This window comes from Nocardia sp. BMG111209 (assembly GCF_000381925.1).
GTDB lineage: Bacteria > Actinomycetota > Actinomycetes > Mycobacteriales > Mycobacteriaceae > Nocardia.
The window spans coordinates 2,639,994-2,697,537 of the sequence record NZ_KB907307.1 but is presented as its reverse complement, the minus strand read 5'-3'; the positions used below and the strand labels follow the sequence as shown (position 1 = coordinate 2,697,537).

Below are 57,544 nucleotides of genomic sequence, written 5' to 3'. Positions count from 1 at the left end.
CGAAGATCCACGAGTCGGCGAAGCGAATCTGCCGGGAGGCCGGATACTACGGCGCCGGTACGGTCGAATACCTGGTCCAGGGCGAGACGGTGTCGTTCCTGGAGGTGAACACCCGCCTCCAGGTGGAACACCCGGTGACGGAGGAGACCGCCGGCCTGGACCTGGTGCGGCAGCAGTTCCGCATCGCGAACGGCGAGAAGCTGGAGATCACCGAGGATCCGGCCCCGCGCGGGCACGCCTTCGAATTCCGCATCAACGGCGAGGACGCCGGCCGGAACTTCCTGCCCGCACCCGGCCCGGTGCGCGTGTACCGGGAGCCGTCGGGCCCCGGCGTCCGCGTGGATTCCGGTGTGGCCGAGGGCGATGTGATCAGCGGCCGGTTCGACTCGATGCTGGCGAAGCTGATCGTGTGGGGCGAGACCCGCGAACAGGCGTTGCAGCGGTCCCGCCGCGCGCTGGCGGAATACGAGATCGAGGGATTGGCAACGGTATTGCCGTTCCATCGGCACATCGTCACGAATCCGGCCTTCCTCGGGGACGGTACGTCGTTCGAGGTGTACACCCGGTGGATCGAAACGGATTGGGTGAACCCGATCCCGCCGCACACCGAGATCGAGCCGATCGACGACGTGGAGCAGACCCGGCAGACCGTGGTGGTCGAGGTCGCCGGTCGGCGAGTGGAAGTGTCACTGCCGGAACGGTTCTCGCTGGGGACCAAGTCGTCGGGCGAGGCCGCCGCGCCGGCACGGAAGAAGCCGCGCAAGCGTCCGGGCGCCGGTGCCGGCGCCGCCTCCGGTGACGCGGTGACCGCGCCGATGCAGGGCACGGTGGTGAAAGTAGCCGTGGCGGAGGGCGATTCGGTGGCCGCCAGTGATCTGATCGCGGTCCTCGAGGCCATGAAGATGGAGAATCCGATCAACGCGCACAAGGCGGGTGTGGTGACCGGCTTGTCCGTGGAGGTCGGCGCCGCCGTCACCCCGGGAAGCGTGCTCACCGAAATCAAGTGAGCGGCAACGAATTTCCGGAGGTTCGGCGGGCGACGACCCGCCGAGCCCGGTGCCGTCCCCTGATCGGCTACACGGCCGCCACGGGGCCTAGACCGCCTCGGCGGCGGTGCGGATGAGGCCTGCGACCACCTCGGGCCGCGAGACGTAGATGGCGTGGCTGCCCGGCGTCTCGGTGACCTTCGCGCCGATCCTGTCGGCCATCGAGGCCTGGGCCGAGGGCGGGATCATCCTGTCCTCGGTGACCCGCAGGTACCAACTCGGCCTCGTCCGCCAGGCGGCCTCGCCGATCGTGCCGCCGAGTGCGTCCAGTCCCCACGGGACCTGGGAGTCGGCCAGGAACGCGGCGTCCGCCGCGGACAGATCGCCGGCGAAGGAGTTGTGGAACTGCGACCGATCCAGGAACAGGTAGCCGTCGTCGGGCGGCAGGATCGGGGGCTGCGGACCGTCCTGCGGGAAGGATCCGATCAACTGGTTCACCGATTCGCCGGTATCCGGTGCGAAGGCGGTGACGTACACGAGGGCCTTCACCGTGGGGTGGGTGCCGGCCTCGGTGATGACCGCACCGCCGTAGGAGTGCCCCACCAGCACCGCGTCACCGTCGATGTCGTCGAGGATCTGCCGGGTCGCGGCGGCGTCCTCGGTGAGCGACCGGGTCGAGTTCTGCACCACGCGCACGCTGAAACCGTCCCGGGTGAGCTCGTCGTATACGGCGCGCCATCCAGCTCCGTCGACGAATCCACCGTGCACCAGCACTACCGTCGGTTTGCTCATGACGACCTCCCTCATCGGCAGGGTGGCGGGATTGCGCACCGATACTGCCGGTCACATCGTCGGCGAACACGAGCCGTCCGGACGCGGACGACGACGCACAGGTCGCGGACGACAGCGCATCGCGACATCTCCGGCACCGGTCACACGGCCCGGTGGAAGCTCCCGTCCGGATGACCGCGTCGCATCTCACCGGGGCTGACCCCGTAGGTGGCGCGGAATGCCCGGTTGAAGCCACTGATGTCACCGAATCCCCAGCGGTGTGCCAGGGTCGCGATACTCAGATGAGCGAGCCGATGATCGAGCAACTCCTCGCGCACACCCGCCAGGCGACGGCGGCGAATATACCGTGCGACCGACTCGTTCTCCGCTCGGAACAGCTTGTGCAGGTATCGAGTCGAAATATTCACTGCCGCAGCAATTTCGGCAGGACCGAGCCCCGGATCCCGTAGGCGCGAGTCGATCTGGGCTTCGATGCGCGCCATCAGGCTGCGCTGCGTCGCATCCGCGTGCCGAGTCCCGCCGGGTTCGGCCAGCAGGCACAGCGCCAGATCGGTGGTGCGGGCGAGCACCTCCTCGGACTGGGACTCCGCCAGCTCCGCGCCGTGCCGGATCAGGTCGAGCACGAATCTGCCGACCACACCGGACAATCCACGCCGGCCCGACAACACGCGGCCGCTCACCGCGCTGCGCTCGGTATCGCTGAGCCGCACCGCCTCCGACGGAACCGAGAGCACCGACACCGACCACGGCTCGGTGAACGTCCACGTGAACGGCCGCGAATTGTCGTAGACGACGAAATCGCCGGGTGTCAGTTCGGCGACCCGACCGGCCTGCGCCAACGACGCAGCACCGGCTGTGAGAACGGCGATCTGGAAGAACGCCGCATCCGACTGCCGGATACAACGCACGGTCCGCCGATGCACGTGCGGGGTCGCGGTCAACTCGGCGAACAGCAACCGCCCCCGGACCGTTCCCGCCAACCGTGCCGCCGGCTCCGGAGAACTGTTCCACCCCTCCAGATTCACCGATGCGAACGTATCGCCCAGTGTGTGATGCCAATAGTCCTCCCGCTCGGGAGGTTCGACGTCATCGGTGGATGCGGAGATATCGGGCACGACTCCCATCTTCCTCGCCGGTCACCGCGAGGGTTCCGGGATCGCGGCACCGGGCCGGGCAGTCCGGAGCGAATCCGGTTCATGGTCATGCGGAGCGTGGTCCTCCGATTACTGAACTTCCGGTTTCCGATATCGACGGCCCATGAGGCGAGTCGGTGATTCCGATCACATCCAGGTGAATATCACATACCTCGATCCGTATCGCGGTCCATACGGATTCTTAACGAAACTGAGAGTACAGTTTTGTTAGCGAGGGTACCGAGGAATCGAGAGGTGCCATGATCACGACAGAACTGACCACCACATCCCTGGGATCCACCGGAATGCGGATCACCCGCGTCGGCTTCGGCGGGTGGGCCATCGGTGGCGGCCGGGGATCCGGCGGGGGACCACAGGACGATGCCCGATCCATCGCCACGATCGAGTACGCGCTGGAGTGCGGCATCAACTGGATCGACACCGCGGCCGCGTACGGCGGCGGGCGATCCGAATCGCTGATCGGGAAGACGTTGCGCGGCAGAGGCTGTCGCCCGTACCTGTTCACCAAATGCTCGCTGCCGGACAACGGCACCGGCCGGGTGCGGCACCGCCTCACCCGGGACCGGGTGCTACGCGACGCGGAGGCCAGCCTGGACCGACTCGGGGCCGGTGCGCTGGATCTCTACCAGATCCATTGGCCGAAACCGGATTCCGAGATCGAGGCGGGGTGGGCCGCGCTCGCCGAGCTGAAGGACCAGGGCTTGGTCCGGCATATCGGTGTGTCGAATTTCGATGGCGCGCAACTGGATCGGATCTCCGCGATCGCACCGGTCGAAACGCTGCGGCCGGCCTACTCGCTGGTCGACCGCGCCGCCGCGACCACGGTCCTGCCCCACGCCGAGCGGGCCGGTATCGGCGTCATCGCCTGCACACCCCTGGCTTCCGGCCTGCTGACCGGGGCCATGACCAGGCAGCGGATCGCGCGGCTACCCGCCGCCGACCGGCGGTCCTGGTTCCGCGAGCCCGCCCTGTCCGGGCATCTGGACACGGCGGCGCGGACCCGCCGCGTGGCCGACCGGCACCGCGTCGCACCGGGGGCCGTCGCGGTCGCCTGGGTACTGGCCGATCCGGCGATCGATGCCGCGACCATCGGATTCCGCCATCCCGCCCAGATCGCCGCGATCCTCCCGGCCGCGGATCTGGAACTGACCACCGACGACCTCGCCGAACTCGCGGCCACGGCCCGCACCGCCGCCGGTGGCCGCCGATGACACCGAAACCGGTGCCCGCGCGCCGTGGCCGTCCGCGCGACGAGCGAGCGCACGTCGCCATCCTGGACGCCGCCGCGCGACTGCTGGTCGACCGCGGTCCGGCGATGATGAGTATGGACGCGGTCGCCGCGGCGGCCGGGGTCAGCAAGGCCACCATCTACCGCTGGTGGCCGAGCAAGGAAGCGCTCGCCATGGACGCGCTGTACCGGGAATGGGACACCGGCGCACCCGCCGAGCCCGTCGGCCCGCTGCGCGAGGATCTGCGAAACATGTTGCTACCGTGGGTGATCCTCATATCCGGTCGCCCCTACGGACCGGTGGTCGCCGGGCTGCTCGCCGAAGTGCTCAGCACCCCGGCCTTCGCGCTCGAATACCGCTCCCGATTCGTCGAACACCGCCGCGAACACGGCCGGCTGATCCTGCAACAGGCCATCGCCCGCGGCGAGATCTCGCCCCGCACCCGGACCGAGGTGGTCCTCGACCTCCTGTACGGCCCGATCTACCACCGAATGCTGCACGGCCACGGAACCCTGGACACCACCTTCGTCGACGATGTCATCGACACCGTTCTCGACGGCATCCACCCCCGGGCCTGAGTGCCCGAGTTTATCTGCTGGGGCCGAGTCGGCCGTCACTATAATGTGGGTGCGAAGGTCGGTACGGGTGGTTGTCGAACGTCGTATCCAACGAAGGTTGGTGACTGATTTGACCAAACCTGCATTCACGCAATCCTGCGCCCGGTATCGCGTTCGCCGGGGGCGGTGTCCCGCAGGCTGTTTCGGCCGCGGACCTCCGCACCCGGTCGAGTAGATCGGTTGATTCGACGGCGGGCTTTCGACGGCCGACCCGGGAAAGAAATCTCGCGTACCGGCGCGTCGAGGTCTATCACTCCTTCACCTCGAGTGGGCTCGGCCCACGTTGTTGCAGTTTTGCACTACCTGAGGACTACCGATGACGACACAGGAAAAGATCGATGGGCAAACGATGGTGCCGACTGTTCGTGGCGACATCGGCGCGACTACATTGGGGCCCGATAATGTGCCGATCGGGCGGCAGAACCCGGGGGCTCCGCCAACCGATTCCGGAACTGTCCCGAACCTGAAGTTTCCCTATTCCGCGGCGCACAATCGCTTGCTGAACGGCGGGTGGGCACGGGAGATAACGGTCCGTGAACTGCCGATCTCGACGACATTGGCGGGTGTCAATATGCGGCTGAAGGCGGGCGCCTACCGCGAACTGCATTCGCACAACGAGGCCGAGTGGGCAATCATGCTGGCCGGCAGCGCGCGCATCGCCGTCATCGATCCGGAGGGCCGCAACTTCATCGATGACATCGGCCGTGGCGACCTGTGGAACTTCAGGTCCGGTTTTCCGCATTCGATCCAGGCGTTGGAGGACTGCGAATTCCTGCTGGTATTCGACGACGGAAATTTCTCGGAGAACGAGACCTTCCTGGTCACCGACTGGTTCGCCCACACACCCCGGCATGTGCTGGCGAAGAATTTCGGCGTGCCGGAGTCGGCCTTCGCCGACATTCCGGACGCGGGCGAGATCGAGCACACGCGCTACATCTTCCCCGGTGACGTGCCGCTTCGACGATCGCCGCCGCGTTCGTCGAGCTCCGGCCCGGCGCACTGCGTGAAATGCATTGGCATCCCAACAACGACGAGTGGCAATACTGGCTGAAGGGCCACGCGCGGATGACAGTGTTCGCGTCGGGCGGCAGAGCGCGAACTTTCGACTATTTCGCGGGCGATGTCGGCTACGTTCCGTGCAACATGGGCCATTTCTTCGAGAACGTGGGCGACGGGCCGGTGCAGATGCTCGAGGTGTTCCGCAGCGATCATTTCGCCGACGTGTCGGCCAACCAGTGGTTGGGCCTGACTCCGCAACAAGTCGTGGCGGCCACCCTCAACCTCGATCGAGCCACTGTCGCCGCGATGCGCAGGGACAAGCCGCTGATCATGCCGTGACCCGAACGGCTGCCCGGAACGGGCTCCTGGTGGCGCTGTTCTTCTCGGCAGGCGTCTTCGAGGTGCTGTGTTTCCTCTCCTTCAAGGTGTTCACCGGATTCCAGACGGGAAACTTCGTATTCCTCGGAGTGAGCCTGACGGGAACCGGCCCGCCGGAGGGACCGAATCCGGTGAGCGTGGTCGTCTCGCTGGCCGCATTCGCGACGGGTGCAGCGGCAACGCTGCCGATTCTGCCGGACTCCGGCACCGAACCGGAGGTCGCGGAACAACGCGTGCTGTGGCCGCCCGGCGCGACGATTGCGCTCGCGGTCGGAATGATCCTGGATATCGGATTTCTCGTCGTGTGGACGACGACATCACGGTCCGACGCGGCGACCTTCGCCATGGTCGGGCTCAACGCGACGGCAATGGGTATGCAGGCGAACGTCATCCGATCGCTGCACACGCCGGGCAATGCGACAACTGCCGCCACGGCAACGTACATCACCCTGGTGAGCGGCGTGATGACCGAGACGCTCACCGCAGCGGCCGTCCAGCGCCTGGTCGGAAGCATCGTGGGCATGATCGTCGGCGCATTCTTCGGAGCCTGGATGCTCGACCACGCGCACCCCTACGCGCCGCTCGCGCCGACACTCGTGACAGCGGTCGTGATCCTCGTCGCCCACCTCGGTTTCGACTCCGAGCCGCCGGCCCACCTGCAGCGTCCCGCGCGAAAATGCCGATTCACGCTACCTCGATCGCGGCCGGGTCGGTCCAGGTAGACCACCGATCGGCCGGTACGCGGGCCCGGCCGGTCGGCCGCTCCGACGATCCCGGTTCGCTCGGTGCGGCGCGTCGTTTCGGGATCCCCGCCGACGGGGTGGATTCACACATCCGATCGGCCGAGTTCGGGTGTGCATGAACATCCCGGCAACGGCACTCCACCACTTTAATTGTGTCGTGTGACGTGCAGGCACGAGCAGGATGGGCCCACCGTCGGTGCGGCGATCTCGATATCGCCGCCGACGGTACGGCCCGGACGGCTGCGCGGTACGGAATTATTCGTGTATTCGATGGCGCACAGGGGGCGTCCGCATTGTGGATGACCGATACATCTGAAGGGGCCGGACCGGCGAGCGATCAACCGGACCACCCGTATTCCACGGCCGAGGCATTGCCCTTGCCGGAACCCGCGCATCTATTCCGGGCAATCGCGGGCCGCGGCTCGAGCGCGTCTCCTCTGGACGGGTGGGCCCGAGAGCTCGGCGATATGCATGCCGAACTCATTCCGTTGCGACTGAACAAAAATATGGCGCAGACATATCCCGCCGGAGAGCAAATTCGTGTGGCCATCGATCGCGCTGTCGGTGAAATCGATGTCTGGGCGGCGTGCAATTTACCCCGTATGAAAAGCGCTCGCAAGCACACCCATACGCTCGGTGAGGTGATCAGCCGATTGGCGAAACTGTACGCCGAAGCATGGTGGACGGTGCTGCATGCCGCCGACAGCGAGACGCGGCACCAGGCCTGGTTCCACCTTGGCGAGGCCCGTGAGGGCTACGAGGAGATGGTGAACGAAATTCGCCGGCGACATCTCCAGCTACCGCTGGGCTGTACCGGACTTCGCGGCGGCGCCGATTGAGAAGGGCTCCGCGGGTGTGCCCGTCACCAGGGCACTGGTCCGGCGTCGTTGAAGAATCCGCCGGTCGGTCCGTCGCCGGGCAGGGTCGCGAGGTGGATCGCGATCGCCGCTCCCTGTTGCGGAGTGCGGACGCCGCGGAAGCCGTTGAGGTCGGTGGCGGTGAAACCGGGGCAGCCGCAGTTGATCAGGATGCCGGTGTCGCGCAATTCCTCGGCGTAGTGGATGGTGACGGCGTTGAGGAAGGTCTTCGACGCCGAGTACGCGGTGGGAATCGGGCCCATGTCGACGCCGGGGGTGGTTTGCAGGGCGAGCGAGGCCACGCTGCTGGACATGTTGACGATTCGCGGTGCGGCCGAGCCGCGCAGCATGGGGAGCATCGCGTCGGTGACCCGGATGACGCCGATCACGTTGGTTTCCACGACAGTTCGCACGGTCGCGGGATCGATCGTGGTGGGTGTCTGCGGCATATCGCCGGTGATCGCGGCATTGTTGACCAGCACGTCGAGCCCGCCGGCGTGGTCGGCGATCAGTTCGGCCGCGGCGGCGACACTCGCGTCGTCGTCCACGTCGAGCGGCACGCCGAACGCGTCGGTCCCGGCCGCGCGCAGCTTCTCCACCGCGATCTCGCGGCGTCGCCGATCCCGCGCACCCACCCCGACTTGCCAGCCGAGGGCGCCCAGGCCCGCTGCGATCTCGTATCCGATTCCCTTGTTCGCGCCGGTCACCAGCGCGATCGTCCGATCACTCATGCCGTCGATCATGGTGCCGGCTCGGGTACGGCTGCCAGGACCGATCGGGTGCACGGCGATACCGCACGGGTATCGGTCGTGGTGAGCGCCGGATACGATGACCCGGTGGAGACTCGGGAGTTGCGATACTTCGTCGCCGTCGCCGAGGAGCTGCACTTCGGGCGGGCGGCACAACGGCTCGCGATGGCGCAACCACCGCTGTCGCGGGCGATCCAGCAGCTGGAACGGCGGCTGGGAGTCGTTCTGCTGCACCGCACTACGCGCGCGATCACGCTGACCGAGGCCGGGTCGGTGCTGCTGCGGGAGGCCCGGATCGCGCTCGACGCGGTCGAAGCCGCCGAGCGCCGCACCCGCCGCGCCGCCGCCGATCGGCCCGGTCTGGTGCTGGCCACCAAAGCGGGAGCGTCGAGCGACCTGTTGTCGAAGCTGCTGGACGCCTACGCCGCCGACCCCTGCGCCGTCGCGGTCGAGGTGGTGCTGTGCGGGCCCGGCGAACCGGAAACCCTGCTGCGCAACGGAAGTGCCGACGTTGCCCTGCTCCATCGGCCCTACGACACGACCGCCGGATTCGACACCGAAGACCTGCACACCGAACAGCAGATCGTGGTCCTGCCCGCGGGACACCCCCTCGCCGACCGGCCCCACGTGTCGATGGCCGAGGTCAACGCCCTGCCGGACCTGCCCCTGCCGCGCTGGCCCCGACGGGACGGAAGTTATCCGCCCGGTCCCGGCCCGCAGGTGCGCGACCACACCCAGTTGACCCAGCTGATCACGCTCGGCCGGGCCTGCGCGATCATGCCCGAGTCGCTCCGAGCCCGGCTACGCGACGATCACGCCATCGTGCCGGTACCGGACGCACCGCCCGTCACCACCGTCATCGCCTGGCCGGCGGACAGCAGATCCAAGGCCATCGCCGATCTGGTCCGTACGGCGATCCACCTCCAGTCGGAGCGCGGGTCGCGCCGGCTGGACCGGTCCGTCGACCGCGATGCTGCTGTCCGGACATGAGGACCACCGCGCTGCTCACCGATCCGAGGACGCGAGCGTCGCATGAGCGGTTCAGGTTTCGCACCCCGCCGGTCGGGCACGCGCCACGAGTCGATATCCTGGCGGAGTCCCGGTGAATTCGGGCTCTCGCACAACGGTCCAAAACTGGACGTCGGTCCGAAATAACGGCTCTCCGGAATATCGATCAATCCGGAAATGTGGCATATGAACACGAAAATCGGCTTCTCCGAAACCTGATGTCGCACTGCTCATCTCGTCGAGAACGAGGCTCTCTGCTCGATTTCCGGCGGAGATGCGCCGGGTCGCGTAGCCTGATGGCATTCACGGTGGTCGACCGTACTTTCCGAGGTGAGTGGGTCCCATTCGCGCTGTCGGTGGGATGTCCTGGAGGAGGGGCGCTGTGGCAGTTCGTGTGCGATCGTTACGAAAAATTCTCGACGATTCGGGTGGTGCGTCTGCCGAAATTCCGGTCGGCGTTTTCGGATTCGGTGACGGACTGTGTGCGCTGTTTCCCGATGGTGTACTGCAATTCGCCGCCGGTTGCGACGGGAACGGTGGTACCGCCCGGGTGCCGTTCGCGGATGTCCCGGCCACGGCGCGGTGGGACGGGGAGCGCGATGTCGCGGTCGTCGAGCTCGAGGTGGGCTTGCCCGCCCCGGGTGCGTGCGCGCAACTGCTGGCGCGGTGTGCCGGATTCGAGTTGCCGCCGCTGCCCTGCGAGTCGGTGCACGATCTGACGCTGCGCCTCGGTGATCACGAGGGTTCGACGGTGCTGGGGGAGGGGCCGGGGCTGTCGATACGGCTGCGCGAGAACGGCATTCGGATACTCACCGTCCGCGCGGACGGCTGGCAGGTGCTCTGCGCCGATACCGCCCTGCCGGTCGATCGGCTCGCGGAGGAGCTGGGGATGCCGGTGGCCGGCGCTCGCGCACTGTTGCCGGATCCGTTCGCGCGGGAGCTGCCGCCGGGTTCCTGGTTGCTGCCGGCGCCGGTGCGGTCCGCGCGCCGGGTTCTGCTGTCGCTGGCGGGCTCGCGCTGCCCGGCACCGCCCGATCCGTCCCGCACCGACGGGATCGGCCGACGGAAACCGTTGCCCGCGAAGAGCGTTCGCCGATCCGGTGCCGCATTCCGGCCCATCCGCGCGGTGGCCACCGCGGATGGCTTCGCGATGCCGGCCGGTACGCGGTCGGTGTCCGAGCGGGGTAACGGGCGGTTCGGACTGACCCTCGGCGAGGACGGGGCGGTCGCCAGCCTCGCGTTCGACTACAGCCCGCTGCAGATCGGCGGCGAACTGGGGCTGCTGCCCGCATCCGCGCCGTACGCGAAGGTCATCGGCGGGGTGCTGATGTTCTCGTTCCAGGGGGCGAGGTCCGGTATTTACGGCACCGGCATGGGCGCGTACGTGGTGCCGCAGTCCGGTGCGGCGCAGCCGTCGTTCTTCGGATACGCGGGGATCGGCGGTGACCCGGGCATCGGAATCCCGGCACTGCGGCTGACCGGCGTATCGGCGGGGTTCGGGTGGAACAGCCGGCTCCGGATTCCCGAGGTCGAGGAGGTGGCGGGCTTCCCGTTCCTGCAGGCCCTCGACGATCCGGGGGCCATCGGTGCGGGCGACGGGGATCCGATCGCCGTGCTGCGCAACCTCACCTCGGGCCCGAACCCCTGGGTCGGCCCCCGCGCCGACGAGTTGTGGGTGGCGGGCGGGTTCGGTTTCCGGCTGGCGGAGCTGATCTCGGGGCGGGCCATGGCCGTGGTGCAGACCGGTGACGAGTTCACGGTCGCGGTGCTGGGCAGCGCCGCCGCGGAGTTCCCGTCGGGCGGTGGCCGCAAATACGCACGGGTGGCCGCGGATCTGCAGGCCGTGTTCAAACCGGCGCAGGGCGAGCTGGGTTTCGTGATGGTGCTCGGCCCGGATTCGTTCGTGCTCGACCCGAACTGCCGGTTGCAGGGCGGCGTGGCGTTCCGCGCCTGGTTCGGCAACAGCCCGCACGCCGGTGACTTCGTCTACACTGTCGGCGGATACCATCCGAATTATGCTGCGCCGGAACGTTATCCGGTGGTTCCGCGGGTCGGGTTCGATTGGGATCTGACCGGCTCGGTCACCGTATCCGGGAAGGCGTACCTGGCGATCACGCCCGGCGCGGCGATGGCCGGCGGCGCACTGGATGTGCGGTTCCACTCCGGGGTGGTGCGGGCGTGGTGCACCGCCCGGGTGGACGCGCTGGTGCAGTGGAAACCGTTCCACTTCGAGGTGGGGGTGCGGACGTCGATCGGGGTGTCCGCATCGGTGAAGATCATCTTCGTCCGTATCACGATCACCGTGGAAGTCGGTGTGGGACTGACGGTCTGGGGGCCGCCGACCGGTGGCGAGGCGAAGGTGAAGCTGTGGTTCGTCTCGTTCACCATCGGCTTCGGCAGCGGACCTTCGAGGGTGAGCAACGAGCTGGACTGGGACGGGTTCTCCGCCATGCTGCCGCCCGCGGGCACCAACGTACGCGTGCTTCCGCAGGCCGGACTGCTCGTGGACAAACCTCCGGCAACCCCTGGGGGAGAAGGCTTCTGGGAGGTGTCGGCCGGCGGGTTCACCTTCGACACCGACACCACCGTCCCGATCACCGAGGTCTACCTCGGCACCGCCACGAGCCCGGCCGAGGCCGGTGACACCCTCGATCTGCGGCCGACGAGATGGCGTGGCGTGACCAGCACACACCGGGTCTCGCTCACCCTCGACGGAGCGAACCGGGACCTCGGCGAATGGTCGCGGTCGCGGCGAACGGCGGCGGTGTCGGCGGAATTGTGGGGCGCCGGCTCCCCGGGGCGGCTACCCTCCGGTGACGGCCACCTGGTCGCGGATCAACTGCTCGGTGTGCAATTCACCTCGCCCGCACCGCGATACGGCACCTCGACCGGTTTCATCGACGAACAGGCCATCGACTTCGACACGGTCGCGCCGGACGGAGAGCAGCCGCTGGATCCGGCCGCCGATCCGGTCGGTGCGGTCCCGCGCCGCCCCGGACGCGTCATCGCCACCATCGCGGCCACCGTCGCCGCCGAGCCCCAGGCCGGTGCCCGGCGCCGGCTGGCCGCCCAGTTGTCGGCGGCCGGCTTCGACCTCGGCGAGCTCGACAGTGACCTGTCCGGATACGCGCGCGCCTGCCGGACGGCCTTCACGGCCGAACCGATGCTCGTCGGCTGAGGAGAGGGGACCGGGACATGCCCACCACCAGACATCGCACGCGCTTCCTCGACCATCGCATCCCCGCGCTGTACGCCGGGGACTACCGGCTCACCGTCGAACAGGACATCGCCACGGTGGCCGCGTTGCAGACCCGCCACCAGCGATTCGGGGTACGAGGCCCCCGATTCACCCTGGGCGACTCCGAGGTCCAGGCGTGCTACCCGGTGCCGGGGGCGGCCGGGAAATACAGTCAGATCCTGCCGCACGTCACCCTCGGCACCGCCGGTCTGCCGTGGGCGCGCCTGCCCGTCGGCGAGGACGACGGGACGCCGTGGATATTCCTGCTGGTGATGCGGGCCGGTGAACTGCCCGACGATCCGGACGCCGTCGGCGAGGTGACCGTCTCGACGGTCGTCCAGCTGCTCGACGGACGGGCCGGCCCCGGGCAGCCACCGCAGATCGATCCGGCGACCCTGATGGACGGCGAAGCCGAGATGGCTTGCCGCACAGTCGGTATCCCGAAGGCTCTCTTCGACGCGATCCGCCCGAGTTTCGCGGACGCGGCGCTGCTGGCGCACATCCGGGAGGGCGGCCGGCCCGACGCCGACCATGTCCTGCGCCGCGGCGAGCCCGAACCCGAGCCCGACCTCGACGAGTGCAATGCCGTGATCGTCGGTAACCGGTTCCCCGCCGCCACCGCCACTCGCCATGTGGCGCACCTGGTTTCGGCGGAGGGCTTCGGAGACTATCTGCGTGGCGCCGCCGTCCCCGCGCAGGGACTGCGGATGGTGTCGCTGCATGCGTGGTCGTTCGAAACGCTCGACGACGACGGCATCGGATTCGGTGATCTGGTCGCGAATCTCGCGGCGCCACCGGACCTCGCGCTGCGTTCCCCGATCGTACCCGGTGAGCTGGAAGAGGATGTGCGCCAACGGCTTCGGGGCGGCGCCACGGTGGTGCCGCAGCGTCTGGAGTCGGGGGAACGCAGCCTCGCGTTCTACCGTGGGCCGTTCACCGCCGAGCCCGCCCGGCCGTTGCCGCCGACCGACCGGCCGCGGCTCGAGTCCAGCGGTGAGGCGCTGGTGTATCTCGAACAGTGGGGTGTGTACGACAGCGGGTATGCCAGTGCGTTCAGCCTCGGCCGCGCGCTCGCGCTCGGGGACGCACCGTTCCGGAATCGATTGCTGGAGTTCCGCAAAGAGGGTCGGCGTGCCGTCCGCCGGGTGGCGGCACATCCCGAACTGGTCGCCGGTCGCACCGTGGCCGGGGCCGGACAGGTATTGCGCGCCAACCGGGTCCGGACCGCCTTCGACCACCTGCTGGAATCGCGGCTTCCCCGGGCACTGGCCCGCACCGGGACCGACCTGGCGACCGCGCCGCGGCGGCCCGCCGCACGCGCGGCCCGGGTCGGCGGGACACTGTCGATGCTGTCGTCGGAAGGGTTGCGCGCCACGGTGTCCGGCCCGCACACGCAGGCGGTGCTGCGCGCGGTGCTGCGGGAAAAGCTCGACCCGGTGCAGCAGTGGCTGAACCGGCTCGCGGTTCTCGAGATGGTGCCGTTCGACCATCTGGTGCCCGATCCGCGGATGCTGCCCCCGGAGAGCATCCGATTCTTCTACATCGATCCCGGCTGGGTGCGGGCAGCGGTCGACGGCGCACTCAGCGTCGGGGTCGGCCACGCGCTCGACAGCGACCTCAACGAACTGGCTGCGGCACTGCCGGACCTGCCGGCCTGCGGGGTACTGATCCGGTCGATCCTGGTACCGCAGTGGCCGCGCACCCTCTACTCCGCGTTCCACGGCGAGGAACAGATGCAACCGCTGCGTACTGCGACGTTCGGCAGCAATGTGCTGATGCTGCTGTACCCGGGCACGCTGGACACCTTCACGATCGCCGAACCACCGCAGGGCCTGCACTTCGGCGTCGGCGACCTCGGCACGATCGACCTGCGCGCACTCGACGGCGTCGTCGGCGAATACCTGCGGGAATTCCCGGATCCGCCGGGGTTCGGCCGGTTCCTGCGATCCTCGCACGACGTGCTGGACGTGGCGGGCACGCTGCTCCCGGCACTCGCGGCCGAACACCGGATTTCGGCCCTGTCCCCGGCGCAGTTCGCGCTCCAGATGCTCAAAGCCCCGCAGCTGCAAACCTTCGACCGCTCCTGACCGCCACCGGAGGGACTTGTCATGCCCAACGACACGTTGATCGTGCCGGTCGAGGTCGCGGCGTTCGCGGTGAACGCCCGCACCCGCGACACCGACGGCACCTACGTCATGCAGCGCTGGACCGCCAACTTCGTCCCGTTCGCCGACGACAACGCCGCACCGGAACCCGCACCGTTCTCCGGGACCGAGAGGTGGACCGGCGACACCTCGCGCACCGGCGTCTACGTCCACTGGCAGTTACCGGAAGCGCTCACCCAGGGCCGCCACGACGAAAACACCGGGGAGATCGGCGAATTCCCACTCGTGCCCAACCGCTGGCTGGTGGTACGCCGATCCACCGGCGGTGTCCGCGCCTGGATCGTGCACAGCGACTACCTGCATCCGCGGGAGGCGTCGGTGTCCTGTCTGGACCCGGCCGCCGATACCGCGACGGCCACCAAGCTCGGCCGTCTGGTCGAGCTCACGACGGGTTCCCCGTGGCAGGAGCCCGGCGGCGAGCCGTTCCTCACCGCGCTCGGGCCGGGACTGCTGACCTTCTCGGTCTACCAGCCGTACAACCGCAACGTCTTCTCGGTGCACGACACCCTCGACGATCTCGACCCCGATACCGACGATCGGCTCGGTTACTTTGTCGCGGGCTGGTATTCGGATCCCGGCAGCGACATTCTCGTCGCCGGATCGCACGATGCCGAACGCTACCGCGATCTGCTGGCGCGCCTGGAATGGAGCCTGGCCGCCACCTTCGGTGAACCCCGCCGATCGGTGTACACCGGCAGCGCGCTGGGTATCGACTGGCTTCCGCACGGCGGCGTGTACGCCTCGGCGAGCCCCGATGCCCGTGACATCGCCGTCTCGATCGGCAACAGCGCCGCCGAGGCGGCCGCGGTCCTGCAGGAGCAATCCGGCGGCGCGGATGCGCTCGGCGCGGAGGACGCCGCGCTCTACCGTGCGTTCACCCTCGGAGTGCTCGGGGACTACGACCGTCCCGACGGTAACCTGTTCCCCGACCGCGCCGCACACCAGTCCGGATTCGGCCCGGCGCCGGGCGGATTCGTGTGGCGCGTCGTCGATCGCAGCGGTGACGAGACCCGTGCCGCGCTGAGTTCCGCCGATCGTCACCACGACCGCACCCGTTCGGCGGATGTCACCGCCGACCTGAACCGGCAGCAACAGCGTCTCGACCGCCTCGAGCGCGATCTCGCCGACGCCCGGCAACGCCTGTATGTGCTGTGGGCACTGTCGTGTGAGCCGAAACAACCGGAATCCGTCGCCGGCGGTATCGCGCGTCAGCTCGATCCCGGCCGGGAGAATTCGGCGGCGGGGCGGGTGGTCCAGCTCGACCGGGAGGTCGCGGCGCTGCGTGCGGAGATTCCCTGGGCCACCACCGCGGACGCGCTGGCCGGCCGGGCCCGCGCCTATGCGACCGAGCACGGTCTGCGGGCCGGACTGGAATTGCAGCGAATTCCCTTGGCGCCGTTCGAACAACACGCCGACCCCGTGCTGATGTTGCAGGGCGCGAATCTCAGCGCACCGCTGACCCGCGGCTCGGATCTGCCCTGCCGGGTCGCCGAACGGCTGATCACCAGGATCGGCGCCGTCACCGGCGCGACGGTGGCCGCCGACGTCGCACAGGTGAACGTGACCGGTCTGCCCGCGGCCGTGCCGGGACTGGTCACCGAGTTCTTCATCATCGACCAGGCCCGCAAAACCGGTGCCGGACTGGACGATCGGGACGGAACACTGCCCGAATACGGCACGGGCACATGGCGACAACCCTGGCAGCCGCTGTATCTGATGTGGGAGGCCGAATACACCGCCATCCCGTTCGTCGAAAACGACCGGCAACTCTGGCGATTCGACGGCACCTGCTACCGATGGCAGGGCGAGGCGGATCAGAAACCCGCCGGCACCGTCAGCGGCCGTCAAATCCTCATGCCCACAAGCGGATACGACCAGGACGGCAAACTGTCGGGCTACGCGCACGGCCGCGACGATCTCCCCGGGGAACTGCTGGCCGCCCTGCACACCCAGCTGACCGGCCTCGATCAGCTGTCACAGCGACTGGACGGTCTCAGCGCGGCCGTCGGCCAACGCCGCAGCGGAGCCAACCGTACACCGACCGGGCAGCCGGCCGAACTGATCGGCTCCGGCGTCGGACTCACCCCCGACCCGGGCCCGCAGCCGGTCTTCGAACACGACCCCTGGGAACCGTCGGATTTCCGGGAACTGCGCTCCGGGCACCTGATGTTCACCCGCCTCTCGGTCGTGGACCGATTCGGGCGTGCGGTGAACCTCATCGACAACCCGCTGCATTTCGACCGGTTGCGGAAGCCGGAATCCATGACCCCCGAACACAGCGTCGGCGAGATCCAGACCGACCGCTACGTGGAACTGGGGCCGCGGCTGCTACAACCGGCTCGCCTGCGCTTCGACTTCCTCTCCGCCCGCACCGACGACGACGTCGAACTCAGCGCGGGGGCAAATCCGGTCTGCGCGTGGCTGATCCACAACCGGCTCGACCGCTCCCTGGCCGTGTACGCCCCCGACGGCACCGCACTCGGCGACCTGCGACGGGTCCTGTCACCGGACGGGGACGAGATCGTGGCATGGACCGCGCTCCCACACTCCACGACCCCCGAATTCGACGACCTGGCAACCGATTACCCGCACGCGCACAAATTTCTCACCGTGATCGAGGACAAGGGCCCGGACGTCTTCGACAGCGTCCGCGAACTGATCGACCGCAGCCTCGCCTCCATCGATCCCGACGGGCCGGAGGACAGCAGCCTCGGGTTCCTCCTCGGCCGCCCCCTCGCACTGGTCCGCGCACGCCTGGACCTCGAACTGTGCGGGCCGGTCCGCACCGACGTCACCTGGCAGAACGTCCTCACCCCACCCGAACCGCAGCTGCCCCGATACCGGTGGAACGTCCGCCTCGGCGAAACCGCCCAATACGACGACGGGCTCATCGGCGCCGTCGTCGACGACGACTACGACCACTTCCACACCGTCGTGGAACCCACCGGCACCCACGACGGGTACCTCCAGCCGATCGGTGCCGGTGACCACCTCGCACTGGCCTTCGACGGCGACAGCACCGCCACACTCACCCTGCTGCTGGATCCCCGTGCCGCGGTCCACGCCACCACCGACATCCTGCCCGTCTCCTCGATCACGGTGCCCACCCGCTTCACCGACACCGCCATCGCGGCGATGGCGATCAACTTCCGCGCCGGCCCGCTGCTGATCGCCGGCACCGACACCGGCGCGGTCACGCTTCCCGAACCCGCCACCGCCACCGGCGCGTGGTCCTGGACCGAGCCCGTCGGCCGCACATGGACCGACCACCCGATCGTCACCCCCGATCCGGCCTCGCTGCCGACCGGCGCCGACCCCGAAATCCGTTCCGGCTACCTCGTACTCACCGATGCCGCTCAGCACAGCCGAACCAGCAACCAGCGAGGAGCACGATAATGACCGTCATCACCCGGTACTCCACCGCTGCCGCCGACACCCGGGCCGGCGGCGACATGCCCCTGTATTTCGAGCTGACCACCGACCCGAATCCGGTTCGCGTCTCGCCGTCCGCCGGCGACCCGCAACGCGCCGACCTCGTGCTGGTGGGCAGCCGGCGCAGCATGCTGGCCATCGAATGCCGCAAGATCACCGTCACCGTGCCGACCGGGGACGGCTCCGCCGACCTGACGCCCGACATCACCAGCATCGCCGCACTGATCAGCCTGAAGGACTGGACCCCGCGCACCGATCCCGCGACGAAGACGATCACGTTCACACCGTCCTCGGGATACACGGTGATCGGCCGCGACGAGGGCGTCACCGTCCAGCTGATGGGCGCCCGCATCAGCACCCTCATCGGCAGCGCACCACTGCCCCTCGCCGTGGAATGGCGAGAAGCCGACTCCGACGATCCCTGGGCGACGGGAAACGTCACCTTCGACATCGGCAAGTTCCCGGCGGCGTTCCACCTCGACAATTTCATGGCCGAGCGACTGATCATCGACAACGGCGACCCGGTGAAACTGAACTGGGAAGCCACCGGAGCGTCGTCCGTGAAACTCCTCTACGGCAGCGCGGAGATCGACGTCACGAACAAGAGCACGTGGACGGTCGACAACGTCGGCCAGACCACGGTGTTCTATTTGCGCGGCACCGTCCAGGACGGCAACAACACCGCGGAGCGGACGCTTTCCACCACGGTCACGGTCCGGGTGCCGGACCTGGAGGTCAACCACCTGACGGTTGTGGGCAACCTGACCGTGGGGAAAAGCACCGACACTGTGATCGAACGCATGAGTAGTTTCGGCGACGTCGACCCCGACCATCCTCTGGAGAATATTCTCGACCGATCCCCCGGAAGCTACTGCCTCATGGCACGAGCACAATCCCCCAGCCACACGTTCATAACCCTCGACAGAGGTGAGGACCCGGAGCCGCTGACATCGATCGAATTCATCACCGGAGACGGCTCCGGAAATCTCGGTGCGACAGCGTTGATATTGTTGGTGTCCGAGACCGGAACGCGTTTCGAGAGGCTCCTCTCCGAACGAGTAAGCGAATTTCGTTTCACGGCACCGGAGGGTCTGAAGGTGCGCTACGTCCGGGCTGCCGTGGACGAATCGCCACGATCGTTCGCGGTCCGGGCATTCTGGGTGAATCCATCCATCCGGCTACATATCACCGATACTTCCGCCGACTTCGCAGTGCCCATCGAGGCGAAAGGCGGCATCGACAGCTGAACAATAGGCCGGTTCCGCCGCCCTTGTGCAGCAGAGGGCCTTCGGCTCGGCGGGATCGGGAGGGCCGTCGTCCCGGCCGCGCGGGCAATCCCGGTGGATATGCTGCGATTGTGGCTGAGCCGGTGTCGGTGGAGGATTCGTCGGGGGATGCGGTCGCGCGCGCGTTGCGTGCGGAGATTCTGGCGGGCCGGTTGGTGGCGGGTGATCGGCTGGTGGAGGAGTCGATCGCGAAGCGGTTCGGGGTGTCCCGGATTCCGGTGCGGGAGGCGCTGGCACGGTTGCAGTCGGAGGGGTTCGTCACGATCGTCCGGCATCGCGGTGCGACGGTATCGGAGTCGCCGGCACAGGACGGACGCGAATTGTTGCAGGTGCGGCGGGGGTTGGAGGTGCTGGCCGTGCAGCTGGCGGCGGAGAACCGTGGCGGTACGGTCGCGGCCCGGCTCGCCGGGATCGCCGGTGGTGTTCCCGGCGACGCACCCGGGACCGAGGACGGGTTGCCGTTCCACGAGCTGATCGCGATCGCCGCGGGCAACGGGCATCTGAAGGACCCCGGTGTCGTCGCCCGGTTTGTCCGGGGCGATGGGGTCGCTGCTGAAGGATTCGTTCGGCATCGGCAACGGCCACCTCACGCTGATCAACACGGTGACGGTGATCGGCGGGCTGGTCGGCCGGTTGATCGGCGGATATATCGCCGACCGGTGGGGGCGCCGGACCGCGCTGAGCCTGAACCTGCTCGTCTACACCCTCGGTGGCCTGGTCAGCGCCGTCGCGGTGAACTACGAGACGCTGCTGGTCAGCCGGGCCGTGGTCGGGGTCGGGCTCGGTGGTGAGTTCACGGTGGGGCTGGCGATCCTCGCCGAACTGGTAGCCACCCGCCATCGCGGATCGTTGCTGGCAACGCTCAACATCTCCTCCGGCGGGATCGGCAACATCGCCTCCTTCGGCTTCTTCCTGCTCGTGCTCGGCCCGCTCGGTGGCGTGCTGGGCGGCGACCACAGCTCGTGGCGGTGGACCTACGTGATCCTCGCCGTGCCCGCTGTCCTGGTCGTCTTCTTCCGCCGGTATCTGCCGGAGTCGCCCCGATTCCTGCTGTCCAAGGGCCGGGTCGACGAGGCGAACCGCAGCCTGACCCGGCTCGCGAGCGGCAGCGTCGCCGGGCTGCGAAACCCCGGGCCCACAAGGCCATTCGTCACCGCCGCCGATGCGCTGCCCGGCCCCGCCCGGACGTCGTATCTCGCGGTGTTCCGGGGCGTGAACCTGCGTCGCACCGCGGCGATCGGAGCGGCGTCGTGGATGTCGTTCGGTGCGCAGGTGACGCTGCTGCTGTTCCTGATGCCGATCCTGTTGCAGTCGCGCGGCTATTCGCTGTCGGATTCGCTGGCGTTCACCATGATCATGAACATCGGCAGCCTGTTCGGCGCGTGCGCCGCCTCGTATCTGGCCGGCCGGGTCCGGCGGCGGTCGACGGTGAGCTGTGCCGCGGTGCTGGGCTGTGTCTCGGCAATCGCGTTCGCGGTGTTCGCGCAGTCGACGGCGCTGATCCTGGTGCTGGGCATGATTTTTCAGTTCTTCACCATGATGCTGAACACGATGCTGTCGGTGTGGTCACCGGAGCTGTTCCCGACCTCGATCCGCGCCATGGGCGCCTCGGTGGTCAACGGGATCGGCAACGTCGCCGGCGCGGTGATGCCGTTCGCGGCCCTGTTCACCGCGGGCCTGGTCCGCGAAGCCGGGGTCGATCCCGCCGGCATCACCTTCCTGCGTGACCTGTCCACCCCGATGTTCGTCGAACTGTTCGAGGCCGGCCTCGGCGACGCGATCGTCCTGGATCTCACCACCGCACATATCATGCAGGACAAGGGAACCGGGACGATCGCCATCGACTACACCCGGGCGGGCGGGATCGGCCCCAACAGCGTCTACTACTGCCGCACCGACCGCTTCGACGAACTGTCCGACCGGCTCACCCGCTTCACCAGCGCACTCGCCGAAGCCATGCGCCGGCTACCGGCCACCACGCTCACCGCGCTCGAACCGCTGCTGGCCGCGCACTGGCCCGGTATTCCCCTCGACACCCTCACCCGCGCCTGCGCTCACATCGAACATTCCCACACCTGGGACACCGTGCGCATCGACCCCGCCGGCGCCGACCGCTGGATGCGAATCCTGGAGCAGGAGAAGATGGTTCGCACCGCACCACCGTTCGAAGAACTCGTCGACACCCGAATCGTCGACGCCGTCACCCTCGCCATCTCGACCGGGTAGCCTCCGGCACGCGGTCCTGCCGTATCTCGGGGCCGCCGGGCGATGGATCCGGGTGGCGAAGGGGATCGCCGAGGCAGCGGGGAATTTATGTCCCGAGGTTATGAACCCAGAGGTTATTGGCATTTGAGATATCCGAGGCCATGACAGAGCCTGGGACGAGCGAGTAAGCGTGTCGCCCGTCACATCGGCTTTTCTCGGTGGGTCGTCCCTCACCGGGTGGGCGCACGACTCCGCACAGATTATTGCTGTCTCGGGCATTGCTCGTCCACCGATGGGCGATGCCGTCTGCGCTACGTGTCTGGAGTGTCATGTCCACAGTTCCCACGACAGTGTTGTCGGAGGCCGACGGCGCCGATACCGATACCGGAAGGCTGGTCGACGCTTCGAGAGGGCGTCTGCTGGCCGTGGTGGTGGCGATCGTGCTGTACACGGAAGTCCTTCCGCTGCAGGTCGCCATGGTCGGGGCCGGTGTGCAGAAGATCACCAAGTCGTTCCCCACGGTCGGCGCCAACATCAGCTGGACGATCATCATCGTGGCGCTGGTGGGTGCGTCGCTCACGCCGTTGCTGGGCAAGATGGCCGACATCTGGGGCAAGCGCCGCATATTCGTCCTGTGCGGCGTGGTATTCGTCGTGGGGGCGGTGATCTGCGCGCTGACCTCCAGTTGGACACTGTTCCTGGTCGGACGGGGCCTGTCGGCGGCGGCGATCGCGACCCAGGTCATCGCCTACGGGCTGTTGCGGGATCTGCTGCCGCGTAAATATGTGGCACTCGGGTTGGGCGCCAGCGCAACAGGTTTGGGGTTCTCGGCCATCATGGGACCGATCATCGGTGGCTACCTGGTCGACAACTACGATTGGCGGGCGCTGTTCTGGTTCCTGGCGATCTTCACCATCGTCATGATCCCGGTCGTGCTGCTCGTGGTGCCGGAATCGAAACTGCGAGTGAAGGACCGGCTCGATCTGGTCGGCGCCGCGCTGCTGGCCGCCGGAATCGCGCTGGTGCTGATCTATCTGGACAAGGGCCAGGAGTGGGGCTGGGGGCGGCCCACGACCCTGGCCTGGGTGATCGGCGGTGTGGTGCTGCTGGGGTTGTTCTTCGTCGTCGAATTCCGTACGCGCAGGCCGATCATGAACATGCGGTTGCTGTTGTCGCCGACGATGGGTGCGGTGCTGCTGTTCGGATTCCTGGGGCCGGCATCCTGCAATTGCAGGCATATTCGGTCGGTTACATGGTCCAGGTCCCGCCCGCCGGGCAATTGACGACGAGCGTCGCGCAGGGAGTGGTCGATCAGGCGCATCGGACGGCCTCGGTCAACCTGCCGATATCGGCGGTGCACGTGGTGCTCGACCCGGGTTACACCTACGGCAGCGGTTTCAGTTTGCTGCAGTTCGCCGTCCGCATGGGCATCGTGCTCGGCGGGTTCGCGATGATATTCGGACCCATCGGTGCCGTGCTGGCCCGCCGCGTCGGCGCCCGCATTCCGGCGATCGCGGCGCTGCTGATCATGGGCGTGGACGGGGCCGCCTATGCGCTGGTCTCCTACAGCTGGGTCACCTTCGCGGTGCTCAACGCCATCTTCGGTATCGGCGTCGGGTTGTTCTATTCCGCGTCGACGATCCTGCTCGTCGACGCGGTGCCCCAGGAACAACAGGGTATCGGCGCGGGCATGTTCGGTGTCGTGCAGAGCATCGGGGCGGCACTGATCCTGGCCATCTCCACCGCGGTGCTCAACGGTAGCCCGGTCAAGGCGCACATCGATGTCATGGGACGCACGATCACGCAGACCGTCCCGCAGATATTCGCCGACCGCGGCTACGCGATCAGCTTCTGGATCGCCGCCGGCGCCTCGGTACTGGGCATGGCGATCGCGATCCTCATGCGGCACGGCCGGCAACCCACCACCAGTGGAGCCGCGGCCCTGCTGGGCGGAGATGTTCCTGCCGCGACCGCGGGATCGGCGAGTCGGCCGGACGCCACCGGCGATTCCCCGTCGTGACCGCGAATACCGACCACCGGAGGAGCTTCATGCAGACCGATCCGCTCGTCGTCGACACCGTCTCCGGGCGGGTCCGCGGACGATCGCTCGACGGCGGGGGCCGGTTGTTCGCCGGTATCCCTTTCGCGGCGCCGCCCATCGGGCCCTTGCGGCTGCATCCGCCGCAACCGGTCGAGGCGTGGACAGGCGTACGCGACGCGGTCGAGTTTCCGTTGCCGCCGCCTCAGCGGGGCACGATGCTGATGCCTCAGACCATGGGCCACAGCCTGCTCGGTGAATCCAGCGAGGACTGCCTGTATCTCAATGTCTGGACGCCGGACACACCCGGTCCGCATCCGGTGCTGGTGTGGATCTACGGCGGCGGTTTCGAGATCGGGTCGGCGTCGCCGCCGATGACCGACGCGGCCGAACTCGCCCGCCGGTTGGACGCGGTCGTCGTGGCTGCGAACTACCGGGTCGGCGCGCTGGGCTTCCTGCACCTGGCCGATCTCGACCCCGCCTGGGTCGGGCGCAGCAACCTCGGACTACAGGACCAGATCGCCGCATTGGGCTGGGTCCGCGACAACATCGCCGCCTTCGACGGTGACCCCGCCCACGTCACCGTCGCCGGTGTGTCGGCCGGAGCGTTCTCCATCGGCGCCCTGCTGACGATGCCCGCCGCGGCCGGGACCTTCCGGCGCGCGATCCTGAACAGCGGCAGCACCGGCCGCGTCTACGACGCCGCCCAGGCCACCGCCATGGCCTCCGACCTGCTGGCCGCACTCGGACTGAGCAGCCCCGATGATCTGCTCACCGTCACCGCGGACGATATCCTCGACCATCAGCACACCGTGGTCGGCGGCGATCTCGCCCGACGCAACCTTCCCGGTGGCCGCGCGTGGGGCACCGTCCTGGACGGCACCGTCGTGACCCGGCAGCCCCAGGACGCGATCGTCGCCGGACAGGCCACCTCGATCGAGGTGCTCGTCTGCGCCAATCACGACGAGGCCACACTGTTCCAGGTCGCGCAGGGCGAGGCGTACCGTCCCAGCGGGGAAGCGCAATTGCTCGCCGAGATCGCCACCGCGGGCATCACGCAACCCGAACGGATGCTCGACGGCTACCGCACCCGCGATCCCCGGGCCGACCTCACCGGCCTGCGCACCCTGATCCTGACCGATGCCGTCTACCGGATTCCCGCGATCCGGTTGGCGGCCGCCCAGGTCGCGGCCGGCGGACGGGCCTACACCAGTCTGCTGGTCGCGCATCCCAGGGGCCCGCTGCTGGGGGCCTGCCACAGTGCCGATCTGGACTATCTGTTCGACCATCTCGCCAACGCCCCCGGCGACCCCGCCGACCACACCGCCGTGCGCGACGACATGCTCCGGGCCTGGCGCAGCTTCATCGCCACCGGCGATCCCGGCTGGCCGATCTACGACCGCACCGCCACCGGCAACACCCACCAGTACGGTGGCGCAACACCTTTCATCACCGAACCACCCCACGACACCGTCGGCGAACTGTGGGCCACCCTCGACACAGCGGCTACCGCAACCGGTCCGGCATGAACCGCCTGCACCGGAACCCGAACCCACAACGGCGGGTTCGGGTTCGGTGTGGGCCGAGGTCCGGCGGGTGATCGCCCGCCGGACCTCAGCCGTGGTGCACCGGGCGCGAGGACCGAGCGTCCGGTGCGGTCCGGTCGACGCGGTCGAGGAACCGGCGCAACAGTTCCGTGATCGCGTCGGGTTGTTCCAGGGAGCTGGTGTGGCCGCAGGCCTGGATGGTGTGCAGTTCCGCGCCGGGGATCAGTTCCGCGAGTTGCCGGGAATCCGCGGGCGGGGTGGCGTGGTCGTCCGCGCCGACGACGATCAGGGTGGGGGCCGTGATGGCCGGGACCTCCGTGATCATCGATGTGCGGTCGGCGACGCCGAGCAGGGCCTTGCGGATCGCGGTGTGGTCCAGTGCGGCCAGGCGGGATGCCCATTCGTCGACGGTCGACCGGCCCTCCGAGGTGGCCAGGAAGTACGGGCCGAACAGGTGGCGGGCGACGCGACTCTTGATGGGCCACAGGCCGAATCGGCGCAGGATCCCGGCCATCAGCTTGTATTCGGTGCCCTTGTCGGCCTTTTCGGCGTCGGCGCTGGTGTCCAGCAGGGTCAGGGAGCGCAGGAGCTCGGGGTGCCGGGCGGCGAGGCGCTGGCCGACGAAGCCGCCCATGGACAGGCCCACCCAGTGCACCGGGCCGAGGTCCAGTGCGTCGATCAGGCCGCGTGCGTCGCCGGTGAGGGTGTCCATGTCGTAACCGGTTGCGGTGGGCGGTGTTTCGCCCTGGCCGCGCCAGTCGATGGTGAGGCAGCGGTAGTCGGTCTGCAGGGCGGCGATCTGGGCTCGGAACATCCAGCCGCCGAACAGCAGGCCGTGGCCGAAGACGACGGTGGGGGCGTCCGGGTGGGCGGCGGGGGTTCCGGTGTCGGTGTAGGCGATCGGGACGTCGTCGATGGTCACGATGGGCACGGGAATCCTCGTTCCGGGTGGAAATTGCGGTGCGGGAAGGGGTTTCAGACCGAGATGGTCAGGCGGGCCGGGCCGCGGACGTTGATCCGACCGTTGTGGTCCAGCGCGAGCAGTTCGGCGCGGGGGAAGCGGCGGACGAAGGCGGTGAAGGTGATCTCCGCTTCCAGCCGGGCCAGGGACGCGCCGAGGCAGTGGTGGATGCCGGCGCCGAAGGACAGGTGGCGGCCCGCGTCCGGGCGGTCCAGGCGGAGGTGGTCGGCGTCGTCGCCCCAGAACTCCGGATCCCGGTTCGCCGCGCCGAGGCAGGCGACAACCCAACTGCCGGCGGGGATTTCGACGCCGGCGGCGGTGAACGGGGTCACGGTGACCCGGCGCATCAGGTGGACGGGGGTGTCGTAGCGCAGCAGTTCGTCGACGGCGTCGGGGGCGGTGCCGGTGCGCAGCTGCCGTGCCTGGTCGGGATGCCGGAGCAGGGCGAGGATTCCGTTCGCGAGCAGATTCACCGTGGTCTCGTGGCCGGCGATGTAGAGCAGGACCACCTGGGCGGCCAGTTCGTCCGCGTCGAGCACATCGCCGTCGTGTTCGGCGGCGATCAGGCGGGTCAGCACGTCGTCGCCGAGATGTGCTCGCTTCCAGGCGATCATCTCGGCGACGAGCTCGAGTACCTCGGCGTCCGCGGCGCGGATCCGGGCCTGCAGGGCCGGATCCGGCAGCGGTTCCAGTGCCAGCACCAGCACGCTCACCAGCTCCCGCAGCCGGGTGCTGTCGAGTACGGGAATGCCCAGCAGTTCGGAGATCACGGCGAAGGGGAGCGGAAAGGCCAACTCCGCCAGCACATCCGCGCCACCGGCCGCGGCGGTCCGGTCCAGGGCCGCCGCGACGTGATGTTCGATCCGTGGCCGCAGCGCCTGCACGGCCCGTGGGCCGAACGCCCGCGCCACGAGCCGGCGCAGCCGGGTGTGGGCGGGCGGATCCTGGTCCAGCAGCGACAGTCCGCCCATGATGCGGTTCCGCTTGCCGAGCGTGTCGCTGTCGCTCTTCCAGGTGGGCAACCGGGTCAGGTACCGCTCGTCGACCGATTGCGACGAACGTTGCAGCGCAGCCACATCCGCGTATCGGGAGACGATCCAGAATCCCAGCGGATGTTCGTGCACCGGCGCCCGGTCACGCAGCCGGGCGTAGTGCGGATAGGGATCCGCGGCGTATCCGGGAGCGAACGGGTCGAAGACTGGTTCCGCGGCCACGGCGCCTGCTCAGGACTTGGGCAGCGCGACGTTGCGCAGGGTCACCAGCGCTGTCGCGCACAGGGTTTCGCCGTCCTCGTCGACCGAGTACAGGTCCGCCGCCGCGATCGTGATCAGCGATCCGGGCTTGACCACCCGGCCGCGGGCGATCACCTTCTTGCCCTTGGCCGGGGCCAGGATCTTCACCGTGTAGTCGATGGTCATGTTCGCCCAGCCGGGCGGCAGCAGGGTGCCTGCGGCGGAACCGGCCGCGAAATCGGCCAGCGAGCCGAGCACCCCGCCCTGGAAGAAGCCGTCGTGCTGGGTGAGTTCGGCGCGGTGCGGCTGGACGATCTCCACCTCACCCGGTGTGACACTGGTGAATTCGAAGCCCAGGTGCCGGGCGGCGGGCATGCTGAGCACCACCGCGGGCACCAGCTCCGCGAAATCGGGATTCTGGGACGGCCAGTTCTGCGTTGCCACGGTTCCTCCGTTGTCGTCGGTCGGTTCGGGCGTGGCCGCCGGGCGGGGGGACCAGATCGCGAAGCCCCCGTCGAGATATTGCTGCCGCGCCGCGGTTCGCATGATCTTGCCGCTGCTGGTTTTCCGCAACTGCTCGGCGCGGGCCAGGACGAGATCGCCGATCGTGAGCTCGTGCTCGGCCAGGACCGCCGCCCGGATCGCGCCCGCGACCTCGGCGGGATCGGCTTGCAACTGCGGATCGCGCCGCATCTCCTGCACCACCACGAGTTTCGCGGGTGCGGCCGGATCGGCCGCGTCGGCGGGCACCGCGAAGGCCGCGCACCGCCCGGCGCGCAGCGCGGAATGCGCGCCCTGCACGGTGTTCTCGATGTCCTGCGGGTAGTGGTTGCGGCCGCGGATGATGATCAGATCCTTGAGCCGGCCGATCACGTACAGTTCGCCGTCCGCGAGGACGCCGAGGTCGCCGGTGCGCAGATAGGTCCGCTCGGGCCGGTCGGCGCAGCGGGCCCGGAAGGTCTGCTCGGTCTGTTCCGGGCGCTCCCAATAGCCCTGCGCCACTTGATCTCCCGACACCCAGATCTCGCCGGCCCGATCCGGCGGGCAGGGGGTTCCGGTATCCGGGTCCATGATGCGGACGTCCTCGCCCGGCAGCACCTGCCCCGAGCCGACCAGGGTGCGGGCCCGGTCGCCGCTGCCCGGCGCCCAGCGGCGTCCGGCGAGCGCCGCCACGTCCGCGTCGAAAGTCCTTGGGCCGCGGCCCTTTCCGCTGCCGGAGACCAGCAGCGTCGCCTCGGCCTGCCCGTAGCACGGGTACAGCGCCCGCGCGTCGAATCCGTAGCGGGCGAAGACCGCGGCGAACCGGAAGAGGGTGTCGGCGCGGATCGGTTCCGCACCGTCGAAGGCGACCCGCCAGCTGCTCAGGTCCAGCTCCGGCACCTTCCCGCCGACCGCGCGCGCGACGCAGGCGTCGAAGGCGAAGTTCGGCCCGCCGCTGGTGTGCGCGCGGTACCGGGAGATGGTCGACAGCCACAGCAGCGGCCGGCGGATGAACGCGGCCGGCGACATGAGGACCGCGTGCGCGCCGACGTGGATCGGTTGCAGCACATTGCCGATCAGACCCTGGTCGTGGAAGAACGGCGCCCAGCCGACCACCGTCGAATCCTGGTCGTGGCCGAAGGCCCGCCGGATCATCTCCTGGTTGGCGGCGATGTTGCGATGGGTCACCCGCACGCCCTTGGGGGCCGCGGTCGAGCCCGAGGTGTACTGCAGGAAGGCGACGGCATCCGGATCGATCGGCGCCGCAAGGACATCCGGCGGCACCTCGGCGGCGATCGTGTCCACCTCCAGCCAGCGCGCGGCCGGGCACAACGGTTCCAGGCCCTGACGCAGCACGCCGGACAGGTGCGCCACGGTGAGCACGGCGGCCGCCCGGCAGTCGGTCACGATCGCGCGGGTCGCCTCCTGAACCTGGTTGCGGCGCGGCGGATTCACCGGCACGGCGAGCACGTGCGCGTAGAGGCAGCCGAAGTACGCGACGATGAAATCGAGGCACTGCGGGAACACCAGCAGCGCGCGATCGCCCGGCGCACAACAGGTTCGCAGCTGTTCGGCCACCGCCAGCGACCGGGTGTACAGCTCCAGGTAGGTGACGCTGACGGTTTCGGCGCCGTCGTCGTCGAGGAACGTGTAGGCGATCCGGTCCGGCTGTTCGACGGCGCGATGGCGCAGCACATCCGTCACGAGGGCGAGCTGTCCGGGTTCGGCGGTGGTCGTCATCGTGCCCTCCGTATCGCGGCGGGCAGGGTCCGCAGTCCCCGGAGGATGAAACTGTGGTCCTGCCATTCGAATTCGTCGCTGCGTGGCATCAGCTCGGCGGAGTCGCGGTAGAGCCGTTCGAGCGCGATCTCGGCCTGTAGTTCGGCGAGGATCCCGCCGAGGCAGCCGTGGATGCCGTGGCCGAAGGCGAGATGGGCTCCGCCGTCGCGGGTGAGGTCGAATTCGTCCGGGCGGTCGAAGATCTCGGGATCGCGATTGGCCGCGCCGAGGCACACCAGCACCTGGTCACCGGCCGCGACGGACTGCCCGCCGACCGCCACCTCGCGGGTGGCCAGGCGCTTGGTCAGCTGCAACGGGCAGTCGTAGCGCAGGGTTTCGATCACCGCGGCGCGCAACAGGTCCGGCCGTGACCGCAGCAGGGCCTCCTGCGCGGGATGGCGGATCAGCGCGAGCACGGTGTTGCCGATCAGCGATTTGGTGGTCTCGGTGCCCGCCACGAAACACATGATGCAGAGGAAGATCACCTCCTCCTCGCTCAGCGAATCGCCGCCGGCGGTGCGGGCCGCGAGCAGGCCGCTGATCAGATCGTCGCCGGGCCGGGCCCGGCGCGCGGCGAGGACCGGCCGCAGCGCGTCGCCGAACTCCTCGACGACCTCGCGGACGCGGGCCATATCGGCGGCCTTCATCAGCCCCGGCTCGAGCAGGAAGCGGATGTCGTGGGTCCAGGGCCCGACCAGATCGTGCAGTTCCGCGGGCAGGTCCAGCCAGGCGCACAGCACCGCGATCGGCAGCGGCCCGGCGAAATCCTCGATCAGGTCGAAATCGCCTGCTGCCCAAGCCGGTTCGATCAGCCGGGTGGCGACCTCCGCGACCACGGGCCGCAGCCGGGCGACCGCGGGCGCGGTGAAGGCCCGGTTCACCAGGCCGCGCAGCCGCGCGTGTTCGGGGTTGTCGGTGAACACCAGCGAGGTACGGCCCAGCCGCACGATCCGCGAGACGTCGAATTCGCGGCCCTGGGCGAGCCGGGTGGCCTGCTCGGCGACCTGGCTCGGGATCAGGCCCGCGCTGAACGACCGGTCGTGCAGTACGCCGCGGACGTCGGCGTGCCGGGTGACCACCCACATGCCCAGCGTGCGGTGCACGGGCCGGGTGGCCCGCAACTGCGCGTACTGGGGGTAGGGATCCCGGCGGAAGGCCGCGCCGAACGGATTGAACCGGACCGGCGCCGTCGCGCCGGGGGCTGCCGGACCGGTCATCCGCGCGGGTCCTCGCCGCCGAAGAATCGACTCGGGTACGGCCGCAACACCACTCGCAGCAGGCCGATCTTGCCCATCCGGAAGCCGAGGGCGGACAGCTTGAGGTAGCGCTCGTAGCGGGCCACGACCTCCTCGCCGACGACGGCGACGGCCTCCGCGCGGCGGGAGCGCAGCCGGCGCGCCCACTGCTCACAGGTCCAGGCGTAGTCCAGCCGGTCGTTGCGCAGCGTGACGATCTCGAAGATCCCGTCCGCCGCCGCGACGATCTCGGCCGGGGTCGGCAGATCCGCGTCGGGGAAGATCTCCTGCTGCATGAACGAACTCGCCTGTTCCCGGGACATGTTCGCGTAGGCGATGGTCTGCAGCGAGAGCGTGCCGCGCTCGGTCAGCCAGTCCCGGCACCGGGTGAGGAAATCCCGGTACACGGCGATCTTCTCGTCCGTGCTGTCGGTGGGGCGCGCGAAATGTTCGAAGGCGCCGATGGAGATGATGCCGTCGAAGCGGGTGTCCGGCTCGAACTCCAGCCAGTTCTTCGTGTGCACCTCGACGCCGGAATATTCCTGCGCGGTAACGTATTCGGCCTGGGCCGGGCTCAGGGTGAGGCCGACCGAGCGCGGCACGCTGTGCCGGCGCGACAGTTCCCGCAGGATCGAGCCCCAGCCGCAGCCGATGTCGAGCACCGTCTCCGCGCGGGCCGCCCCGATCGCGTCGAGGTGGAAGCGCAGCTTCTGCTGCTGCGCGAGTTCCAATGTGTCGTCGGGACTTTCGCGCAGGGCGCACGAGTACGTCAGCGTCTCGTCCAGCCAGAGGCGATAGAATTCGTTCCCGACGTCGTAGTGGTGCCGGACGGCCGCGGCGGCCGTGCCCATCCGGTCGGTGGTCGGCACGGACATGCTAGGCGACGCTCCTGCTGTGCTCGTGCAGATAGGCGGCCATCGCGTTCAGATTCGGGTGCTGGTACAGATCCTCCGGCGACAGGTCGACGCCGTAGCGCTCCTCGACCTCGATCAGCAGCGAGACGGCCAGCGCCGAATCGACACCGATGCGGTCGAAGTCCGCGGCCGGGTCGATCGACTGCGCCGGCACCTCGAGCAGGTCGGCCAGATAGCCCTGGCACCATTCGACGATTGCGTCCTTGCTGGTATCCACGATGTGTCCTCTTACGCTGCGCTGGGCGAGACGTCGGGCGTCCCGGAGATTCGCTTCGATTCCCGGCGGGCCGGGGTGGGCAGTTTCAGGTCGTGGGCAAGGCCCACGGCCGCAAGGGATCCGATCAGCCAGTAGCCGGGATCGAACCGGTACCAGTCCAATCCGAACGACGGGGATTCGGGGAAGGCGTGATGATTGTTGTGCCACGACTCACCGAGGGTCACCAGCGCGAAAATGGCGCCGTTGTGGCTGTTCTCGCGGGAGTCGTAGGCACGGGTGCCGAACATGTGCAGGAACGAGTTGATCGCCCAGACGATGTGCTCCAGCAGGAACATCCGGGCGAAACCGCCCCACAGCAGGCCGCTGACCGCACCGGTCCAGCTCAGCGTCACCAGGCCGCCGATCAGGGCCGGCAGCAGCAGGCCCAGCGCCACCCACCAGTAGTAGAGCCGCGCGACCCGCACGAGACTGCGGTCGCGGATCAGATCCGGCGCGTAGTGCACGACATTGGGATATTCGTGGCGGTGCATCCACAGGAAATGGGAATGCGCCAGCCCGCGGATACGGCCGCGCCATCCGGTCCCGGACAGATTGGGGGAGTGCGGATCTCCCTCCTGATCGCTGCATTCGTGATGGCGGCGGTGCAGGGCCACCCAGGACACCACCGCGCCCTGTCCGGCCATCGAACCGAATACGGCCAGTACCGCGGCGACCGCGGGGGTCGTCTTGAATGTGCGATGGGTGAACAGCCGGTGATATCCGACGGTGATGCCCAGGCCGGTGAGCAGCCACATCCCGAAGATCAGGCCCAGTTCGGTGAAACCGAACGGGCGCACCGTCAGGAACGCGAAAGCGGCCGCGGTGCCGATGATCGGCAGGATGTCGAACAGCAGGAAATGCCGGCGCTGCAAGCGGTGGATATAGGGATTGCTGATCGTCTTCTTGCGGGGAGCGGCATCTTCGATCATATGACTCGAATACCTCACGAGAACCGAGCTGGGAACAGGGGATTCGAAATTCCTGGGCCGCTGCGACAACGGCATGTTCGATCGTATATCGAAAACAACCGATGATCGCCTATCGCGCGAATGGAATTCGCTATCGCAGAATTCGGGTGCGTTCCGGACCTTCGCTATGCTGCACCGATGGGTCGTGCCCGCGGCGGAGGTCAGGTGACGGTCGACGACTGGCTGCAGGCCGGGTACGCCGTGCTGGCCGCTGAGGGCTTCCGGGCCCTCAAGATCGACAACGTCTGCCGGCGACTGGGTATGACGAAGGGTAGCTTCTACCATCACTTCGCGGACGTGAACGCGTTCCACGAGGCGCTGGTCACGTCGTGGGCGGGCTGGCGGGACGCGGAGCACCGGCAGATGGAATCGTTGTCGAGCGAGGAACCGCGCACCCGCCTGCGGAAGATGATCGACGCCTTGGTCGGCCCCCCGCTGTGGACCCTGGAACGCGCGATGCGCGAATGGGCGCGTTCGGATCCCCGCGCCGAGGCGAGCGTGCGGGCCGCCGATCGGCAGACGCGGCAGATGATCCGGCAGGCGTTCGCCGAGTACGGCTTCGACGACGAGACCGCCGCCCGCCGGGCCGAATGGATGTTCGCCATGGGTATCGGCGCGCTGCACCTGTCGGCCACCCCGCGATCCGGACCGGAGTGGGATGCCGAGCGCGACAAGCTGATCGAGTTCCTCCTGCGCCCCTGACGCCGCGCCCCGCCGCCGTGGAACGTGTTCCCGTTATCGCTTTGGCATACTAAAAAGTATGCTAACGTCCGTCCGGTGACGCCCGCTGACCCCGGCCTCGAATCGTTGATCACCCCCGACTTCGTCCGGCGCCTCGCCGACCGCGCCGACGAGGCGGAGCGGCTGCGGCACCTTCCTGCCGAATCCATCGGGGAGGCAGTGGAATCGGGCTTCGTCTCGATGCTGGCGCCGAAACGGTTCGGCGGCCGGCAGGCCCCCTTCCCGGCGATCCTCGACCCGATCCGGCGGATGGCCCACGGCTGTGTGTCCAGCGCCTGGACGCTCGGCTTCTACACCCTGCACAACTGGCTGCTCGCGCTGTTCCCCGAGCAGGCGCAGGTGGAAGCGTTCGGCGCCGGGCCGTTTCTGGCCCCGGCGCCGCTGGCGCCGCGCGGGCGCGGCGAACCCGAGCCCGGCGGTCTACGGCTGACCGGCCACTGGTCCTGGGCCACCGGCGCGGCCGGCGGCAACTGGGTGATCGTGGCCGCGCTGTGCGGACCGGCCGACGCGCTGTATCCGGCCCTGCTGCTCGTGCCCGCCGACCGATTCACCGTGGAGGACGTCTGGCACACGGAAGGTATGTGCGGCACCGGCTCCGACGACATCGTGATCTCCGGCGTCCACGTCCCCGGCCACCGCGTGGTGCGCGCGTCGGAGATCTATTCCGGTGCGGCCCCGGGCATCTCGGTGTGCGACGCCACCACCTACCGCTGGCCGATGGTGCCCGCGCTGGCCCTGGCCGCCGCGATGCCCGCACTCGGCGCCGCCGAACGGGCCACGGACCTCTACCGCGATCAGGTGGCGGCGCGGATCTCGGCCGAGACCTTCGCCGCACAACTCGACAAGCCGATCGCGCAGGCGCATCTCGGCGCCGCACGGGTCCGGCTGGAAGCGTTGCGCGCGTTGGTCGATCGCACCGCGGCCCGGATCGAGGACATCGTGGTGGCCGGCGATCCGGTCGCCCTCGCCGTCCGCGCCGACGCGAGATCGGCGGCCGCGTACGTGGTTTCGGAATCCCGCTCGATCATCGCCGATCTGATGCGGGTCTCGGGCGCGAGCGTGCACTTCCGCTCGCATCCGATGCAGCGACTCAAGCGCGACGTCGACGTCCTCAGCGGCCACGTCATCTTCGACCACGACACCACCCGGGAACTCGCCGGCGCCCTCGAACTCGGCCTGCGGGTGCCGCGTACCGCGATGCTGTAGCCGGCGGGATCCGCCGTGGCGTCAGCCGATCGGCAGTGGACGCCGGGCTCGCACGGCGAAAACCGCCGGGCCGGTGACGATATGGGTTCCCGCGCGAGTGAGTGCCCACCAGTCGTTCACGTCCGCGCGGGAGACGAATCCACCGTGGACCATCCGGTCGTGGAACTGCTCGACGAGGAATTGCCAGGCGAGCCAGGCGGTTTCGTGTCCGGATTGCAGGCCGCGGTACTGCGCCGACACGTCGGTGAAGCCGAGGGTGCGGGTGTCGCCGAGCAGGCGGCGGCCGTAGGTGGCGTCGAAACCGCCGGCGCCCATGATCTCGGTCAGTGCCGCGAGCATCGCGGTGTGCACGGGGGCATCGGGTTCGACCCGGTCCGCGTACGTCCAGTCGACCTCCTCGACCAGCAGCCAGCCCCCCGGCGCGACCGCCGCCGCGAGCCGCCGCAGCGCCTCCCGGTGCGGATGCAGATGTGCCACCAGCAATCTCGCGTGGACGAGGTCGAACCGCGCGGGTGGCAGATCGTCGGTCAGGATGTCGGCGCAGCGGACCTCGACCTGCGGGGGCAGGTCGTCGAGGAACCGGATGTCGCGATCGACGGCGAGGACGTGGCCCTCGTCGCCGACGATCCCGGCGAGGGCCGCCGCGACGGACCCGGTGCCGGCACCGGCCTCCAGGCAACGCATCCCGGGTCCGAGGCCGATCTCCTCGACCAGCCGCATCGTGCCGGCGTCCCAGAGTCGCGCCAGCGCCTCCAGGCGCGCGCGCTCGCTGGGGAAGCTCTGATTCAGGACGTAGGTCGGCGAGTCCATGATTCCGGATGTCTATCAGTACTTTTCAGGTGCGGGCAATGGGCGGGCGGCGGTTCCAATGGCCGGATTCGAAATGTCGATCCGGGCGGTGGTGCGGCCGGAATCCCCGATAGGAAAGGGTTCGTAGGAAGCCGGGTGGAGGAGAGGACCTCGAACATGTCGGCGGAAACCAAGGTCGTGTTCGACGGCTTCCATCCCGCGTACCGCGCCGACCCGTACCCGCGTTACGCGGTGGTGCGCGAGGCCGTGGCGCTGTATCCGCTGAAGCCCGGAATCCATCTGGCCACCCGCTATGCGGAGGTCTCGGCCGTGCTGACGGATCCGGAGTGGGGGCACGGCTACGACGACGGGATCAACCCCTTCCGGCCGGGCGTCGCGCCCGACGACGTGCCGGGCGGGATCGTGCGGATGGATCCGCCACAGCACACGCGGATCCGCGGCATCGTCAACCGGTCCTTCACGCCGCGCAAGGTCGGCGAACTCGCGGCCCGGGTGGAGCAGCGCGTCGGCGACCTGCTGGACGCGGCGATCGCGGCCGGCGAGGTGGACCTCGTCGAGGCGTTCGCGCGGCCCGCGCCGTTCTCCGTCATCGCGGAACTGCTCGGTGTGCCGACGGCCGACTACGGCGCCGTGACGGCCTGGTCCCTGGCGATGGTGCACGGCACCGACCCCGACATCCTCCAGACCCCCGAACAACTGGCCCGCCGGGATTCCGCGCGCATCGAATTCGACGCCTACTTCATGGATCAGATCGCGCGGCGCCGCACCGCGCCGCGCGACGACATGATCACCGATATGGCCGCCGCACTCGACGCCGGCACCGCGACCGAACCGGAACTGGCCGGGCTGTGCGTCGCGCTGATGGTCGGCGGATACGAGACGGCCGCCGATGTGATCGGCACCGGAGTCGTTGCGCTGCTGCGTAATCCGGACCAGGCGGCCCTGTGGCGGGAGCGGCCCGAACTCGCCGGCTCCGGTGTCGAGGAACTGCTGCGCTACGAACCGCCGGTGCAGTTCACCCATCGCGTCGCCCTGACCGACCGGGAACTCGCGGGCCGGACCTTCGCACGCGGCGAGGGCATCGTGGTCGCCATGGCCGGCGCCAACCGCGACCCGGCCGTGTACACCGACCCCGACCGCCTCGACATCGCCCGATTCGAGGGCAGTAACCCACCGCCGCGGGCGCTTTCGTTCGGCGGCGGCGTCCATTTCTGCCTCGGTTCCATCCTGGGGAAGCTCGAGGTGCGGGTCGCGGTGGACACCCTGCTGCGCCGCGCGCCGGACCTGGCGTTCGCCGGCGAACCGGTGTGGCGCGCCACCGCCGCCTTCCACGGACTCGACGCGCTCCCGGTCCGGTTGCGCGCCTGAGGAATCCGGCAGTTGCTCATATCTCACCAGCGGCACGAAGGGAACGAGGACCCGATGACCGTGGACCACGCCGAGACCACCCTGCAACGCCGGTTGCGCGACCTGAAAGCCTTGGTGGACCACGGAATCGACGCCGGCATCGGCGTCGGCCACTCCCTGGGCGTCCTGCTCGAGACCCTCGAGCAGGGCCGCACCGTGTGGACGCTGAAGCCGTCCCCCGCGGCCGCGAACGCCCTGTTCACCGTGCACGGCGGCGTGATCTCCACCCTGCTGGACACCGCGATGGGCAGCGCCGTCTACACCGCCATCGAGGACGGCGCGCTGTACACGACCCTGGAACTGAAGGTGAACTTCATCCGCTCGGTCGGCCTCGAGGACGACGTACTCACCTGTGAGGCAAAGGTTCTGCACGCGGGCCGCCGCACGGCCACCGCCGAGGGCCGGGTCACCGACGCCAAGGGCCGCCTCGTCGCCCACGGCACCACCACCTGCCTGGTGTACTCACCCGCCGCCCCCGCAGTCGAGGAAACACCGGCCCCGCCGAACCCCGGCGCCGCGCTGGACGCACTCGACCCGAAACACTGGCCCGATCCGTACCCGCGCTACGCCGCGGCACGCGAGAAGTCCCCCCTGGTGTCGACCCCCCTGGGCGTCCACCTGGTGACCCGCTACGCCGACTGCGTCGCGATCCTCGAGGACAACACCTGGAGTCACGCCCACGAGGCCGACCTGTTCCACCCCGGCGTCGAACACGTCGACCTGCCCACCTCGTTCCTGTGGATGGACCCGCCGGACCACACCCGCCTGCGCGGCCTGGTGAGCAAGGCGTTCACCGCCCGCACCATCAGCCGCCTGCGCCCCCGGATCGAGCAACTGGTCAAGCAACTGGTCGACGCGGTCGTCGAAGCCGGTGAGGTCGACGTGATCACCGCACTGGCCTACCCCCTACCCCTGACGATCATCGCCGAACTGCTCGGCGCCCCCGCCGAGGACCACCCCGACCTCCAGCGCTGGTCCCACGCCCTGGCCCGCGGCTTCGACCCCGACCGCCTGCTCCACCAGGAAGAACGCCAGGCCCGCACCCAAGCCGCCAAAGAATTCGTCGCCTACTTCCGCGACCTGATCGAACGCCGCCGCGCCGAACCGGCCGACGACCTGATCAGCAGCCTCGCCCAGGTCGAAGAGCAGGGCGACGCACTTACCCTGGACGAGGTACTCGCAACCTGCGTCACCCTGCTCGTAGCCGGCCACGAGACGAGCGTCAACCTGGTCGGCAACGGCATCCTCGCCCTGATCCGCAACCCCGACCAATACGAATTGCTCTGCGCGAACCCGGAACTCGCCGGCCCCGCCGTCGAGGAGATGCTGCGCTACGACTCCCCGGTCCACATGACCACCCGCCTGGCCCACGAGCAGACGGAGATCGCCGGCCACACCTTCGCCGCCGGCGAGGGCGTGGCACTGCTGTTCGGTTCGGCCAACCGCGACCCGGCGGCCTTCCCGGACCCGGACAAGTTCGACATCACCCGTTACGCGGGATCCGCCCCGGTGAAGCGGCACCTCACCTTCAGCCTGGGCATCCACTACTGCCTCGGCGCACCACTGGCCCGGCTGGAGATGGAGATCCTGTTGCAGGAACTGGTGCGGCGGGGGCTGAGGATGACCATGACCACCGCCGAGGTGCCGTACCGGCGGAATCTGGTGCTGCGTGGGATCGAAAGGCTCCCTGTTCGTTTCGCGTAGGGAGAGGCGAGATTCCGCCTGCCGGTTCGTGTCAGGTGTGAGCGATGTTGTGGCGGGAGGCCGGCGTAGATGGGTGGCCGCTGCCGAATTCTCGCTCGGTGCCTGCAAGGGTCCGCTCGTACAGCTGGATCGCCTCACTGAGCCGCTCCACCTGAGAATCCGTTCGTCATCAGTGCGGGCACACTCGAACAGCGGGATGGCGCGGGTATGTAAACCCTGGTTTCTCAGAAAGTGCAGAGGAGTCCGAATCTTGGCACAGGGGTGAAGCCGCGGTGGTCCTGGGGCAGGATGTATTTGTGTCAGAGGGGAATTCGGAGATGACGATCCGGGCCGACAGTGGCCCGGACGAGCTGCCCGCGCTGCTGGACTGGTTCGGTCGCGAGGATGCCCTGCGCGGCCGGGTGCGGCCGGTGGCCACGCCTGCCGGTGAGGGGCACGGCACCAGCATCGACGTCGACGCCACCCGTGTCGATTCCGCACAGTTCCTGCGGGAGTCGCGGGAGCTGCGCGACCCGCCGGACGCCGAGCGGTGACCGGCTCTCTTCGCGCCGGGGGGTCGCGAGCCGTGCTGATCGGCGCGGCGCGCTACGACCACCTGGCCGCGATCCCCGCCGCTGCAGCGAACGTCATCGATCTCGCCGATACCCTCGTCGGGCCGGGTGGCGCGCTCACCGGCGATCAGTGCGAGACCGTGATCGACCCCGGCAGTGCTACCGAGGTAGGGACGGTGGTCGGCCGTGCCGCGCGGGCAGCCACCGAGGTGCTGCTGGTGTACTACGCCGGCCACGGCCTGCTCGACAGCAAGGGCCGCCTGTACCTCACCGTCCCCGGCACCGACCCGGACGACCTCCGATGGACCACGGTCGCGTTCGAGACGTTGCGTGAGGAGATCCTCGACAGCCCTGCCCGCGCCAAGGTCTTGATCCTGGACTGCTGTTTCGCCGGCCGTGCGTTCGAGGCCATGGCCGACCTGCCCGGTCTGATCGCCGGGCAGACCGATCTGCGCGGCACGTACACGATCGCGTCGAGCTCGGCCAACGAACCGTCCTTCGCCCCGGCAGGTGACCGCAATACCGCGTTCACCGCCGCCCTGCTGGCCGCCGCAGCCGCGACTCCCGGCGGTACGCTCGACCAGCTATACCAGGAAACCGACCGGCACCTGCACCGTGACGGGCACCCCCGCCCGCGGCGACGCACTACCGACGCCGCCGGAGAACTACGCCTGTTCGGGCAACCAGGAGATGAATACCTGTACCGGCGCGCCGCCGACGCCGGCAATGCGGACGCGATGAACAGTCTGGGGTGGCTGCTCGAGGAGCGTGGTGAACTGCGGGAAGCCGAGGACTGGTACCGCAAAGCCGCGGCCGCCGGCGACGCGCGCACGATGAACAAACTCGGATGGTTGCTCGAGAGGCGTGGTGAACTGCGGGAAGCCGAGGACTGGTACCGCAAGGCCGCCGCCGCCGGCAACGCGTACGCGATGAACAATCTCGGGGGGCTGCTCGAGCAGCGTGGTGACCTCGCCGAAGCCGAAACCTGGTTCCGCCGCGGTGCCGATGTCGGCAACAAGTCCACGATGGCCAGCCTGGGGTACCTCCTCCAGCGACGTGGTGACTTGGCCGAAGCCGAAACCTGGTTCCGCCGCGGTGCCGGCGCCGGCAACATGGCCGCGATGGGTGCCCTGGGGTACCTCTGCGAGGAGCGCGGTGACTTGGCCGAAGCCGAAACCTGGTACCGCCACGCCGAAGCCGCCGGCAGCCTGGCCGCCATGAACAGTCTGGGGAACCTCTTCATGCGACGTGGTGACCTGGCGGAAGCCGAAACGTGGTACCGCCGCGGCGCCGACGACGGTGACCCGGATGCGATGACCAACCTGGGTAACCTTCTCGAGGCACATGGTGACCTCGCCGAAGCCGAAAGCTGGTACCGCCGCGCAGCCGGTCCTGAGCGGTGACATTCCGAGAGCCGCCGATTGGCCGAAGTTTCGGGCGGATATAGCGCACCTGCTGGTCAGCGAAGCATCACTCGAGAAACAGCAGATGCTTGGTCTCGACCAGTCAGTGCATCGTTCGGTTGCACAGGACAGCGCCGCCGCCGTGGTCCAGGTTGGCTGTCGGGCTGCGCTATGGCTATCCCGTGCACGCCTGGATGCGGAGGATGTCCGAGGCGGACGGGCGACCGAAAATCGTTTTGGGTTCGCTCGGGCGGAGAGGCAGTCTTGGTTGCGTGAGCTGGAACGAGGCATTCGCAGACCACTACGGCGCATGGTCGGCAGGGATGACGGCGGATATCGCGTTCTATGTCGACCTCGCCGGTCGCGCCGAGGGACCTCTGGTCGAGTTGGCGATCGGCGACGGCCGGGTGGCGATCCCGGTCGCCCGGGCCACCGGGCAGCTTGTGATCGGTGTCGACACGTCTGCTCGAATGCTCGACCGAGCTGCGGCCCAGGCCACGGAAGCCGGTGTGCGACTCGAGTTGCACGAGGCCGACATGCGCGAGCTGCACCTCGATCAGCCGGCCGCGCTGATCTACTGCCCGTTCCGTGCGCTGCTGCACCTGAACACCTGGGCGGACCGCCGCCGCGTCTTCGAACGGGTAGCCGCCTGCCTGCAGCCCGGCGGGTTGTTCGCGTGGAACGCGTTCGCGTTCGATCACCACGTCGCGGTGCGTCTGGACGGCGCTCGCCGGCTCGATCCGGTCCCGCATACGATCCGGTACGCGTTGGGCGACAATCGAATCGACCTGGTCCGTGATGACGGTGCGGTGAGTTCTCTCTGGTGGGCGACGAAGAACGAGTGGCTCGGACTTCTCGACGTTGCGGGCCTGGAACTCGAGACACTGCACGGCGGGTTCGCCGGTGAACCGTTCACCGAGGACAGCCGGGAATATGTCTTCACAGCCCGACGCCCGCGCGGTGCATAGTGGTTGACCAGCATCGTGGGAGTGGGAGGTTCCCGGGGTGGATCCGGTGATACGCGGCCGGCGCACTGGCGGGGTGAAAGACACTGCGGCGCAGGCGGTGAAGGACGAAGAAGGCGTCGCCGGCCCAGGATCTCGGCGCCGCCGCTGCGGCCATGCTGCTGGACGCGGTCCGCAGGCACTTCCTGGCCGCGGTGGCCGGTACCGATGTCGACGGCCTGGTCGCCGACGCTGATGCCGAAGTCCGAACCCATAACCGGACCCCTATCGCCGTCAGGGGTTGAAGCGTGATGACTGACTGACTAGTTTGGGCTTTTGAGTCATCTGGTCAGTCTGCTCGTATAGGGAGGTGCGGGATGGGTGTTTTCGCGGGGAAGACCGCGGTGGTCACGGGTGCTTCCAGTGGCATCGGGCGTGCTGTGGCGTTGCGTTTGGGTGCGGCGGGGGCGCATGTGTTCGTGGCGGGGCGGCGGGAGGGGGCGCTCGCGGGCAAGGTGGCGGCGGTGGCCGGGGCGGGTGGCGTGGCTACCGCGGTGGTGGCGGATCTGCGGGAGGCCGGCGCGGTCGAGAGCTTGGTGGAGCGGGCGGTGGCCGATACCGGGCGGTTGGATGTGATGGTCAACAATGCGGGGGTGTCGTTTCGCGGCCCGCTCGTCGACGGCGATCCCGAGCAGTGGCGGGAAATGTTGGAGGTCAACGTCCTTGCGCCGGCTGCGGGTGCGCGGGCGGCGGTGCGTGCCATGCGAGCGTGTGGCGCCGAAGGGCATATTGTCACCATCTCCTCCAGCGCCACTCGGGTGCAGCCGCCGCCGAGTCTCTACGGCTTCTATTCGGCGACCAAGGCGGCAGTCGAGGCGATCACGACTTCGCTGCGGCAGGAATTGGAGAACGACACGATTCGTGTGGTCACCGTGATCCCCGGCACGACCGCGACCAACCTCGGCCGCCACCGTCCAGAGTTGGTGGGCGGTCTGGCCGCTGCGCTCGGTGAGCAGGCCGAGCCGTCGGCGGACGGCCTGTTCAGCCCGGAGACGCTGGACCGCGTCGCTGCCGCCGGTCGGATCCTGGCCAGTGCCGACGATGTCGCCCGGGCGGTGATGTTCGCGATCACTCAGCCGATCGAGTTGAGCATGTCCGAAATCGCTGTCGGCCCGGCCCGCCGGCCCGTCGTCTCGGCATGAACCCGCCGCGCGCCGACGTCGATGCCCGCCGTGGCGAGATTCTGGATGCGGCCCTGCTCGTGTTCGGTCGGTACGGTTATCGCCGCACCTCGATGGACGACATCGCCCGGGAGGTCGGAATCGCCAAGGGCACCATCTATTTGAGCTTTCCCAGCAAAGAGGAGGTCTTCCGGGCGTTGAGTCGACGGTTGGCCCAGCGCCGGCTGGCCGATGCCGAGGCTGCCCGGCAACAGCCCGGAACGCTCGCGGATACCCTCGCCGCGATGCACATCGCCTGGTTCGGCGGTGCCGCCGAGACGATCCGCCGGTCCCCGCATGCGGCCGAACTGCTCGATGCCAAGCACCGGCTGACGGCCGACGTGGTCGCGGACAGTGCCGGTCGCTACAAACGACTGGTTCGTGATCTGCTCACCCGAGCCGCCGGAGAACTGGAACTGGGGGCGTCCGGCCTGACCGCCGACACCGCAGCAGAACTGCTGGTCGCCTCCGCCCGTGGGCTCGAACCCGGCGCATCCTCGTCCGCGACCTACCGGCGCCACCTCGACACGCTGGTCCGGATCATGATTGCCGGACTCTCCGGCAGCCGGCCCGGCCACACTCAGTGACGACCACAGGAGGAGGTCGGATAGCGCACATATCGGTTGCACGTCGAAACCACTTGCTGGACAGGCTCTTTCGTGTCGATCCGGTCGCAGAATCGTCCGACCGGAATCGACCGCTGTAGTTCCTCGACGTCGATCGGAGGTTGCTGCCGCGCGCAGCCGCCTCACCGGAAAGGGAGTAGGGCCGAGCTGTCGAAAACCGCCTGGAACCGGGGCGCCGTTCAGGGGCGGCTGTCGCCGGTCGGGTGGTCGGTCTCGTCGGCCGCGGTGACGGGCATTGCGGCGATTGCGTTGCGCAGGCTGGTTGCCGAGTTCGGGGTGGGGATCGCGTCGATGCTGGCGCGGAGCGCGTGTTCGTAGATGCCGGTGGCGGTGTGCAGGACCTCGCGGCCCTTCTCGGTGATGCCCGTGTAGACGCCGCGGCGGTCGAATTCGCAGGTACGGCGCTCGGTCAGGCCGGTTTCCTGGAGGCGGGAGACCAGGCGTGACACCGAACTCTGGTTCAGGCTGGTGACGTCGGCCAGTTCCTGGATGCGCAGTTCTCCGAGCGAATTCTCCGAAAGGGCGTGCAGGGCAGCGAGTTCGGAGAAGGTGATGCGGACCTTTCGCTGGAGTTCGCGCTCGATGCGCGCCTGGACCTCGGTGTGCAGCAGCGTCAGTGCCATCCAGCGTTGACCGTCGGGGGACAGTGCCGCAATCCGGGTGGACGACGGTGGTACCGGTTGGGTGGCGGTCATGTGCTCTGTCCTTTGCTTGCCCCGGCACCAGTATGCACATACATTCATTTCCCCGCCAGCCGCGAGATGGCGATCGCGGTGGGTCGGCACCGTCCGCTGGACGACACCGGTGATGACGGGCGGCCCGTCGTCACCGGTGTCGATACCGGACCTAGGTGTGCCGGGTCAGCAGTCGGCCGTAGGCCGGGGCGTGCAGGTCACGACCGGCGTCGGTGAGCGATTTCCAGGTCAGCACCTGGTTGGCGGTCAGCACCGGCCGGCCGATGGTGCGTTCGAGCGCCTCGATGGCCCCGATGGCGCGTTGTCCGTTGCCGGCGACGAAGATCGCGTCCTCGTCGCCGACGGTGCGGGTGACGTAGTCGTGCAGGCCTTCGGGTGTTATGGCCAGCTGCCGGCTGGGCAGTTCGACGGCCGATCGGTGGCCGACGGCGAAACCGGCCGCGGTGAAGTACGTCGCGCCGAGTTCGTTCAGGCCCTCGTCGAACCACGGCGGGTTGTAGATCGCGACCGTTTTCGCGGCGAGCGTTCGGAGGGCGGCGGTCGCGGCCGTGCAGGTGGTGTTGAGCGGTATTCCGCGCGCATGTGGGGCCAGCCGGTCGAGCAGCGCGCGTTCGGCGTCGGCACCGTGTTTGTAGGAGGAGCTGGTGAACGCGAGTGCGATGGCGTGCAACGGGGATTGTGCGAGTGCGGCCACCGCCTCGTCGATGTGGGGTGGCTGGGTGAAATCGGTGACCGGCTGGTGGGCGATCTTGTCGTCCATCTCACCGCCGGCGCGCATGGCGGCGAAGTGGACGCGGCCGCCGTGGACGGTGGCCTGTCCGGCGAGCAGGGTCTGCGCTTCGGCCTCGGGGCCGATATCGGCGTGCGGGACGATGAATCCGATGTGCATGCCGGTGGACCAGCCGTCGGGGTGGGGCGAAATCATGTGGCTACCTTTCGATCCGGGCGGCTGCCGGTACTACGGGAGCGGTCGTGCGGCGGCGTCGATCGCGCGGTGCAGATCGGCGGGGTCGGGAACGCCGCTGAACCGCCTGTTGCCGATGAGGATGGTCGGTACGACGGTCACCTCGATATCGTCGACGGCGTGTGTGATTGCGCGGGCATGGGTGTCGCGGTAGCGGCGCTGCTCGAGTGCGTCCCGGAAGTCGGCGGTGTCGAGGCCCAGTCCGGCGGCGATGCCGGTGAGTACCCCGATGTCGCCGATATCGCGGTCCTCTCGGAAGAACGACCGGAAAACCGCTGTGGTGTAAGGGTTTCCCACGCCGCGCTCGTCGGCGTAGTGGAATCCCTCGAATGCGGTGTGGGTCCACGGCTGCGGCGAGATCGTCGGCAGGGTGATGTCGACGCCGAGGCGCCGCGCCATCGGATAGACCGAGCGGCTCCACACCGCGGGCAGGTAGTCGTCCTCCGGCCGCAGCGTCGGCGCCGGGTATCGGCGCAGTTCGAAAGGCCGCCAACGGATCTCGACGTCCGTCCGATCGCCGGCGATCTCGTCGATCACCGTCTCCGCGAGCATGCAGTAGGGGCAGACGTAGTCGGAGTAGATGTCGATCGTGGTCATGACGCGACATCCGGGGCTTCGGCGGCGAGCACCCCGTCGCCCGGGACGGTCCCGCGGTCGGTGACCATCGCCGGATGGGCCTGCGCGATCAGCGTCGTGAAGCGGTCGGGGTCGACCTCGTCGAAAACCAGTTCCTCGTCGAGGAATTCCATGCGGCCGCCGTCGGCGGTGGGATGGAAGATCGAGTCGGATCTGCCGTCGAACTCCAGCGACTCCATGCCGTACATCCGGCACAGCAGCCGATTGAACACCGGGGTGGCCTTGATCCAGCGGTCGTCGAGGTGAATCTCGTTGTACCAGTGGAGAAAGACCTCACCGCCGACGAGCGCGCGCAGACCGGGGGACGCCAGGTGGTTGCGGACGCGCGAGCACAGGATCCGGCTCGGGATCCCCACGCTGCGGACGGTCGCGGCGTAGAGGATCGACTTGTGCAGGCAGAACCCCCGGCCGGCGGACAGGACGGCGCTGGCGCGCAGTCCGTCGGGGGAGATGTCGGTGCCGTACACCTCGTAGTTCACACCGTCGCGGACGGCGTAGTAGAGGTCGACCGCCTTGTCGCGCAACGTGTTCGACCGATCGCCGATCGCGGCGGCGGTGAACTCGGCGACGGACGGATGCGAATGGTCGAGGTAGGGCGTGGGCGCGAGGAGCGCATTCATCGGGGGATCCCTCCGGTCAGGTGAGGTTGAGCAGCGACGCGAGTTTGTTCTTCTGCACTTCGGTGGACCCGGAGTAGATCGTCCCGGCGACCGCGTTGCGCAGGTCCTTCTCGATGCCGTATTCGCGCATGTAGCCGTACCCGCCGAGCAGTCGGACCGCGGTGTGCGCCGAACTGACCGCGGCCTCGCTGGCGATGATCTTGCTGAACGCGATGTCCGTGGTGATGTCGCGGTTGTTCATGAGCCGGACCGCGGTGTCGTAGAGCCACTTCCGTGCGGTGTCGTGATTCATCCGCATCTCGACGATCTGGTGCGACACCGCCTGGAAGGTGGACAGGGGCTGCCCGAATTGGCTATGCCCGCAGGTGTATTCGGTGACGTCGTCGATCCGGCGCCGGATCTCGCCGACATTGGCGACGAAGGAGAACAGGATTTCGCGCTTCATCACGTAGTCGAGGACGAAGTATCCGTTGCCCGGACTGCTCAGCACGTTGTGCGCCGGAACCCGTACGTCGTCGAGGAACAGTTCGCACAGTGGCGAGGTGCGCAGGCCCATCTTCTCGATCGGCCTGCCGCGCACGACACCCGGGGTGTCGGTCGGGACCACGACGGCGGTCAGCCCGCCGTCCTCGGCTTTGGCGTAGACCACGACGATATCCGCGATCGGCCCGTTGGACACGAATGCCTTGGTGCCGTTGAGCACGACTTGCTCGTCGCGGACGGTCGCCGTGGTCGTCATGGCCATCGCGTCCGACCCGGCGGCGGGTTCGCTGATCGCGTGGGCGCCGATCATCGATCCGTCACACAGCGCCGGCAGCACCGTCGCCTTCAGCGCGGGCTTGCCGAACCGGTTGACGGGAATCACGCTGCTGGCCAGCTGAGTACAGGCCGAGAACACCAATCCGCCGTCGCGGCAGGCGAATCCGAGTTCCTCCAGGACGCCCATCGTCGTGACGACCGACTGTGCCAGGCCACCGTATTCGGTCGCCGCGGGCAGGGTGAATACACCGGCCTCGGCGAGCAGGGCGGATTCAACTGGTCGACGCAACACTTTGCTGTTGCAGTGATTGTAGGTGATGCGCCATCGCTTCGGCCGGAGTGCGCCATCCGAGCACTTTCCGTGGGCGCGTGTTGAGTGTGTGAGCGACCGCATCGAGATCCCTTGCGGTCCAACGTGATAGATCAGTGCCCTTCGGGAAATATTGCCGTAGAAGGCCGTTGGTGTTCTCGTTCGTTCCGCGTTGCCAGGGGCTGTGGGGGTCGGCGAAGAAGACCGGGATGCCAGTCTTCGATGTCAGTGCCGCGTGTGCGGACAGTTCTTTCCCTCGATCCCAGGTCAGGGACTTCAGCATCGGGGCGGGAACCTTCTTCAACGCCGCAGCCAGTGCCTTGTTCATCGACAGTGCTCCGTAGCCGCTGAGAGCCGGGCCGTTCTTGACCGGCGCCGTCTCCCTCCATCCGTGTTCGCGTGGCAGGTGGACCAGGACGGTGAATCGGGTGGTCCGGTCGACCAGGGTGCCGATCGCGGAGCGGTCGGTGCCGATGATGAGGTCGCCTTCCCAATGCCCCACGGTCGCACGGTCCTCGGCCTCGGCGGGCCGCTCGCTGATCAGCACGTCCGCGGTGATGTGCGCCCAGGCCACCCGCTTGGATCGGGCTCGTGGCATGCGCAGCGACCTGCCGGTGCGCAGGTTCAGGATCAGTTCACGATCCAGCGCACCACGCCCGTGGATATACAGCGCCTGATAGATCGCTTCGTGGCTGATCCGCATCGACGCGTCGCCGGGAAAATCGATCTTCAGTCGCCGGGAGATCTGCTCAGGACTCCACGCCTGCACCCATTCCCGGTCCGAGCGGTGGGGCTTGTTGCGGCCGGTCCACGCTCCGGTCCGCGGGCCGGCCACGATCCTGCCCTTCGAGTCGGCGATCCGACCGGCGAGCCGCTGCTGGACATAGTCCCGAAGCTGTTGATTCTCAGACAGTTTCGCTACCTTCGGACGCCGGGCGAACAGCTCCGCCTTCCACTGGGCAACCGAGGCGCGGTAGTCGAGCGTGCCGCCGCGGGTGGCGGCGTTGCGCCGTAGTTCCCGGGAGATGGTGGACGGGCTACGGCCCAGCACCTGCGCGATCTGCCGAACACCCTTGCCCTGCACCCGCAGCAACGCGATCTCCTCACGCTCGGCGAACGACAGATAGCGGCCACCCGGCGGGCTCCACGAATACGGCGACATCCCGCCAGCATCACGGAACCATCGAGTGCCCTTGACAGGCGATACCCCCACTGCGACAGCCGCTTCCGTCGGCAGCAGCCCCTCGGCGATCTCGTCCCAGAAACGGCGCTCCACTATCCGCTGGTGGCCAGGATGTCCCGGTGACCGCATCGGCGCACGACCGGTCACCTCTCGCATCCAATCCGATGGCCTTCCCATACACCCTCCGTGACCTCGGGTGTTGCGACCACCGGTTGAACCTGAGCAGTTTCCATTTGTCCTGCCGGAACCGGCCGTCGACGTCGTCGTCGATGTGCCCGTCGGACAGTTCGCGCGCGTATGCGCCGACCGCCGCGCGCAGGGCGAGTTGATCGTTTGTCCAGTCAATCACCGGTTCAACTCTTTTCAGTAGTTCGAGAACCCGGTCGCGGACAGGGTGTGCCGCTCGGTGCCGGTGATCGGGGGGTTGAAGATGCTGATCAGATGCAGATCCTCGCCGGAATGCGCGCGGAGGAGATGCGGATCGTGCCGGTCCAGGACGTACAGGGTGCCCGGACGCAGCTGATACACCTCGGTCTCGTCGGCGTTGGCGACCTCGCCCGATCCGCTCACGCAGTAGCAGGCCTCGATGTGGCGGGTGTACTGCAGCCGGGATTCCGATCCGGCGGTGACGATCGTATGCGCGACAGCGAAGTTCAGGCCGTCGTTCTCCACCAGAAGCCGGTAACTGCGGCCGTTGCCCCAGTCGACGCCGTCGACGTTGTCTTTCTCACGGATGAACATGCGCGTGTACTCCTTGCTGACGAACCGGTGAGCTACGGCCGGCGGTCGGTGTGGATCCGGATGAACTCGACGATGCGGTCGACCGTGTGGAACTGGTCGGGGGTGAAATCCAGCTCGGCGACGGGGATGTCGAATTCCTGGCCGACCCAGGAGACGAGCCGGACCAGTCCCAGGCTGTTGACGATGCCCATCGCGTGCAGATCGGCGTCACCGGGCAGTTCGGTGCCGACGAGGTCGCGGGCGAAGGAGCTGGTGATGTAGGAGGCGACCTTGGTGGTGGTGGCGGTCATGGAGTTCCTTTCGGATGACGGTCGGTCGGCCGCGCCTCACAGGTAGCTGAGCAGGCGCTGCCGATCGGTCTTGCCGGACGGCGTCCGCGGCAGTGGGGACTCGAGGAAGGTGAAGGTGGCCGGTAGGGCGGTGCGCGGCAGATGGCGCGCGAGATGTCCGCGGACCGACAGGCGATCCACGTCCGGTCCGGCGACGACGAAGGCGTGCAGGCGGTGACCTTCGGTGGCGTGCGGTGTGGCGACGACGGCGGCTTCCGCGACATCCGGCGCCGCGGCCAGCACCGATTCCACCTCGATGGTGTTGGTGCGCACGCCGCGAACCTTGACGAGATGGTCGCGCCGGCCCAGCAGGTGATGGACGCCGGCGGCGTCGCGGCGAGCGTGATCGCCGGTGCGGAAGTAGGTCCGGCCGGGTTCCCGCGGATTCCAGGGGCCGAAGGCGCCGTCCGGTTCGGCGAGTCGGTAGCGGCCCGACTGGAACGGCGTGCTGACCACGAGTTCGCCCTCGCCGGGGCCGTCGATCACCGCGTGCGCACCGTCGAGGAGTACGACGGCGACGCCCGGAAGGGGGCGGCCGACCGGGATGTGCGGCCGGTCGTGGTCGGCGGCGGTCACGGTGTGCAGCAGGCTGTCGTTCGTTTCGGTGCTGCCGTAGACGTTGTGGATCGCGGCGTCCGGGAACCGGTGCGCGAGCTGATCGGCGAGTTCGCGCACGAACGGTTCGCCGGTCACGACGACGTGCCGGGTGGACCGGATCGGGGTGACCGGATGCGGGTGAACGAGCCGGTGCAGCAACGGCACCGACTGCAGCACGGTCGGCGGCGCGTCCTGCAACAGCCGCGCCAGCGTGGCGCCGTCGGACCCCTCGTCCGCCGTGAGGGCGACGACCTCGGCGCCGGCGGCGAGGCTCGCCCACACGTCCAGCAGCGACAGGTCGAAGTTGAGCGGGGCATAGCTCCACACCCGGCTCGTGGGGCCGAGGTCGAACATCCGCGTGCACCAGTCGGTGAAGGCGTCGACCGCGCCGGGTCCCAGCGGCACGAGCTTCGGCCGGCCGGTGGAGCCCGAGGTGGCCAGGATCAGATTCTGCCGCTGATCCGGGTCGTGCCGAAAGCCGTTGGTAGTCGCTGTGATTCGCCCGTCGCGCGGATAGATGTCGACCGTGTGGGTGCATCCGGCACGCTCCACCAGGTGGTCGAACATGTCGGTGCCGAGCTCCGGCGACAGCAGCAGGAGGCTGTGGCCGAGTTCGATCGCGGCGGCGGCGAGCGCGATCCGCTGCGGGGTCTTGTGTGCCGCCATGGCGATGGTGGCGTGCGTGGTGTCCACCGTGCGCGTCAGTTGCGCACGGCAGTCGTCGACGGTGCTGGTCAGCTGTCCGTAGCTCCAGCGCTGCGGACCGAACGAGATCGCGGTGTGGTCGGGTTGTCGTGCCGCGATCTGCCGGATACGTGCGACCGTGCCTGGTGTTGCCATCGGAATCCCCTCGCTTCTGAAACACCCCTGCTTCGTGAACTTTGCGACTAGATTGCAACATGCGCATGCATTGTTCGTACAGTGTGTGCACATACATATGTTTAGAGTTTGCGTGGAATCGGCCGAACCGACACCTCGATCTCGGTGTTTAACCGACTGTTAATCCGAATCACACCGCGCTGTCCCGACTCGGCGACGGTTCTCGGCACTCGCGGCGTCCGGCGCGCGGCGCGCGGAATCCGAAGGGGGAGTGCGGGGTTGCCTATCGCCGGGTCACCCGCTACCTTTTCATGTATGTACATGGATCGATCGGATCGGGACGAGGTGGCCCCGTCGGCGGGCCGTCTCGTCGAGGACTGGTTGCAGGTGACGTCCTTCGTGGCCGAGGTGGACGCGGGCCTGGGAGCATGGCTGGCCGAGCGGCACGGGGTCGCCCTCACCGAGTACCGGGCGCTGCGAAATCTGAGCGCGGCGCCCGAGAAGGAGTTGCGCGTCAACGAACTCGCCCGGCGGATCGGCCTGAATCAGAGTTCGGTGACCCGGCTGCTCGGCCGGCTCGAGGCCAAGCAGCTCACCCGCCGGGAGACGTGCTTCGAGGACGGTCGCGGCGTGTACGCGGTGATCACCGAACAGGGGGAGGCCCTGCTCGACGCGGCGCACGAACCGTTCGAGGGCCGGATCCAGCAGATTCTCGACCAGGTCCGCGGCGACGGGCTCGGGGTCGGCTCGCTCGCGCTCGTCCGGGCGCTCGGCAGAGTGGACGGGCTCGGGCCGTCGGCCGGAGCGGGCTGAGCGGTCCCACCCGCTGGGCACCGTCCGGCACGAATAGCGGTCGATAAATGTATGTACAAGCAATTAGAAGCATCAGCGCAGGGAGGCGTGACCATGGCAGCGGAAACCGCGGAACCGAGTCCGACGGGCCGGGTGCGGGACCGGACGAGAACGATCATCGACACCGAGAACATCGAGCGCGACCCGAGATGACCGGCGACACGGACGGCCACGTACTGCTCGAGAACCTGATGGGCCGGGCCGTCGAGCACAGCATCCGGCACGTCCGGTCCGGGGGAATCCCGTTCGTGGGGCAGCTCGTGTCCGACGACGGCTACCGGTCCGAGTTCGGCGTGAACCGCGTTCGCGAGACCGGCGATCCCACCGCTCACGCGGAGATCGTCGCGATGCGCCGCACCCTGCGCGAACGCGCGGTCACCGACCTGCGCGGGACGAGGCTGCTGGCGACCGGTGAACCGTGCGCCATGTGCTACCGATTCGCCACGCAGCACCGGGTCGAGAGCATCCATTTCGCCGTCGACGCCGCCACCGCGGCACGCTGGGGATTCGACTACCGCAGCGGCTACGCACAGCTCGGGATCGACCCGCGCCGGGCCGCGCACACCGTCGAGTTCCTGCCCGTCGGCCGAGCGCTCGAACCCTTCCACCTGTACCGGAACCTGCACGGCACCGTCGCCGGGCAGTGATCGACAGCAACAGCCGAAAGGATCAGCCATGCATTGGCTCTACCTCGCCATCGCGGTGGTCTTCGAGATCACCGTCGCCATCGCCGCCGGCAAGGCCGCCGGTTTCCGGAACATTCCGTGGACGATCGCCACGCTGATCAGCGGCGGCATCGGTACCTACTTCCTCAGCCTCGCGCTGCTCACCTTCGATGTCGGCGTCGGCTACGCGATCTGGACCTCCGTGGCCGGCGTCGGGATCGTGCTGCTCGGCGCCGCGCTGTTCCACCAGCGCCTCACCTGGGGCAAGGCATTCGGCATCGCGATCATCATCGGCGGCGTCGTCGGCCTCCAGCTCACCGGTGCGGCATAACGCTCGTACCGCATCCGCCACCGAAAGGAATCGAACGATGACCGCCGACAGCAACGAACACGACAGCACCGTCCGCGGCTGGCCCGCCCTGCTCCTCGCCGGAGGATTCGAGATCGGCTACGCCCTGTCCGTCGGCGGAAGCCACGGATTCACCCTCCTGCGCTGGTCGCTGGTCGCGATAGTCTTCTTCCTCCTCACCCTGTACGCGCTCAGCGTCGCCCTGAAACACATCGACGTCGGAATCGGGTACGCCGTCTGGGCCGGGCTCGGCTCGGTCGGCGCCGCACTGCTGGGGCCGGTCCTGTTCCACGAGACCCTCACCCTGAGCAAGGCCTTCTGGCTGGCGGTCATCATCTCCGGCGTGGTCTGGCTCAAACTCGCCGACCGCCCCGCGAAGACACCGATACCGGCGGACCCGGAGCCTCAGCCGTACCTCGACCGGCACTGACCGGTCCCGATGTTCACCGTGCCCGGATCGCGAGCAGCGCGGTGTCGTCGCTGGCGAAGCCGTCGTGGTGGTCGGCCAGGACCGCGGCGATGTGGTTGATGGTCGCGGCCGCGTCGAGGCCGTGGCTGTCGGTGAGGGCGCGGGCCAGGGCGGCTTCGTCGAAGATCGGATTGTGGGGCGGGGAGCCGGCCGGGTCGGGACGGGCCTCGCAGGCGCCGTCGGTGTAGAGCAGCAGCAGGTCGCCGGGAGCGAGGCGGAATCGCACGTCGGTCAGGTCGACGTCGTCGAACACGCCGAGCAGGGTGCCCGAGGTGCCCACCTGCTGGACGCGGCCGTCGGCGCGGCGCAGCAGGGCGGGTGGGTGGCCGGCCAGGCACAGCCGGCCGGTGACGCCCGCGTCGGTGGTGCGGAAGGTGGCCTGTACCGCGGTGAGGAATCGCGGTGCGCGCTGGGCGCGCATCGCGCTGTTCAAGCGGCCGAGTACCACCGCCGGCGACAGGTGTTCCCCGGCGTCGGCGCGCAGGGTGTAGCGCGCCAGGGCGGTCACCTTCGCGGCCTCGGTGCCCTTGCCGCACACATCACCGAGTACCGCGGTCCACCACGGTCCGCGCGCCTGGAACAGGTCGTAGAAGTCGCCGACCACCGATACCTCGCCCGACGCGGGCAGATATCGCGCGGCGCTGTCCGCGCCGGGCACCGGCCGCAGGATCGGGGGCAGCAGGCTGTCCTGGAGGCTGCGCGCCAGCTCCGCGGACTGTGCCAGGGCATCCTCGGCGACTTTCAGTGCGGTGCGGGTGGTTTCGAGCGAGACGCGATTGTTGACCTCGTTGGACACCGCTCGCGTCAACAGCGCGAGGATGTCGAGATCCTCCGCCTTCCACGCGCGCGGCGCCGCGTCGATGACGCACATGCTCCCGATCGGATATCCCTCCGGGCTCTGGATCGGGCATCCCGCCCACGCCCCGACACCCCACGGGCCGATCGCGGGATGACCGGCCGTGCGAGGGTCGTTCGCGGCGTCCTCGACGACGAAGGGCCCGTTCGTCCCCACCGGGAAATAGCAGAAACTGTCGCCGACCGCGTTCTGCCATTGCTCGAAGCCGCCATAGGGCAAGTGCGGCACCGACTTCCAATAGGTGTGGCTCTCCCCGACGAACGTGATCGCGGCGATCGCGCATCCGGTGACCGAGGCGGCCAGCCGCGCGAGATCGTCGAAGACGCGCTCCGGGACGCTGCCGATCTGGCCGCTGGCCGCGAGCGCCGCCAGCCGCGCCGGGTCCGACAACACTCTCGGCAGCCCATCGGCCCGCACACCGTCGGGGTACACCACCGCTCCCCTCTGCCTCGCCCATCTGTCGGGCAGTGATTTTACGCAGAACGGACACGCCGGCGGCACGGCCGCCACCCGCTGGAGATCCGGCGACCCCGCGGGCTCCGGCGTCCGCCGGCCGGAGGGCATCGGCCCTGGATCCGCAGGTTCGGAGAATATGGATCTCCTGATCCGCAAATGCGGGTCTTGACCGGTATTGCGGCAAATGCTAAACAGTCGTACAGCGCTCGGTGCAGCCGAGTGTGATCCGGCACCGAAAGGGACATCCGATGACGCTGCAATCGGTTTTGGACGACATTCGCAAACGGCCCGGTACGGGGGAGGTCATCCCGGTCGTCGACCCGGTGACCGAGGAGCAGATCACCGAGTTCACCGATTGCGGGCCCGAGGCCGTCGACGAGGCCGTGGGCCGGGCGCGCACCGCGTTCGAGTCCGGGGCCTGGCGTGGACTGGCCGCCCGGGACCGCGCCAAGATCATGTGGCGCCTCGCGGATCTGATGGACGAGCACGCGCAGGAGTTCGCCGAGATCGACTCGCTCAACACCGGGATGCCCCTGGCGCAGGCGCAGATGATCGTGCCGACGTGCGCGGAGTTCTTCCGGTACTACGCGGGCTGGTGTACCAAGGTCAGCGGCTCGGCCTACGAGGTGCAGATGGCCGGAGGCGTTTCCGGCGCCTTCACCAGCATGGACGCCTACACGCTCAAGGAGCCGTACGGGGTCGTCGGCCTGATCTTCCCGTGGAACGGGCCGATCTTCAACGCGTGCGCGAAGATCGCGCCGGCGCTGGCCGCCGGATGCAGCAGTGTGGTGAAACCGGCCGAGGAGACACCGCTGTCGGCGCTGCTGCTGGATCGGCTCATCACCGAGGCCGGGGTACCGGACGGTGTGGTGAACATGCTGACCGGCTACGGCCACACCGCGGGGGCGGCGATCACCGCGCATCCCGATGTGGAGAAGGTCGCGTTCACCGGTTCCACCGAGGTCGGCAAGCAGATCGTGCAGGCCTCGGCCGGCAACCTCAAGAAGGTCATGCTGGAACTGGGCGGCAAGTCGCCGGTGATCATCTTCGACGACGCCGATCTGGATATGGCGATCATGATGGCGTCGATGGGTATCTTCATCCACTCCGGGCAGGGATGTGTCTGTGGCTCACGGATTTTCGTGCAGCGCACGGTCTACGACCGGGTGGTCGAGGGCATCGCGACGATCGCGAACAACCTCAAGCTCGGCGGGCCCAAGGAGGAGGGGTCGATGAGCGGCCCGCTGATCAGCGCCAAGCAGTTGCGCCGGGTGATGGGCTACATCGACGAGGGTAAGGCCGACGGTGTCGAGGTCGTCACCGGCGGGCATCGCCTGGACCGGACCGGCTACTTCGTGCACCCGACCGTGCTCACCAAGGTGGATCCCGCGACCAGCCGCCTGTACCGGGAGGAGATCTTCGGTCCGGTGGTGACGGTACTGCCCTTCGACACCGAGGAGGAGGCCGCCGCACTCGCCAACGACACCACCTACGGCCTGGCGGCCACCGCCTGGACCACCAACCTCAGCCGCGGGCACCGGATCGCCAAGCTCCTGCGCGCCGGCACGGTAACCCTCAACTGCCAGTTGGTCTTCGACCACAGCGTGCCCTTCGGCGGCTACAAGCAGTCCGGCTGGGGACACGAGTTCGGCCGCGAGGGCATCGAGGCCTACCTGCAGACGAAGTCGGTCTGGGCGCAACTCTGAATTCGGTTGGGCCGGACGGTTTCCCGCACTTCCCGGCACCGTGTCCGGGAAGTGCGGGGCAACCGTGCTCAGTGGCCGATGTAGACCGCCTTGGTGTTGAAGTAGGCCTCGATACCCTTCCGGCCGCGCTCGCCGCCCCAGCCGGACTGCTTGTGGCCGCTGATCGGCATCGAGGGATCGGCCGCGAGCGCGGAATTCACCCAGATCTGGCCGGCGTGCAGTTCGTTCACGACCCGGTGCGCGCGGCCGAGGTTCTCGGTCCAGATGGATCCGGCGAGGCCGTAATCGGTGTCGTTCGCCGCCGCGATCGCCTCCTCCTCGTCGTCGAACGGGATCACCGAGCCGACCGGTCCGAAGATCTCCTCGCGGATGAGCCGCATCTGCGGTGTGGTGCCGGTGACGATCGTCGCCTCGTAGAAGTAGCCGCGGCGGTCCAGTACCCGGCCGCCGGTGATGACCTGCGCGCCCCCGGCGACCCCGTCGTCCACGATGCCCTGCACCCGTTGCCGCTGCTTCTGGCTGATCAGCGGGCCGAGCACCGAGTTGGGATCGTCGCTGCCGCCCATCGGCAGCATCTTCGCGAAGGCGGCGAGCCCGTCCACGACCTGCTCGTAGATGCCGCGCTGGACGTAGATGCGCGAGGTGCAGGAACAGTTCTGGCCGGAACCGGCGAGCAGG

52 protein-coding genes and 1 pseudogene (2 of these 53 only partly in view) are annotated in these 57,544 nt (G+C 68.5%); 31 read left to right on the top strand and 22 right to left on the bottom strand.

Annotated elements, in window-relative coordinates; translation table 11 throughout:
- Positions 1-1,007: the 3' portion of an acetyl/propionyl/methylcrotonyl-CoA carboxylase subunit alpha gene (locus G361_RS0112460; protein WP_019927413.1), read on the top strand. The gene continues 766 nt to the left of window position 1, outside the view; 1,007 of the gene's 1,773 nt are visible here — the last part of the coding sequence; its start codon lies beyond the left edge, outside the window; it ends in the stop codon at positions 1,005-1,007.
- A gap of 87 nt (positions 1,008-1,094) precedes the next feature.
- Here the strand turns inward: G361_RS0112460 and G361_RS0112455 are convergent, their stop codons facing one another.
- On the bottom strand, positions 1,095-1,778 hold the full coding sequence (locus G361_RS0112455; protein WP_036495004.1) for an alpha/beta fold hydrolase: 684 nt from the start codon (positions 1,776-1,778) through the stop codon (positions 1,095-1,097).
- Positions 1,779-1,918: 140 nt separating this feature from the next.
- Entirely contained in the window at positions 1,919-2,893 is a 975-nt protein-coding gene (locus G361_RS0112450; protein ID WP_019927411.1) for a helix-turn-helix domain-containing protein, read from the bottom strand.
- 278 nt (positions 2,894-3,171) lie between these two features.
- On the opposite strand from G361_RS0112450, the gene G361_RS0112445 reads away from it, so the two are divergent.
- The 6 genes from G361_RS0112445 to G361_RS49365 all read left to right on the top strand — a co-directional run bounded on the left by G361_RS0112445 (position 3,172) and on the right by G361_RS49365 (position 7,737).
- A complete protein-coding gene (locus G361_RS0112445) occupies positions 3,172-4,143 on the top strand; it encodes an aldo/keto reductase (RefSeq protein ID WP_019927410.1) in 972 nt (323 codons plus the stop codon).
- Positions 4,140-4,739, top strand: coding sequence for a TetR/AcrR family transcriptional regulator (locus tag G361_RS43400; protein ID WP_019927409.1), 600 nt, complete (start codon positions 4,140-4,142; stop codon positions 4,737-4,739). The genes G361_RS0112445 and G361_RS43400 overlap by 4 nt, the downstream gene beginning before the upstream one ends.
- A 355-nt stretch (positions 4,740-5,094) precedes the next feature.
- Positions 5,095-5,829 carry a cupin domain-containing protein gene (locus G361_RS43395; RefSeq protein ID WP_304412508.1) on the top strand — a complete coding sequence of 245 codons (735 nt, stop codon included), beginning with the start codon at positions 5,095-5,097 and terminating at the stop codon, positions 5,827-5,829.
- Positions 5,787-6,116 carry a cupin domain-containing protein gene (locus G361_RS51600; protein ID WP_304412507.1) on the top strand — a complete coding sequence of 110 codons (330 nt, stop codon included), beginning with the start codon at positions 5,787-5,789 and terminating at the stop codon, positions 6,114-6,116. The genes G361_RS43395 and G361_RS51600 overlap by 43 nt, the downstream gene beginning before the upstream one ends.
- The gene (locus G361_RS0112430; RefSeq protein ID WP_196814470.1) at positions 6,113-6,877 is read left to right on the top strand and encodes a YoaK family protein; all 765 of its coding nucleotides are present in this window, start codon (positions 6,113-6,115) and stop codon (positions 6,875-6,877) included. The genes G361_RS51600 and G361_RS0112430 overlap by 4 nt, the downstream gene beginning before the upstream one ends.
- A 320-nt stretch (positions 6,878-7,197) precedes the next feature.
- On the top strand, positions 7,198-7,737 hold the full coding sequence (locus G361_RS49365; protein ID WP_155981424.1) for a hypothetical protein: 540 nt from the start codon (positions 7,198-7,200) through the stop codon (positions 7,735-7,737).
- Between the two features lie 23 nt (positions 7,738-7,760).
- On the opposite strand, the gene G361_RS0112420 is transcribed toward G361_RS49365, so the two are convergent.
- Positions 7,761-8,486, bottom strand: a complete 726-nt coding sequence (locus G361_RS0112420; RefSeq protein WP_026342964.1) for an SDR family NAD(P)-dependent oxidoreductase — start codon at positions 8,484-8,486, stop codon at positions 7,761-7,763.
- A gap of 105 nt (positions 8,487-8,591) precedes the next feature.
- Between G361_RS0112420 and G361_RS43390 the strand changes: the two genes are divergently transcribed.
- The 10 genes and pseudogenes from G361_RS43390 to G361_RS43365 all read left to right on the top strand — a co-directional run bounded on the left by G361_RS43390 (position 8,592) and on the right by G361_RS43365 (position 25,405).
- Entirely contained in the window at positions 8,592-9,494 is a 903-nt protein-coding gene (locus tag G361_RS43390; RefSeq protein WP_081635504.1) for a LysR family transcriptional regulator, read from the top strand.
- Between the two features lie 400 nt (positions 9,495-9,894).
- On the top strand, positions 9,895-12,690 hold the full coding sequence (locus G361_RS0112410; RefSeq protein WP_019927403.1) for a DUF6603 domain-containing protein: 2,796 nt from the start codon (positions 9,895-9,897) through the stop codon (positions 12,688-12,690).
- A 17-nt stretch (positions 12,691-12,707) separates the two neighbouring features.
- The gene (locus G361_RS48285) at positions 12,708-14,837 is read left to right on the top strand and encodes a hypothetical protein (RefSeq protein WP_019927402.1); all 2,130 of its coding nucleotides are present in this window, start codon (positions 12,708-12,710) and stop codon (positions 14,835-14,837) included.
- A 21-nt stretch (positions 14,838-14,858) separates the two neighbouring features.
- Positions 14,859-18,311 carry a hypothetical protein gene (locus G361_RS0112395; RefSeq protein WP_019927401.1) on the top strand — a complete coding sequence of 1,151 codons (3,453 nt, stop codon included), beginning with the start codon at positions 14,859-14,861 and terminating at the stop codon, positions 18,309-18,311.
- A complete protein-coding gene (locus G361_RS50295) occupies positions 18,311-19,594 on the top strand; it encodes a hypothetical protein (protein WP_019927400.1) in 1,284 nt (427 codons plus the stop codon). Before G361_RS0112395 ends, G361_RS50295 begins: the two co-directional genes overlap by 1 nt.
- 110 nt (positions 19,595-19,704) lie before the next feature.
- A pseudogene (locus G361_RS51795) lies at positions 19,705-19,911 on the top strand (GntR family transcriptional regulator); the annotation flags it as partial.
- A gap of 235 nt (positions 19,912-20,146) precedes the next feature.
- Positions 20,147-21,859: an MFS transporter gene (locus tag G361_RS50910; protein WP_231386861.1), complete on the top strand. Its 1,713-nt coding sequence runs from the start codon at positions 20,147-20,149 to the stop codon at positions 21,857-21,859.
- A 308-nt stretch (positions 21,860-22,167) separates the two neighbouring features.
- Complete coding sequence (locus G361_RS50905; RefSeq protein WP_231386859.1) at positions 22,168-23,121, top strand: MFS transporter; 954 nt, start codon at positions 22,168-22,170, stop codon at positions 23,119-23,121.
- Positions 23,091-23,858 carry an MFS transporter gene (locus G361_RS50900; protein ID WP_063711808.1) on the top strand — a complete coding sequence of 256 codons (768 nt, stop codon included), beginning with the start codon at positions 23,091-23,093 and terminating at the stop codon, positions 23,856-23,858. Before G361_RS50905 ends, G361_RS50900 begins: the two co-directional genes overlap by 31 nt.
- Before the next feature lie 29 nt (positions 23,859-23,887).
- Entirely contained in the window at positions 23,888-25,405 is a 1,518-nt protein-coding gene (locus G361_RS43365) for a carboxylesterase/lipase family protein (protein WP_019927398.1), read from the top strand.
- An 85-nt stretch (positions 25,406-25,490) separates the two neighbouring features.
- Here the strand turns inward: G361_RS43365 and G361_RS0112370 are convergent, their stop codons facing one another.
- Genes G361_RS0112370 through G361_RS0112340 form a run of 7 tightly spaced genes read right to left on the bottom strand, consistent with a single transcriptional unit; the run spans position 25,491 to position 33,209 of the window.
- Positions 25,491-26,354, bottom strand: coding sequence for an alpha/beta fold hydrolase (locus tag G361_RS0112370; protein ID WP_019927397.1), 864 nt, complete (start codon positions 26,352-26,354; stop codon positions 25,491-25,493).
- A 44-nt stretch (positions 26,355-26,398) separates the two neighbouring features.
- Positions 26,399-27,598 carry a cytochrome P450 gene (locus tag G361_RS0112365; RefSeq protein ID WP_019927396.1) on the bottom strand — a complete coding sequence of 400 codons (1,200 nt, stop codon included), beginning with the start codon at positions 27,596-27,598 and terminating at the stop codon, positions 26,399-26,401.
- A gap of 9 nt (positions 27,599-27,607) precedes the next feature.
- Entirely contained in the window at positions 27,608-29,836 is a 2,229-nt protein-coding gene (locus G361_RS43360; RefSeq protein ID WP_019927395.1) for an AMP-binding protein, read from the bottom strand.
- The gene (locus tag G361_RS0112355; RefSeq protein ID WP_019927394.1) at positions 29,833-31,092 is read right to left on the bottom strand and encodes a cytochrome P450; all 1,260 of its coding nucleotides are present in this window, start codon (positions 31,090-31,092) and stop codon (positions 29,833-29,835) included. Before G361_RS0112355 ends, G361_RS43360 begins: the two co-directional genes overlap by 4 nt.
- Positions 31,089-31,985, bottom strand: a complete 897-nt coding sequence (locus G361_RS0112350; protein ID WP_019927393.1) for a cyclopropane-fatty-acyl-phospholipid synthase family protein — start codon at positions 31,983-31,985, stop codon at positions 31,089-31,091. The genes G361_RS0112355 and G361_RS0112350 overlap by 4 nt, the downstream gene beginning before the upstream one ends.
- Before the next feature lies 1 nt (position 31,986).
- Positions 31,987-32,241: an acyl carrier protein gene (locus G361_RS0112345; protein ID WP_019927392.1), complete on the bottom strand. Its 255-nt coding sequence runs from the start codon at positions 32,239-32,241 to the stop codon at positions 31,987-31,989.
- Between the two features lie 11 nt (positions 32,242-32,252).
- A complete protein-coding gene (locus tag G361_RS0112340) occupies positions 32,253-33,209 on the bottom strand; it encodes a fatty acid desaturase (protein ID WP_019927391.1) in 957 nt (318 codons plus the stop codon).
- Positions 33,210-33,386: 177 nt separating this feature from the next.
- Between G361_RS0112340 and G361_RS0112330 the strand changes: the two genes are divergently transcribed.
- Both G361_RS0112330 and G361_RS0112325 read left to right on the top strand, forming a co-directional pair.
- Positions 33,387-33,950, top strand: a complete 564-nt coding sequence (locus tag G361_RS0112330) for a TetR/AcrR family transcriptional regulator (RefSeq protein ID WP_036494997.1) — start codon at positions 33,387-33,389, stop codon at positions 33,948-33,950.
- A 75-nt stretch (positions 33,951-34,025) separates the two neighbouring features.
- Positions 34,026-35,195 carry an acyl-CoA dehydrogenase family protein gene (locus tag G361_RS0112325; protein ID WP_019927388.1) on the top strand — a complete coding sequence of 390 codons (1,170 nt, stop codon included), beginning with the start codon at positions 34,026-34,028 and terminating at the stop codon, positions 35,193-35,195.
- A 21-nt stretch (positions 35,196-35,216) separates the two neighbouring features.
- Here G361_RS0112325 and G361_RS43355 read toward each other — a convergent pair whose 3' ends face one another.
- On the bottom strand, positions 35,217-36,005 hold the full coding sequence (locus G361_RS43355) for a methyltransferase domain-containing protein (protein WP_019927387.1): 789 nt from the start codon (positions 36,003-36,005) through the stop codon (positions 35,217-35,219).
- Between the two features lie 156 nt (positions 36,006-36,161).
- Between G361_RS43355 and G361_RS0112315 the strand changes: the two genes are divergently transcribed.
- The 7 genes from G361_RS0112315 to G361_RS46875 all read left to right on the top strand — a co-directional run bounded on the left by G361_RS0112315 (position 36,162) and on the right by G361_RS46875 (position 43,821).
- Positions 36,162-37,373 carry a cytochrome P450 gene (locus G361_RS0112315; protein WP_019927386.1) on the top strand — a complete coding sequence of 404 codons (1,212 nt, stop codon included), beginning with the start codon at positions 36,162-36,164 and terminating at the stop codon, positions 37,371-37,373.
- Positions 37,374-37,427: 54 nt separating this feature from the next.
- The gene (locus G361_RS43350; protein ID WP_019927385.1) at positions 37,428-39,116 is read left to right on the top strand and encodes a cytochrome P450; all 1,689 of its coding nucleotides are present in this window, start codon (positions 37,428-37,430) and stop codon (positions 39,114-39,116) included.
- Positions 39,117-39,433: 317 nt separating this feature from the next.
- Complete coding sequence (locus G361_RS0112305) at positions 39,434-39,649, top strand: effector-associated constant component EACC1 (RefSeq protein ID WP_019927384.1); 216 nt, start codon at positions 39,434-39,436, stop codon at positions 39,647-39,649.
- 32 nt (positions 39,650-39,681) lie between these two features.
- A complete protein-coding gene (locus G361_RS46880; protein ID WP_019927383.1) occupies positions 39,682-41,070 on the top strand; it encodes a caspase, EACC1-associated type in 1,389 nt (462 codons plus the stop codon).
- Positions 41,071-41,273: 203 nt separating this feature from the next.
- Positions 41,274-42,038: a class I SAM-dependent methyltransferase gene (locus G361_RS0112295; RefSeq protein ID WP_155981421.1), complete on the top strand. Its 765-nt coding sequence runs from the start codon at positions 41,274-41,276 to the stop codon at positions 42,036-42,038.
- A 353-nt stretch (positions 42,039-42,391) separates the two neighbouring features.
- Positions 42,392-43,216, top strand: a complete 825-nt coding sequence (locus tag G361_RS0112285; protein WP_019927380.1) for an SDR family oxidoreductase — start codon at positions 42,392-42,394, stop codon at positions 43,214-43,216.
- Entirely contained in the window at positions 43,213-43,821 is a 609-nt protein-coding gene (locus G361_RS46875; RefSeq protein ID WP_019927379.1) for a TetR/AcrR family transcriptional regulator, read from the top strand. The genes G361_RS0112285 and G361_RS46875 overlap by 4 nt, the downstream gene beginning before the upstream one ends.
- Positions 43,822-44,039: 218 nt before the next feature.
- Here G361_RS46875 and G361_RS43335 read toward each other — a convergent pair whose 3' ends face one another.
- The 9 genes from G361_RS43335 to G361_RS0112235 all read right to left on the bottom strand — a co-directional run bounded on the left by G361_RS43335 (position 44,040) and on the right by G361_RS0112235 (position 51,534).
- Positions 44,040-44,555 carry a MarR family winged helix-turn-helix transcriptional regulator gene (locus tag G361_RS43335; protein ID WP_019927378.1) on the bottom strand — a complete coding sequence of 172 codons (516 nt, stop codon included), beginning with the start codon at positions 44,553-44,555 and terminating at the stop codon, positions 44,040-44,042.
- Positions 44,556-44,706: 151 nt separating this feature from the next.
- Positions 44,707-45,480 (bottom strand): hypothetical protein, encoded by a 774-nt coding sequence (locus G361_RS0112270; RefSeq protein ID WP_019927377.1) that lies wholly within the window; start codon positions 45,478-45,480, stop codon positions 44,707-44,709.
- Positions 45,481-45,513: 33 nt separating this feature from the next.
- Positions 45,514-46,116 (bottom strand): DsbA family protein, encoded by a 603-nt coding sequence (locus G361_RS0112265; RefSeq protein ID WP_019927376.1) that lies wholly within the window; start codon positions 46,114-46,116, stop codon positions 45,514-45,516.
- Complete coding sequence (locus G361_RS43330; protein ID WP_019927375.1) at positions 46,113-46,775, bottom strand: transglutaminase family protein; 663 nt, start codon at positions 46,773-46,775, stop codon at positions 46,113-46,115. Before G361_RS43330 ends, G361_RS0112265 begins: the two co-directional genes overlap by 4 nt.
- A gap of 16 nt (positions 46,776-46,791) precedes the next feature.
- A complete protein-coding gene (locus G361_RS0112255) occupies positions 46,792-47,826 on the bottom strand; it encodes an acyl-CoA dehydrogenase family protein (RefSeq protein WP_019927374.1) in 1,035 nt (344 codons plus the stop codon).
- Entirely contained in the window at positions 47,807-49,183 is a 1,377-nt protein-coding gene (locus tag G361_RS0112250) for an IS30 family transposase (protein WP_231386761.1), read from the bottom strand. Before G361_RS0112250 ends, G361_RS0112255 begins: the two co-directional genes overlap by 20 nt.
- A gap of 207 nt (positions 49,184-49,390) precedes the next feature.
- On the bottom strand, positions 49,391-49,768 hold the full coding sequence (locus G361_RS0112245; RefSeq protein ID WP_019927373.1) for an ectoine synthase: 378 nt from the start codon (positions 49,766-49,768) through the stop codon (positions 49,391-49,393).
- 32 nt (positions 49,769-49,800) lie between these two features.
- Positions 49,801-50,058: a phosphopantetheine-binding protein gene (locus G361_RS0112240; RefSeq protein WP_019927372.1), complete on the bottom strand. Its 258-nt coding sequence runs from the start codon at positions 50,056-50,058 to the stop codon at positions 49,801-49,803.
- A gap of 36 nt (positions 50,059-50,094) precedes the next feature.
- Positions 50,095-51,534, bottom strand: coding sequence for an AMP-binding protein (locus tag G361_RS0112235; protein WP_019927371.1), 1,440 nt, complete (start codon positions 51,532-51,534; stop codon positions 50,095-50,097).
- Positions 51,535-51,828: 294 nt separating this feature from the next.
- Here G361_RS0112235 and G361_RS0112230 point away from each other — a divergent pair, with 294 nt between their 5' ends.
- From G361_RS0112230 to G361_RS0112215, 4 genes are all read left to right on the top strand, one after another.
- Positions 51,829-52,326 carry a MarR family winged helix-turn-helix transcriptional regulator gene (locus G361_RS0112230; RefSeq protein ID WP_019927370.1) on the top strand — a complete coding sequence of 166 codons (498 nt, stop codon included), beginning with the start codon at positions 51,829-51,831 and terminating at the stop codon, positions 52,324-52,326.
- Positions 52,327-52,514: 188 nt separating this feature from the next.
- Positions 52,515-53,012: a deaminase gene (locus tag G361_RS0112225; RefSeq protein ID WP_019927369.1), complete on the top strand. Its 498-nt coding sequence runs from the start codon at positions 52,515-52,517 to the stop codon at positions 53,010-53,012.
- A gap of 28 nt (positions 53,013-53,040) precedes the next feature.
- A complete protein-coding gene (locus tag G361_RS0112220) occupies positions 53,041-53,361 on the top strand; it encodes a multidrug efflux SMR transporter (protein ID WP_019927368.1) in 321 nt (106 codons plus the stop codon).
- 37 nt (positions 53,362-53,398) lie between these two features.
- Positions 53,399-53,809 (top strand): multidrug efflux SMR transporter, encoded by a 411-nt coding sequence (locus G361_RS0112215; protein ID WP_019927367.1) that lies wholly within the window; start codon positions 53,399-53,401, stop codon positions 53,807-53,809.
- A 13-nt stretch (positions 53,810-53,822) separates the two neighbouring features.
- Here the strand turns inward: G361_RS0112215 and G361_RS0112210 are convergent, their stop codons facing one another.
- Entirely contained in the window at positions 53,823-55,139 is a 1,317-nt protein-coding gene (locus G361_RS0112210) for a GAF domain-containing SpoIIE family protein phosphatase (protein ID WP_019927366.1), read from the bottom strand.
- 269 nt (positions 55,140-55,408) lie between these two features.
- Here G361_RS0112210 and G361_RS0112205 point away from each other — a divergent pair, with 269 nt between their 5' ends.
- A complete protein-coding gene (locus G361_RS0112205) occupies positions 55,409-56,866 on the top strand; it encodes an aldehyde dehydrogenase (protein WP_019927365.1) in 1,458 nt (485 codons plus the stop codon).
- Positions 56,867-56,934: 68 nt separating this feature from the next.
- On the opposite strand, the gene G361_RS0112200 is transcribed toward G361_RS0112205, so the two are convergent.
- Positions 56,935-57,544 carry the 3' end of an aldehyde dehydrogenase family protein gene (locus tag G361_RS0112200; RefSeq protein ID WP_019927364.1) on the bottom strand. It continues 839 nt past the right edge of the window, so only the last 610 of its 1,449 coding nucleotides appear in the window; its start codon lies beyond the right edge, outside the window; the stop codon is at positions 56,935-56,937.

What these genes read in the sequence shown, in the direction of transcription:
- G361_RS43335 (WP_019927378.1), bottom strand. Translation starts at nt 44,555, where the DNA reads ATGACCGCCACCCAACCGGTACCACCGTCGTCCACCCGGATTGCGGCA.
- G361_RS0112245 (WP_019927373.1), bottom strand. Translation starts at nt 49,768, where the DNA reads ATGTTCATCCGTGAGAAAGACAACGTCGACGGCGTCGACTGGGGCAAC.
- G361_RS46875 (WP_019927379.1), top strand. Translation starts at nt 43,213, where the DNA reads ATGAACCCGCCGCGCGCCGACGTCGATGCCCGCCGTGGCGAGATTCTG.
- G361_RS0112330 (WP_036494997.1), top strand. Translation starts at nt 33,387, where the DNA reads ATGGGTCGTGCCCGCGGCGGAGGTCAGGTGACGGTCGACGACTGGCTG.
- G361_RS0112215 (WP_019927367.1), top strand. Translation starts at nt 53,399, where the DNA reads ATGACCGCCGACAGCAACGAACACGACAGCACCGTCCGCGGCTGGCCC.
- G361_RS49365 (WP_155981424.1), top strand. Translation starts at nt 7,198, where the DNA reads ATGACCGATACATCTGAAGGGGCCGGACCGGCGAGCGATCAACCGGAC.
- G361_RS0112205 (WP_019927365.1), top strand. Translation starts at nt 55,409, where the DNA reads ATGACGCTGCAATCGGTTTTGGACGACATTCGCAAACGGCCCGGTACG.
- G361_RS43395 (WP_304412508.1), top strand. Translation starts at nt 5,095, where the DNA reads ATGACGACACAGGAAAAGATCGATGGGCAAACGATGGTGCCGACTGTT.
- G361_RS43400 (WP_019927409.1), top strand. Translation starts at nt 4,140, where the DNA reads ATGACACCGAAACCGGTGCCCGCGCGCCGTGGCCGTCCGCGCGACGAG.
- G361_RS0112340 (WP_019927391.1), bottom strand. Translation starts at nt 33,209, where the DNA reads ATGATCGAAGATGCCGCTCCCCGCAAGAAGACGATCAGCAATCCCTAT.
- G361_RS0112285 (WP_019927380.1), top strand. Translation starts at nt 42,392, where the DNA reads ATGGGTGTTTTCGCGGGGAAGACCGCGGTGGTCACGGGTGCTTCCAGT.
- G361_RS0112225 (WP_019927369.1), top strand. Translation starts at nt 52,515, where the DNA reads ATGACCGGCGACACGGACGGCCACGTACTGCTCGAGAACCTGATGGGC.
- G361_RS0112265 (WP_019927376.1), bottom strand. Translation starts at nt 46,116, where the DNA reads ATGACCACGATCGACATCTACTCCGACTACGTCTGCCCCTACTGCATG.
- G361_RS0112250 (WP_231386761.1), bottom strand. Translation starts at nt 49,183, where the DNA reads ATGCGAGAGGTGACCGGTCGTGCGCCGATGCGGTCACCGGGACATCCT.
- G361_RS0112445 (WP_019927410.1), top strand. Translation starts at nt 3,172, where the DNA reads ATGATCACGACAGAACTGACCACCACATCCCTGGGATCCACCGGAATG.
- G361_RS48285 (WP_019927402.1), top strand. Translation starts at nt 12,708, where the DNA reads ATGCCCACCACCAGACATCGCACGCGCTTCCTCGACCATCGCATCCCC.
- G361_RS0112395 (WP_019927401.1), top strand. Translation starts at nt 14,859, where the DNA reads ATGCCCAACGACACGTTGATCGTGCCGGTCGAGGTCGCGGCGTTCGCG.
- G361_RS43365 (WP_019927398.1), top strand. Translation starts at nt 23,888, where the DNA reads ATGCAGACCGATCCGCTCGTCGTCGACACCGTCTCCGGGCGGGTCCGC.
- G361_RS43355 (WP_019927387.1), bottom strand. Translation starts at nt 36,005, where the DNA reads ATGGACTCGCCGACCTACGTCCTGAATCAGAGCTTCCCCAGCGAGCGC.
- G361_RS50905 (WP_231386859.1), top strand. Translation starts at nt 22,168, where the DNA reads ATGTCCACAGTTCCCACGACAGTGTTGTCGGAGGCCGACGGCGCCGAT.
- G361_RS0112420 (WP_026342964.1), bottom strand. Translation starts at nt 8,486, where the DNA reads ATGAGTGATCGGACGATCGCGCTGGTGACCGGCGCGAACAAGGGAATC.
- G361_RS0112270 (WP_019927377.1), bottom strand. Translation starts at nt 45,480, where the DNA reads ATGATTTCGCCCCACCCCGACGGCTGGTCCACCGGCATGCACATCGGA.
- G361_RS43360 (WP_019927395.1), bottom strand. Translation starts at nt 29,836, where the DNA reads ATGACGACCACCGCCGAACCCGGACAGCTCGCCCTCGTGACGGATGTG.
- G361_RS0112235 (WP_019927371.1), bottom strand. Translation starts at nt 51,534, where the DNA reads ATGGCAACACCAGGCACGGTCGCACGTATCCGGCAGATCGCGGCACGA.
- G361_RS43330 (WP_019927375.1), bottom strand. Translation starts at nt 46,775, where the DNA reads ATGAATGCGCTCCTCGCGCCCACGCCCTACCTCGACCATTCGCATCCG.
- G361_RS0112355 (WP_019927394.1), bottom strand. Translation starts at nt 31,092, where the DNA reads ATGACCGGTCCGGCAGCCCCCGGCGCGACGGCGCCGGTCCGGTTCAAT.
- G361_RS50900 (WP_063711808.1), top strand. Translation starts at nt 23,091, where the DNA reads ATGGTCCAGGTCCCGCCCGCCGGGCAATTGACGACGAGCGTCGCGCAG.
- G361_RS43350 (WP_019927385.1), top strand. Translation starts at nt 37,428, where the DNA reads ATGACCGTGGACCACGCCGAGACCACCCTGCAACGCCGGTTGCGCGAC.
- G361_RS51600 (WP_304412507.1), top strand. Translation starts at nt 5,787, where the DNA reads ATGCATTGGCATCCCAACAACGACGAGTGGCAATACTGGCTGAAGGGC.
- G361_RS0112455 (WP_036495004.1), bottom strand. Translation starts at nt 1,778, where the DNA reads ATGAGCAAACCGACGGTAGTGCTGGTGCACGGTGGATTCGTCGACGGA.
- G361_RS0112295 (WP_155981421.1), top strand. Translation starts at nt 41,274, where the DNA reads ATGTCCGAGGCGGACGGGCGACCGAAAATCGTTTTGGGTTCGCTCGGG.
- G361_RS0112305 (WP_019927384.1), top strand. Translation starts at nt 39,434, where the DNA reads ATGACGATCCGGGCCGACAGTGGCCCGGACGAGCTGCCCGCGCTGCTG.
- G361_RS0112350 (WP_019927393.1), bottom strand. Translation starts at nt 31,985, where the DNA reads ATGTCCGTGCCGACCACCGACCGGATGGGCACGGCCGCCGCGGCCGTC.
- G361_RS50295 (WP_019927400.1), top strand. Translation starts at nt 18,311, where the DNA reads ATGACCGTCATCACCCGGTACTCCACCGCTGCCGCCGACACCCGGGCC.
- G361_RS0112315 (WP_019927386.1), top strand. Translation starts at nt 36,162, where the DNA reads ATGTCGGCGGAAACCAAGGTCGTGTTCGACGGCTTCCATCCCGCGTAC.
- G361_RS0112230 (WP_019927370.1), top strand. Translation starts at nt 51,829, where the DNA reads ATGTACATGGATCGATCGGATCGGGACGAGGTGGCCCCGTCGGCGGGC.
- G361_RS0112240 (WP_019927372.1), bottom strand. Translation starts at nt 50,058, where the DNA reads ATGACCGCCACCACCACCAAGGTCGCCTCCTACATCACCAGCTCCTTC.
- G361_RS0112220 (WP_019927368.1), top strand. Translation starts at nt 53,041, where the DNA reads ATGCATTGGCTCTACCTCGCCATCGCGGTGGTCTTCGAGATCACCGTC.